Raw genomic sequence first — 57218 nt, 5'->3', positions numbered from 1 at the left:
AGCTCGGGTGCGCAGTCGGTCGTGCTGATGATCATCGTCGTCGGCCTGACGGTGATCCAGTTCCGCTTCGTCGAACGCAGGGTGCAATACGCATGATCGAAAATCGCAAGGGCTTCGACCTGTTCTGCCACGCGGTGCTGATCGCGGGCGTCGTGCTGATCGTGTTCCCCGTGTACGTCGCGTTCTGCGCGGCGACCATGAACGCGCAGGAAGTGTTCACGATCCCGCTGTCGCTGGTGCCTAGCACGCACCTGCTGGAGAACGTCGCCTATATCTGGGGGCACGGCAGCGGCGGCACGACGGCGCCGTTCGGCCGGCTGCTCGTCAACAGCTTCGTGATGGCGCTCGCGATCGCGGTCGGCAAGATCGCGGTGTCGATCCTGTCCGCGTACGCGATCGTCTACTTCCGCTTCCCGTTCCGCAACACGGCGTTCTGGCTGATCTTCATCACGCTGATGCTGCCGGTCGAGGTGCGGATCTTCCCGACCGTGCAGGTCGTGTCGACGCTCCACATGACGAACACCTACGCGGGGCTCTCGCTGCCGCTGATCGCATCGGCGACCGCGACGTTCCTGTTCCGCCAGTTCTTCATGACGCTGCCCGACGAGCTGATGGACGCCGCGCGCATCGACGGCGCGGGGCCGCTGCGCTTCTTCCGGGACGTCGTGCTGCCGCTGTCGAAGACGAGCATCGCGGCGCTGTTCGTGATCACGTTCATCTACGGCTGGAACCAGTATCTGTGGCCGATCCTGATCACGACGGAGGCGTCGCTGTCGACGGCGGTGGTGGGCATCAAGACGATGATCGCGAGCGGCGACGCCGCGACCGAATGGCAATACGTAATGGCGGCGACGCTGCTGGCGATGATTCCGCCGCTCGTCGTCGTGCTGGCGATGCAGCGCTGGTTCGTGCGCGGCCTCGTCGATTCCGAGAAATAACCACGGACGGCAACCGGGAGAAGGACCAAGTATGGCTGCGCTGAGCTTGAAGGGCGTCAGGAAATCCTACGACGGCAAGCAGCACGTGCTGCATGGCATCGACGTGGAGATCGCCGACGGCGAATTCATCGTGCTGGTCGGCCCGTCGGGCTGCGGCAAGTCGACGCTGCTGCGGATGATCGCGGGGCTCGAGACGGTGACGGACGGCGAGATCGCGATCGGCGAGCGCGTGGTCAACGCGCTGGAGCCGAAGGATCGCGACATCGCGATGGTGTTCCAGAACTACGCGCTGTATCCGCACATGACGGTCGCGCAGAACATGGGCTACGGGCTGAAGATCCGCGGCATCGAGCGCGCGACGATCGACGCGCGGGTGGCTGCCGCCGCGAAGATCCTCGAGCTCGAGCCGCTGCTCGCGCGGCGGCCGCGCGAACTGTCGGGCGGCCAGCGGCAGCGCGTCGCGATGGGGCGCGCGATCGTGCGCGAGCCGTCGGTATTCCTGTTCGACGAGCCGCTGTCGAACCTCGACGCGAAGCTGCGCGTGCAGATGCGGCTCGAGATCCAGCGGCTGCATGCGCGGCTCGCGACCACGAGCGTGTACGTGACGCACGACCAGATCGAGGCGATGACGCTCGCGCAGCGCGTGATCGTGATGAACCGCGGCTATGCGGAGCAGATCGGCGCGCCGGTCGACGTGTACGAGAAGCCGGCGACGGTGTTCGTCGCGGGCTTCATCGGCTCGCCGGCGATGAACCTGATGCACGGCCGACTGTCGGAGGATGGCGCGACGTTTACGGTCGCGGGCGGCGGCCCGGCGCTGCCGGTCGCCGGCGCGCCCGGCATCGGCACCGCGATCGCCACCGGGCGTGACTGGGTGCTCGGCGTGCGGCCGGAGCACATGACGCCGCAGCCGGGCGTCGCGCAGGCGACGCTGCCGGTCGACTCGTGCGAGCTGCTCGGCGCGGACAACCTCGCGCACGGCCGCTGGGGCAACCACGACGTCGCGGTGCGGCTGCCGCACGCGGATCGTCCCGCGCGCGGCACGGCGCTGGGTGCCGCGCTGCCCGCGCACCGGCTGCATTTCTTCGATCCCGAGACCGGCAAGCGGGCCGGCTGACCCTGACGAACCCGTTGCGAGGCGCATGATGACTTCCCGAACCGACTGGCCCTATCCGCGCGTCGTCGCCCATCGCGGCGGCGGCACGCTCGCACCGGAGAACACGCTCGCCGCGTTCGACGAGGGCGCGCGGCGCGGTCACCGGATGGTCGAGTTCGACGCGAAGCTGTCCGCCGACGACGTGACGTTCCTCCTGCACGACGACACGGTCGACCGCACGTCGAACGGCCGCGGCCCGGCGGCGGGCATGCGTTATGCGGCGCTGGCCGCGCTCGACGCCGGTGCCTGGTTCGACGCGCGTTTCGCGGGCGAGCGGATGCCGACGCTCGAGGCGGCGGCGGCGCGCTGCGTCGCGCACGGGCTGGCGGCGAACGTCGAGATCAAGCCGTGCCCGGGCCGCGAGCGCGACACGGGGCAGCGGGTCGCGGCCGATGCGGCCGCGTACTGGCATGGCGCGGCGGTGCCGCCGCTCTTGTCGTCGTTCTCGTTCGAGGCGCTGCAACAGGCGCGCGCGAGTGCACCGGCGCTGCCGCGCGGGATGCTGTACGAGGCGGTACCGGACGACTGGCACGCGCAGGTCGTCGGTGCGCTCGGCTGCGTATCGTTGCACGCAAGCCACAAGGAGCTCGACGAACCGCTCGTGCGCGCGATCAAGGCGGCCGGGCTGCGGATCCTGGTGTACACGGTCAACGACCTCGCCCGGGCGCGCGAACTCGCGCGCTGGGGCGTCGATGCGATCTGCACGGACCGGATCGACCTGATCGCCGCCGATGCGCTGGACGACATCGCGTAGCGACCGGTCCCGCGCGATGCTGGTGGCGGGAAAACCCTGAGGCAAAAAAACGACGCCCCGGCGGGTTTCCGCCGGGGCGTTTTCCATCGTGGAGACGTTACGTCACGAAAAATCGGCTACAAATTGCAGCAGGATTAACCATTCCCCAAATATTCGACTACGCTTAGAAGCGGTAGCCGATGTTCAGGTACGTGACGATCGGATTGAGCGAGATCTTCGCTTTCGACGTTTCGGTCAGGGTGCCGACCGGCGTCCGGCGGGCCGTCGTGAAGGTCGCGGTGACGCTGATCGGGATGTACGAGATCGACAGGCCGCCGAACCAGTGTTTCGTGAAGTTGTACGTGAAGCCGGCGTTGAACACGGGCGCCCACTGGTTGCTGGTCGTCGCGCTGGTCGGGCCGCCGAGCACGCCGTTCTCGAAGCTGCTGTTCGTGATCTTTGCGCCGGTGAACCACGTATATGTCGCGCCGACGCCGACATACGGACGGAACTTCGCGTTGGCGTCGTTGAAGTGGTAGCGCAGCAATACGGCGGGGCTCCACTGGTACGCACGGCCGAGTACGCCGAAGTTTTCGAACCGACCCTTGCCGGTAATGTCGAACTTCGGCGGTATCCCCATCACGAGCTCGGTGGAGATATGGTCGGTGACGAAGTAGCCCGCTGCGAGACCGAGCGTATCGGCGTCGTTGATGCCGGCGCCGGTGTTGGGAATCGATTGGTTGATGGGCGTGCCGCCGACGCCGTAGACGAACAGCGGGTCGCTGCTGTCCTGCGGCGAAAAGTGCAGCCAGCCGGTGCTGACGTAGAAATCACCTGCGGATTGTGCGTGTGCCGTACCGCCCGCGAATGCGAGCGCCACGGCCCCCGTAATGGCCAGTTTTCGTTTCATTGTGTCTCCTCCGATCAAAGGCGTGCTCATTATGACGACTGCGTTTAAAACCAAACAAGCTCGCAAGTTAGAGCTTTCTCCCTAGGATTCGCACGACCGTACGCTTCCGCGCCCCGCCAGGACAGGCATTCTACGCAGGTGCGCATTTTCGGACCTTCGGGTATTTCCTAACGCGTTCAAACGGACATTCAGCATGGCACGGTTAGCACGACTCTACGTTCCCGACCAGCCGCAGCACGTGATACTGCGCGGCCTGGATCAGCAACCCGCGTTTGTCGACGACCAGGACTACGAACTCTTCATCGATTGTCTGAAGGCCGCGGCACGCGATCACCATCTTTCGGTGCATGCCTACGTGCTGCTGCCGCGTCAGGTGCAGCTCCTCGTGACGCCGAGCGACGAGGCGAGCCTGCCGAAGGCGATGCAGGCGGTGGGCCGCCGCTACGTCGCGCATTTCAACCGGCGCTATTCGCGGCGCGGCACCCTGTGGGAAGGCCGCTATCGCGCGACCGTGATCGAAGGCGAGCGCTATTTCCTGCTCGCGAGCCGCGTGGTCGAGATGAGCCCGGTGCGCGCGCAGCTGGTCGCGACGCCCGACGCCTATCGCTGGTCGAGCTACCGGCACCACGTCGGGCTCACCGTCGACAGCCTGATCACCGACCATCCGCTCTACTGGGCGCTCGGCAACACGCCGTTCGACCGTCAGCGCGCGTACAAGGAGCTGTGCGAGCAGCCGCTCGACGAGCGGCAGGCCGATCAGCTCCAGCAGGCGACACTCAAGGGCTGGGTGCTCGGCGGCGAGAACTACCGCGAGTGGGCGGCGCGCACGGCGAACCGCCGCGTGTCGCCGCTGCCGCGCGGACGCCCCAGAAAGGTGCGTGAAAACACGCCGCCGATCCAGCAGTAACGCGGGAAAGGCGGATCACGAGGCGGCGCCGCGGGTGCCGCTTCTTTTTGCACCAAAATGATACGGCCCCAATAAAACAGCACCAGATCCGAGCATCTGTTTAAATGGGGTTCGATCAAGCGGTTTTTGTTGCTATTCCTTTGATTCGTCGCGTATATTCCGAATTCCGGTGGCCCGGGCGAAGCTCGCCCAACCACTGTCGGCCGTGCCGTCTCCCGTCGGGAGCGGGATCGACGGCAACAAAAAAATGGTTCAACGGCCCTCGAGGCCCCTTTACGACGGTGTCCCCATGAACGACCACCAGCAGCCGCTCGCCGCGGTGCCCGCCGCACAAGGTCTGTACGACCCGCAAAACGAACACGACGCCTGCGGCGTCGGCTTCGTCGCTCACATCAAGGGCAAGAAGAGCCACGAGATCATTCAGCAGGGTCTGAAGATCCTCGAGAACCTCGATCACCGCGGTGCGGTCGGTGCCGATCCGCTGATGGGCGACGGCGCCGGCATCCTGATCCAGATTCCGGACGCGTTCTATCGCGAGGAAATGTCGAAGCAGGGCGTGACGCTGCCGCCGGCCGGCGAATATGGGGTCGGCATGATCTTCCTGCCGAAGGAAAATGCATCGCGTCTCGCGTGCGAGCAGGAGCTCGAGCGGACGGTGCGGGCAGAAGGGCAGGTCGTGCTCGGCTGGCGCGACGTGCCGGTCGACCATACGATGCCGATCTCGCCGACGGTCAAGGCGAGCGAGCCGCTGATCCGCCAGATCTTCATCGGCCGCGGCAAGGACATCATGGTGACGGACGCGCTCGAGCGGAAGCTGTACGTGATCCGCAAGACCGCGAGCCACCGCATCCAGGCGCTGAAGCTCAAGCACGGCAAGGAATACTTCGTGCCGTCGATGTCGGCGCGCACGATCGTCTACAAGGGGCTGCTGCTGGCGGGCCAGGTCGGCGTGTACTACCGCGACCTGCAGGACGCGCGCGTCGTGTCGGCGCTCGCGCTCGTGCACCAGCGCTTCTCGACCAACACGTTCCCGGCCTGGGAGCTGGCGCACCCGTACCGGATGATCGCGCACAACGGCGAGATCAACACCGTGAAGGGCAACGTGAACTGGCTGAACGCGCGTACCGGCGCGATCGCGTCGCACGTGCTCGGCGACGACCTGCCGAAGCTGTGGCCGCTGATCTACCCGGGCCAGTCGGACACCGCATCGTTCGACAACTGTCTCGAACTGCTGGTGATGGCCGGCTACCCGCTCGTGCACGCGGTGATGATGATGATCCCGGAAGCCTGGGAACAGCACACGCTGATGGACGAGAACCGCCGCGCGTTCTACGAATACCACGCCGCGATGATGGAGCCGTGGGACGGCCCCGCCGCGATCGCGTTTACCGACGGCCGCCAGATCGGCGCGACGCTCGACCGTAACGGCCTGCGCCCGGCGCGCTACATCGTGACCGACGACGACCTCGTCATCATGGCGTCGGAAGCCGGCACGCTGCAGATCCCCGAATCGAAGATCGTCAAGAAGTGGCGCCTGCAGCCGGGCAAGATGTTCCTGATCGACATGGAACACGGCCGCATCATCGACGACAAGGAGCTCAAGGACAACCTCGCGAACGCGAAGCCGTACAAGAGCTGGATCGACGCCGTGCGCATCAAGCTCGACGAGATCGAGCCGAAGGCCGAGGACGTCGCGGCCGGCCGCACGCAGGGCGCCGCGCTGCTCGACCGCCAGCAGGCGTTCGGCTATACGCAGGAAGACCTGAAGTTCCTGATGGCGCCGATGGCGCAGCAGGGCGAAGAGGCCGTCGGTTCGATGGGCAACGACTCGCCGCTCGCGGTGATGTCGAACAAGAACAAGACGCTCTATCACTACTTCAAGCAGCTGTTCGCGCAGGTCACGAACCCGCCGATCGACCCGATCCGCGAGAACATGGTGATGTCGCTCGTGTCGTTCATCGGCCCGAAGCCGAACCTGCTCGACACGAACAACATCAACCCGCCGATGCGTCTCGAAGTGTCGCAGCCGGTGCTCGACTTCAAGGACATCGCGAAGATCCGCGCGATCGACCAGTACACGGGCGGCAAGTTCAGCGCGTACGAACTGAACATCTGCTACCCGGTCGCGTGGGGCAAGGAAGGCATCGAGGCGCGCCTCGCGTCGCTGTGCGCGGAAGCCGTCGACGCGGTCAAGTCGGGCTACAACATGCTGATCGTGTCGGACCGCAAGACGGACGCCGAGCACGTCGCGATTCCGGCGCTGCTCGCCACGTCGGCGATCCACTCGCACCTCGTCCAGCAAGGGCTGCGCACGAGCACGGGCCTCGTCGTCGAGACGGGCTCCGCACGCGAGACGCACCACTTCGCGCTGCTCGCGGGCTACGGCGCGGAAGCCGTGCACCCGTACCTCGCGATGGAAACGCTCGCGAAGATGGCCGAAGGCCTGTCTGGCGACCTGTCGCCGGAGAAGGCCGTCTACAACTTCACGAAGGCGGTCGGCAAGGGCCTGCAGAAGGTGATGTCGAAGATGGGCATCTCGACGTACATGTCGTACACGGGCGCGCAGATCTTCGAAGCGCTCGGCCTGTCGAGCGACCTCGTCGAGAAGTACTTCAAGGGCACGGCCTCGAAGGTCGGCGGTATCGGCCTGTTCGAAGTCGCGGAAGAAGCGATCCGCCTGCACCGCGATGCGTTCGGCGACAACCCGGTCCTGCGCGACATGCTCGACGCGGGCGGCGAGTACGCGTATCGCGTGCGCGGCGAAGACCACATGTGGACGCCGGACTCGATCGCGAAGCTCCAGCACGCGACGCGCAGCAACTCGTACCAGACGTACAAGGAATACGCGCACCTGATCAACGACCAGACCAAGCGTCACATGACGTTCCGCGGCCTGTTCGAGTTCAAGGTCGAGCCGACCAAGGCGATCCCGATCGAAAACGTCGAACCGGCGAAGGACATCGTGAAGCGCTTCGCGACGGGCGCGATGTCGCTCGGTTCGATCAGCACGGAAGCGCACGCGACGCTCGCGATCGCGATGAACCGGATCGGCGGCAAGTCGAACACCGGCGAAGGCGGCGAGGACGAGAAGCGCTACCGCAACGAACTGCGCGGTATTCCGATCAAGTCGGGCGAGACGCTGAAGTCGGTGATCGGCGACGAGATCGTCAGCGACATTCCGCTGAAGGACGGCGATTCGCTGCGCTCGAAGATCAAGCAGGTCGCGTCGGGCCGCTTCGGCGTCACTGCCGAGTACCTGGCATCGGCCGACCAGATCCAGATCAAGATGGCGCAGGGCGCGAAGCCGGGCGAAGGCGGCCAGCTGCCGGGCCACAAGGTGTCCGAATACATCGGCAAGCTGCGTTACTCGGTGCCGGGCGTCGGCCTGATCTCGCCGCCGCCGCACCACGACATCTACTCGATCGAGGATCTGGCGCAGCTGATCCACGACCTGAAGAACGTGAACCCGAGCTCGAGCATCTCGGTGAAGCTGGTGTCGGAAGTCGGCGTCGGCACGGTCGCGGCCGGTGTCGCGAAGGCGAAGGCCGACCACGTCGTGATCGCCGGCCATGACGGCGGCACGGGCGCGTCGCCGCTGTCGTCGGTCAAGCATGCGGGCACGCCGTGGGAACTCGGCCTCGCCGAAACGCAGCAGACGCTGGTGCTGAACCGCCTGCGCGGCCGCATCCGCGTGCAGGCCGACGGCCAGATGAAGACGGGCCGCGACGTCGTGATCGGCGCACTGCTCGGCGCGGACGAATTCGGCTTCGCGACGGCACCGCTCGTCGTCGAAGGCTGCATCATGATGCGCAAGTGCCACCTGAACACGTGCCCGGTCGGCGTCGCGACGCAGGATCCGGTGCTGCGTGCGAAGTTCAAGGGCCAGCCCGAGCACGTCGTGAACTACTTCTTCTTCGTCGCCGAGGAAGTGCGCGAGATCATGGCGCAGCTCGGCGTCGCGAAGTTCGACGACCTGATCGGCCGTGCCGACCTGCTTGATACGCGCAAGGGCATCGAGCACTGGAAGGCGAAGGGCCTCGACTTCTCGCGCGTGTTCTACCAGCCGGAAGAGTGCGAGGACGTCGCGCCGCGTCACGTCGACGTGCAGGATCACGGCCTCGAGCGCGCGCTCGACCACGTGCTGATCGAGAAGGCGAAGGCCGCGATCGAGAACGGCGAGCATGTGTCGTTCATCCAGCCGGTGCGCAACGTGAACCGGACGGTCGGCGCGATGCTGTCGGGCGTGATCGCGAAGAAGCACGGCCACGAAGGCCTGGCCGACGACGCGGTGCACATCCAGCTGAAGGGCACGGCCGGCCAGAGCTTCGGCGCGTTCCTCGCGAAGGGCGTGACGCTCGACCTCGTCGGCGACGGCAACGACTACGTCGGCAAGGGCCTGTCGGGCGGCCGGATCATCATCCGTCCGACCAACGACTTCCGCGGCAAGTCCGAGGAAAACATCATCTGCGGCAACACGGTGATGTACGGCGCGATCGAAGGCGAATCGTTCTTCCGCGGCGTCGCGGGCGAACGCTTCTGCGTGCGTAACTCGGGCGCGACGGCGGTCGTCGAAGGCACGGGCGACCACGGTTGCGAATACATGACGGGCGGCACGGTCGTCGTGCTCGGCGAAACCGGGCGCAACTTCGCGGCCGGCATGTCGGGCGGTCTCGCGTACATCTACGATCCCGAAGGCACGTTCGCGGCGAAGTGCAACAAGTCGATGGTCGCGCTCGAGCCGGTGCTGCAGCAGGCCGAGCAGGAGCGCACGGTCGACCGCGCGCTCTGGCATGCGGGCACGACGGACGAAGCGCTGCTCAAGGGGCTCGTCGAGCGTCATTTCCAGTTCACGGGTTCGCCGCGCGCGAAGTCGCTGCTGGAAAACTGGGACGCGGCGCGCCGCCAGTTCGTGAAGGTGTTCCCGCACGAATACAAGCGCGCGCTGGGCGAGATCGGTGCGAAGAAGGCGGCGAAGGAAGTGCTGGCCGCCTGAGCGACGAACGACATAGCGAATGCCGCGCGCGCCTGACGGCCGCGCGCGGCTCCCCCACCCGATACACCGAACAGAAGAGCACCTTATGGGCAAGGCAACCGGTTTTCTGGAGTTCGAACGCCGCCACGAGGCGTACGAAGCACCGCTCACGCGCGTGAAGCACTACAAGGAATTCGTCGCGGCGCTGACCGACGCGGACGCGAAGGTCCAGGGCGCACGCTGCATGGACTGTGGCATCCCGTTCTGCAACAACGGCTGCCCGGTCAACAACATCATTCCGGACTTCAACGATCTCGTTTACCGCCAGGACTGGCAGCAGGCGATCGAAGTCCTGCATTCGACAAACAACTTCCCCGAGTTCACGGGCCGCATCTGCCCGGCGCCGTGCGAGGCAGCCTGCACGCTCGGGATCAACAACGATCCGGTCGGCATCAAGTCGATCGAGCACGCGATCATCGACAAGGCCTGGGCGGAAGGCTGGGTGAAGCCGCTGCCGGCCGAACACAAGACCGGCAAGAAAGTCGCGGTCGTCGGTTCTGGCCCCGCGGGCCTCGCCGCTGCGCAGCAGCTCGCGCGTGCCGGCCACGACGTGACGGTGTTCGAGAAGAACGATCGCGTCGGCGGCCTGCTGCGTTACGGGATCCCCGACTTCAAGCTCGAGAAGTGGCTGATCGATCGCCGCATGCGCCAGATGGAAGCAGAAGGCGTGACGTTCCGCACCAGCGTGTTCATCGGCAAGGATCCGCTGCCCGAGTCGATCGGCAGCCTCGCGAAGGAAACCATTTCGCCGGACACGCTGAAGGAGGAATTCGACGCGGTCGTGATCGCGGGCGGTTCGGAAACGCCGCGCGACCTGCCGGTGCCGGGCCGCGAACTCGCGGGCGTGCATTTCGCGATGGACTTCCTGCCGCAGCAGAACCGCGTGAACGCGGGCGACAAGCTCGCCGACCAGCTGCTCGCGAAGGGCAAGCACGTGATCGTGATCGGCGGCGGCGATACGGGTTCGGACTGCGTCGGCACGTCGAACCGTCACGGCGCGAAGCAGGTCACGCAGTTCGAGCTGCTGCCGCAGCCGCCGGAAGAGGAAAACAAGCCGCTCGTGTGGCCGTACTGGCCGATCAAGCTGCGCACGTCGTCGTCGCACGAGGAAGGCTGCGAGCGTGACTGGGCGGTCGCGACCAAGCGTCTCGAAGGCAAGAACGGCAAGGTCGAGAAGCTGATCGCGGTGCGCGTCGAGTGGAAGGACGGCAAGATGCAGGAGGTGCCGGGCTCCGAGTTCGAGATGAAGGCCGACCTGGTGCTGCTCGCGATGGGCTTCACGCAGCCGGCAGCCACCGTGCTCGAGGCGTTCGGCGTCGCGAAGGACGCACGCGGCAACGCGCGTGCGGCGACCGAAGGCGATCGTTCGTACTACACGTCGGTCGACAAGGTGTTCGCGGCAGGCGACATGCGCCGTGGCCAGTCGCTCGTCGTGTGGGCGATCCGCGAAGGCCGGCAATGCGCGCGGTCGGTCGATGCGTACCTGATGGGGCATTCGGAACTGCCGCGGTAAGCGTTGTAGCGTGTTGAAGTAACGGCCGGGCGTCTATCAGGACGCCCGGTTTTATTTTTGATGGACGTTAAGGGCAGTCGATCGTCGGATCTTGGCAGGCTTGGGCGCGTTTGCGCCTAGTAGTCGGTGAGCCGAATGCGATCTACACGCGATCGATACCGGCACGCATCAAGCCACCAAACGACACTCGTGAATGACTTGCGGTGGGTGTAATCTGGCATTCCAAATGGGCCTTCGTGCCCCGAGCCGCGGCATTACCTGGACGGCCCGGGTGGGTCAGGGAGCCGCTGGATCGTTCCAAAGCCGGAGACGCGCCCGCTGCAATCGATTGTCGTGACATAGTCTCCTTCGCGCGCGCTCAGATCGAATCCCCACCAGCCAAGGGTGCCATCGTGGTATCGGGGAGTCCCGGTGAAGCTGACGTCGGTCAAACTGATTCCCTGTTCTTTGGCGAACGCGAGAATCTTGGCTTCAAGCTCTGCCGCTGGCGCGTCGGGACAACTACCTTCGTCTATTTCATATCTGGCAAACATGAGGATGACAAATAGCAGTAAGACGAGCACGGTTGTTGTTGCGACAAGCCAAAGCATCGACCGCACGGTGTAGCGTAGGATTCTCGACGTCACGATCTCATCCAGATTCGTTTTAGTTAATCAGTCGCCACGGATGTTTGTGCGTCCGGGGCGGGGATATGGCTTGTCAGCGGCCAGGGCGCATTAATCCTCCGAACGATGGTCGATGAACTGCTTGGGGTGGGGGCTCTTGGATATTTCGTATGGGCCGTTGACCGGAAAAGGAAACGTTCTTTTCGCCAGTGAAGACGATATCGTAGTCGGTATGCCCTAGCGCATTCCCTAGTGTTCGAAGAAATGTGGTCGCCCATTCCTGTAGAAAATCTCGATTCGAGCGATCTGCGTCAAATCTGTCGGGGTTGAGTGTATAGGAGCCAACGAATTGATAGGTGTTGTCAGAATTTAGTGTTAATGTTCCTCGGGCATGTCCGGAAATTCGCCCGAGGGTTGAGGCAGACCACAAGTCTTTTTTTCCATGGGAAAAGATGTTCGTGCTGAAGGGAATGACGAGTGCGTGTGCTCCGGGGCCGTATGTCGGGTTTTCAACAATTTTGGTGATTTGTTCGAAGTCTGATATCCCCATTTTTAAATTGAGGGATTCGATGTTCATAGATCGACGCTGGCCGTTTCCGTATACCCAGTGACTGATTGCTCCAATAAACATGAGCGGATTTCCATAGAACTCGAATTCCGATATTGGAGGGATTCCTTGCAATTGACCTGCGTAGATGCCAAATAGCGTTGAGATATCTGCGTAGTGGCCCGTGGAAAAATCGAGACCGTATGGTTTGGCTCCGGGTAAGTATTTGTAGCCTCCTCTTGCGAGCCAGGGGGTAAATCCGCCGACTAGAGCAAGCTGGCTTCCCCAAAAGGCTGCGTCATTTTTTCCGAATACCTGAAGGTGCTTGAGAAACATCTCCGTTGCGCGAACCATGTTGCCCGTGTTCGCAAAAAGGAGCATGTAGTTCGACGCGCAATGTTGATTGAAGCAGATGGATGGTGCTGGTATTCCCGCCCCGACATTTGCGCCAGGTATTTCGTTCGCATTGGTGTTGAAATCACCAAAGTTGAAATCAGGCGGTCGTGGTGCGGTAACCGAAATCGGTGGCAGGACATTTGATTGCGCCGCGCTCGTTGTATGTTTCAGCAAGGTTCCGAGCGGTAGCGCGGTCGAAGCAATCAGGAAGCGGCGCCTGTTCTGGTGTTGCCGTTTGTTGTCGCCATTCATGACATTTTCAGATGCCAGCGTGTCGTGCTTGAGCATTTCACACCCCGTTTGGTTGTCTTTCGGTAATTGATTCGCATAGCGAAAGACATAGCGTTTGTCTTTTTGGGTTGTTCTGCAAGGATTTTGTATGGTGCTCATCCGCTCGCCAGCCTCGGGCGGTGCTCCCCGTATGTGCCGAGTGCGGCGCGCGGTAACGTCCAACTGAAGCGATTCCGCGAGACGTGTCCTCCCCGATGGACGGTTCGGACAACGTTTCCAAACGTCAAAGTCCATTGAGCCGAGCCTGGTGTTGCGCGCGGCGAGTCGCATAATCTGGATGCGTTGACAGCCCGGCTGGCATCGCGTCACGATTCTTTCATTTTGTAATATTTCTCGGGGATTGTCATATCATGTCGTCCTTTCGGCGCGCCACGCGCAGCCGACCATGATTGACCCCATTTGAAAGGACTCTGGATGGAAGCACTCGTGCATGGGCTGATCGACGCCGTCAACGGCGTGCTGTGGAACTACGTGCTGATCGTGCTGCTGCTCGGCGCCGGCGCGTGGTTCACGTTGCGGTTCCGGATGATCCAGCTGAAGGCGCTGTTCCTCAGCATGAAACTGGTCGGCAGCAAGGGCGAGCCGGGCAGCATCTCGTCGTTCCAGGCGTTCGCGACCGGGCTCGCGAGCCGCGTGGGCACCGGCAACATCGCCGGTGTCGCGGTCGCGCTGACGGTCGGCGGGCCGGGCGCGATCTTCTGGATGTGGATGACGGCGCTTGTCGGGATGTCGTCGGCGTTCGTCGAGGCGACGCTCGCACAGATCTTCAAGGTGTCGCATCCGGACGGCAGCTATCGCGGCGGCCCCGCGTACTACATCCAGACGGGCCTGCGCTCGCGCGGCTTCGGCGTGCTGTTCTCGCTGTCGCTGATCCTCGCGTTCGGTTTCGTGTTCAACGCGGTGCAGGCCAATGCGATCGCCGACGCGTTCCATACGTCGTTCGGCTGGAGCCGCGAGACGGTCGGCCTCGGCCTCGTGCTGCTCACCGCGCCGCTCATCTTCGGCGGGATTCGCCGCATCGCGTCGGTCGCGCAGGTGATCGTGCCGGTGATGGCGATCGGCTACCTCGCGCTGGCGATCTACGCGGTCGCGACCCACATCGCGATGGTGCCGGCCGTGATCGCGCTGATCGTGAAGAGCGCGTTCGGGCTCGAGCAGGCGACGGGCGGCCTGACCGGCTATGCGGTCAGCCAGGCGGTCGCGATGGGCGTGAAGCGCGGGCTGTTCTCGAACGAGGCCGGCATGGGCAGCGCGCCGAACGCGGCCGCGACCGCGAGCGTGCGGCATCCGGTCGTGCAGGGGCTGATCCAGATGCTCGGCGTGTTCGTCGACACGATCGTGATCTGCAGCGCGACCGCGTTCGTGATCCTGCTGTCGGGCCAGTACGAACTCGGCACCGGCATGGAAGGCGCGGCGCTCACGCAGCGCGCGATCGCGAGCCACGTCGGCGGCTGGGGCGGCACCTACATGGCCGTCGCGATCTTCTTCTTCGCGTACTCGTCGGTGATCGGCAATTACGCATACGCGGAAGGCAACGTCGATTTCATCGCGAAGCGGCGCGGCGTGCTGCCGCTGTTCCGCATCGCGGTGCTCGGGATGGTGATGTTCGGCAGCGTCGGGCAACTGCCGCTCGTGTGGGCGATGGCCGATACGAGCATGGGGCTGATGGCGATCATCAACCTGGTTGCGATCCTCGCGCTCGGCAAGTATGCGCATGCCGCGTGGCGCGACTATCGCCGCCAGCGCGCGCAGGGCATTGCCGATCCGGTGTTCACGCGCAACACGATTCCCGAGCTCGCGCGCGTGCTGCCGGCCGACGTGTGGGGCGAGCACGGCCCGCTGCCGCAGCGTCCGGTGTCGGCCGATGCGGTGGCCGAAGCGCGCGTGGCGGTGCGCGAGTCGTGAACGGCGACCGGCTTCGTGCGTTCGTCGCGCTGATGCCCGACACGGCATCGCGCGACGCGCTGCGTGCGCTGCCGGTCACCCGCGGCGCGCGGCGCACGTTGCCCGCGCAACTGCACGTGACGCTCGCGTTCATCGGCGCGATCGAACGCGCGCGTTGCGACGCGCTGGCCGCGCGCCTGCCGGCGCTCGCGGCCGCGCATGCATTGCCGTTGCAGCCGGTCGAGCGGATCGCGTGGTGGCCGAGCCTGCCGCGCGCGAGGCTGATCGTCGCGGAACTCGCGCCCGATCCCGCCTGTGCTGCGCTTAGTGCCGAGTTGTCCTCGCTGCTGCGCGAACTGGGCGTGCCGGCCGACCGCCGGCCGTTCCGGCCGCACGTCACGCTCGCGCGGCTGCCGCGCGACGCGGACGGGCAGCCTGCGCACGGCGGCGCGACCGGGCGGCCGGTTGCGCTGCGTTTCGTCGCGCTGACGCTATTTGAAAGCCGATTGTCGCACGACGGCGTGTCGCATGTGCCGATCGTGTCGGTGCCGATCGTGTCGGCGTAGCGGGAAGGCGGGAAGGACGCGGAAGAGAAGGCCGGCGCGGCATGCGCCGGCCTTCTGTTGAGCGGTTACGCGGCGACCTTGTCGCTGTCGTTCACGCGTTCGACGTTGATCGTGCCGACGTGGAACGCGGCCAGCGACTCGCGGTGCGCGATGCTGACGATCGCGGCCTTCGGCAGCCGTTCGGCGAACAGGTGATAGAGCCGCGCTTCGTTGTCGGCGTCGAGCGCGCTCGTCGCTTCGTCGAGGAACAGGAAGTCCGGCTTGTGCAGCAGCACGCGCGCGCCGGCGAGACGCTGCTGTTCGCCCGGCGACAGCACGCGCGTCCAGTGGCCGGTCTCGCCGAGGCGCTCGACGTAGTCTTCGAGGCGGCACGCGCGCAGCGCGTCGCGGCACGCGTCGTCGGTGAACGTGTCGGGCGCGGCCGGATACGTGAGCGCTGCTTTCAGCGTGCCGATCGGCAGGTAACTTGTCTGCGGCACGAACATCATCCGCGCGCCGACCGGCGCGTCGATCGCGCCGTCGCCGAACGGCCAGAGGCCCGCGAGCGCGCGCATGAACGTGCTCTTGCCGGAACCCGACTTGCCGATCACGAGCCAGCGCGAGCCGGGTTCGATCGTCACGTTGCCGATGTTCGCGAGCGCGTTGCCGTTCGGCAGCGCGAGCTTCAGCGACGACGTCGACAGCTTCGCGGCATCGACGTAGTGCAGGTTGATGCCGCCGTGCTCGGTCGCGGGCGACAGGCTTTCCTTCAGGTGCGACGTGCCCATCACGCGCTTGAATTCACGCAAACGGTTGACGGTGGCGCGCCATTCGACGAGGGTCGAGTAACTGTTGATGAACCACGAGAACGAATCGCTGACGGTGCCGAACGCGGACGAGATCTGCATCAGCACGCCGAACGAGAACGCGCCGGCGAAATAGCGCGGCGCAGCGACGACGAGCGGGAAGATGATCGCGATCTGCCCGTAGAAGCTCAGCACGAACGTGAGGCGCTTCGTGTACTTCATCACGCGCCACCAGTTGTCGCGAATGCGCGTGAACAGGCTCTGCGCGTTGGCGGTCTCGGTTTTCTCGCCGTCGTAGAACGCGATCTGCTCGGCGTTCTCGCGCACGCGGATCAGCCCGAAGCGGAAGTCGGCCTCGACGCGCTGCTGCTGGTAGTTGATCGACACGAGCGGGTGACCGACCTTCTGGATGATCAGCGAGCCGACCACCGCGTACAGCGCGGCCGCCCACACCATGTAGCCGGGGATCGTGATCGGCGTCGCGCCGAGCGAGAGCGTCAGCGCGCCGGCAAGCGACCACAGGATCGTGATGAACGACACGAGCGTGACGACCGTCGACAGCAGGTCGAGCGACAGCGCGAGCGTCGTCGTCGCGAACGACTGGAGGTCGTCGGTGATCCGCTGGTCGGGGTTGTCGGCGAGGCGGTCGCGTTCGATCCGGTAGAACGCGCGATCGCCGAGCCATTGGCCGAGAAACCGGTCGGTCAGCCACTGGCGCCAGCGGAACCCGAGCATCTGGCGCAGGTAGCGGCCGTACACCGCAAGGATGATGAAGCCGAACGCGAGCGCGGAGAACTGCATCAGCAGGTTCGGGAAGTCGTGGACGTCCTTCGACTGCAGCGCGTTGTAGAACTGCGCGTTCCACTTGTTCAGCTTGACGTTGATCCAGACCACGCAGAGGTTGATCGCGATGATCGTGACCAGCAGCCCCCACGCGACTTTCCATTCGGACGACACCCAGTAGGGCTTGATGAGGCTCCATGCGGATACCGGGCGCTCGTCCTGCGGCGCGTCGGAGGCGGAGCGGACGGGATCGATCGATTGGGTCATGTGCTTCCTGATGAGTAGCCGGCGCGCGGGCCGGGCGGGGCCGGACGCGCGCCGCGATACGGCATGCCGGGACGAGGTGCCGACTGACGGCGGGCGTCCGGATGGTGGCCCGCGCGTCTTAAACGGCACTTAAGGCCGGCGGTGACGCGGCAACCGGCCGCTCGCGCGGCCGGCCTGCGGGCATTGTGCCAGAGCGGCGCGGCGCGACGGCGAATTTGCCGCAAGGGGACAGTTTGCGGCGCTTTCCGCTTTTATGGTCTAATGGCCGACGACGAAACAGGGGTGCTTCGAGCGCGGCCGACGGACAGTTCCGGGCAACGCGGCGAGGCTGAGAAAGACCCTTCGCACCCGATCCGGGTAATACCGGCGAGGGAAGTTTCTGATCCCGCCGGGCCGCGCTGGCCGCCATCCCACATGGTCAGCGCCCGAGTCCCGCCCGGCCGGCCTTTGCTGCCGGTTTCGTCCTTTTGGGTACGCGCGTCGCGCGTTACGGAAGGAATGATGACCGCTCAATCTTCAGTCTTTTGCGCTGTTCCCGATCCGCTGTCGCGTGCGTCTGCACGGGACCGTGTGCGCGCGTCGACGTCCGTCGCATGCGCCCGCCTGGTTCGCGGGGAGGGGGCGCGATGAACCTCCATGCTTCCCGGCCGGATTTCGCGGTACTCGGCGGCGGCCTCGTCGGCCGCCTGATCGCGTGGCGGCTCGCGGGCGACGGGCATCGCGTCGCGCTGTACGAACGCGGCGGCCCGGACGGCGAGCAGTCGGCCGCGTGGGTCGCGGCCGCGATGCTCGCGCCGCTCGCCGAGGCGGCGAGTGCAGAGCTGCTGATAACCGAGCTCGGCGCCGCATCGCTCGCGCGCTGGCCGCAATGGCTCGCGGAACTGCCCGAACCGGTGTTCTTCCAGCAGCACGGCACGCTCGTCGTCTGGCATCACGCGGATCGTGCCGAGGCGCCGTTGTTCGAGCGGCGCGTGCGCGCGAACGCGCCGGCCGAGCTGTTCGACGGCGGCTTCGTCGCGCTGGCCGGTGCGCAGGTCGATGCGGCCGAGCCCGCGCTCGCGGGCCGCTTCGCGCGCGGCCTGATGCTGCCGCGCGAAGGGCAGCTCGACAACCGGCAGGCGCTGCGCGCGCTCGCGGCGGGCCTCGCGCAACGCGGCGTCGAGCTGCACTGGCACGCGACGATCGACGACGCGAACCGGCCCGACGCGCATTTCACGATCGATTGCCGCGGGCTCGGCGCGAAATCCGCGCTGCCCGCGCTGCGCGGCATCCGCGGCGAGGTCGCGCGCGTGCATGCGCCCGGCATCGGGCTCACGCGGCCCGTGCGGCTGCTGCATCCGCGCTATCCGCTGTACATCGCGCCGAAACAGGACGACCTGTACGTGATCGGCGCAACCGAGGTGGAGGGCGAGGACATGTCGCCCGTCAGCGTGCGCTCGGCGCTCGAACTGCTGAGCGCGGCGTTCTCCGTGCATCCGGCATTCGGCGAGGCGCGCATCCTCGAACTCAACGCGCAGTGCCGCCCGACGCTGCCCGACCATCGCCCGGCGGTGATCTGGGACGGCGCGACGACGCTCGCCGTCAACGGCCTGTACCGGCACGGCTTCATGATCGCGCCGGAAGTCGCGCATGCGGCGGTCGCGTTCGCGCACGCCGCGCTCGGCGGCACGTTCGCCGATGCCGACGCGTTCGCCGCGTGGCGCGATGCCGCGCGCTGGCCGACGCTCCTTCATCACCGCGACGACGCGCGCCAGCCGGCCTGATGCGCGCCGCCGACCGAATTCGATCAAGCCTCATGGATATCCAGATCAACCAACAGACGCTGACGCTGCCCGACGGCGCGACAGTGGCCGACGCGCTCGCCGCGTACGGCGCGCGTCCGCCGTACGCGGTCGCGCTGAACGGCAATTTCGTCGCGCGCACGCAGCATGCGGCGCGCGCGCTCGCGACGGGCGACAAGCTCGACGTGGTGCACCCCGTCGCGGGCGGCTGAGCGCCGCCGGTTCGCCCCCGCTCTTCCAGGAAAACGACATGACGTCCCTCACTTCCGCCGACGCGCTGACGCTGTATGGCGAAACCTTCGCAAGCCGCGTGCTGCTCGGCACGTCGCGCTATCCGTCGCTGCAGTCGCTGTCCGACTCGATCGCCGCGTCGCGCCCCGGGATGGTGACGGTCGCGCTGCGCCGTCAGATGACCGGCGGCACGGCCGAGGCCGGTTTCTTCGACCTGCTCAAGCGTCACGCGGTGCCGTTGCTGCCGAACACGGCCGGCTGCCAGACCGTCGCCGAGGCGGTGACGACCGCGCACATGGCGCGCGAGGTGTTCGACACCGACTGGATCAAGCTCGAGCTGATCGGCGACGACTACACGCTGCAGCCCGACCCGGTCGGGCTGATCGAGGCGGCCGCGCAACTGGTCAAGGACGGCTTCAAGGTGCTGCCTTACTGCACCGAGGATCTCGTGATCGGCCGGCGCCTGCTCGACGTCGGTTGCGAGGCGCTGATGCCGTGGGGCGCGCCGATCGGCACCGGCAAGGGCGTCGTGAACCCGTACGGGCTGCGCGTGTTGCGCGAGCGGCTGCCGGACGTGCCGCTGATCGTCGACGCGGGGCTCGGGGTGCCGTCGCACGCGTGCCAGGTGATGGAGTGGGGTTTCGACGGGGTGCTGCTGAACACGGCCGTGTCGCAGGCCACGCACCCGGAGATCATGGCGCGCGCGTTCGCGCAGGGCGTCGAGGCCGGCCGTGCGGCCTACCTCGCCGGGCCGATGGATGCGCGCGAGACCGCGCATGCGAGCACGCCGGTCGTCGGGATGCCGTTCTGGCACCAGGACGGGGGCGGCGCATGAGCGCGCGCTTCGCCGATGCCTTCTGGCCGCCGGCCGACGAGCTGGCCGAAGCGGCCGAGCGGATTCGCGCGCGCCTCGGCGACTGGCCGGCCGGCACGACGCCGTGGCGGCTCTGCGTCGTGGCGCCCGACGTGCCGGCCGACGGCGACGTGCTGATCGTGTCGGCCGGCGACCGTGCCGCGCAGGCGCGCGCGTCGGCTGCATCGCGCCCCGCATCGCCGGACGCGGTCGCGATCGAGTTCGACGAGCGCGGCGCCGTGCTGCATGCCGCGGGCGTGCGCCACGCGCTGGAAGCCGCGCATCCGCTCGCCGACGACTGGATCGCGGCGCTCGCCGCGTTCCTCGACTGCGGTTTCGCGCCGATCGACGCGCTGGTGCTCGCGCTGGCGTGGCGCGACGGCGACGAAACGCGCGATGCCGATGCGTGGCCGGTCGACGCGGCACGGTTTCCGCGTGTCGCCGGCCTGGCCGCCGCACCGGAGCCGGCATTCCCGCCGTGCCCCGCGCAACTGGGCCTGTATCCGGTCGTCCCGGATGCCGAATGGGTCGAGCGCGTGCTGGATTGCGGCGCGCGGACCGTGCAGCTGCGCGTGAAAGGCGCGGAGCCGGACGCATTGCGCCGTGAAATCGCGCGCGCGGTCGCGGCAGGGCGCCGCTATCCCGATGCGCGTGTGTTCATCAACGATCACTGGCAGATCGCAGTAGAAGAGGGTGCGTACGGCGTACATCTGGGCCAGGAGGATCTGGAAACGGCCGATCTGGCCGCGATCGCGCGCGCCGGCCTGCGGCTCGGGTTGTCGAGCCACGGTTATTACGAGATGTTGCGGGCCTTGCACGAGCGCCCGAGCTATCTGGCGCTCGGTCCCGTGTACGCGACCGCGACCAAGGCAGTCGCGGCGCCGCCGCAGGGCCTGGCGAGGATCGCCCGCTATGCGCGCTTCGCGGGGGCGCGGGCGCCGCTCGTCGCGATCGGCGGCGTGGGGCTCGACGCGTTGCCGGACGTGCTGGCGACGGGCGTCGGCAGCGTCGCGGTGGTCAGCGCGATCACGGGCGCCAACGATTATCGGGCGGCTATTGTTGCATTGCAGCAATGCTTTGCCCGACAATTTGACAATCATTGACCGCAGGGCCCGGAACGGCGTCACGACATCATTCCAATGCAGGCCCTATAATTCGGCGTTCTGCGTAAAAGGACTGTCAGCTCCGTGAGCCCCACTCCTACCGAGACCCTGCTGGAACTTCGCGACGTCGACTTTGGCTACGGCGACCGCCTCGTCCTGTCGAACCTGAACATGCGCTTCGGGCGCGGCCAGGTCGTCGCCGTCATGGGCGGGTCGGGTTGCGGCAAGACGACCGTGCTGCGCCTGATCGGCGGGCTGGTGCGCGCACGCCGCGGCCAGGTGCTGTTCGACGGCGCCGACGTCGGCGCGCAGACGCGCGACGGCCTGTACGCGCTGCGCCGCAAGATGGGCATGCTGTTCCAGTTCGGCGCGCTGTTTACCGACATGTCCGTGTTCGAGAACGTCGCGTTCGCGCTGCGCGAACACACCGACCTGCCCGACGACCTGATCCGCGATCTGGTGCTGATGAAGCTCAACGCGGTCGGCCTGCGCGGCGCGCGCGACCTGATGCCGTCCGAGGTGTCGGGCGGGATGGCGCGCCGCATCGCGCTCGCGCGCGCGATCGCGCTCGACCCGCAGCTCATCATGTACGACGAACCGTTCGCGGGCCTCGATCCGATCTCGCTCGGCATCACCGCGAACCTGATCCGCACGCTGAACGAGGCGCTCGGCGCGACGTCGATCCTCGTCACGCACGACGTGCCGGAATCGTTCGCGATCGCCGACTACGTGTATTTTCTGGCCAACGGCGGCGTGCTCGCGCAGGGTACGCCCGACGAGCTGCGCGCATCGACCGACCCGAGCGTGCGCCAGTTCATCGACGGCGCGCCGGACGGCCCGTTCAAATTTCATTACACGAGCCCGCCGCTGGCAGCGGATTTCGGGCTCGGCGGAGGGCGCGCATGATCAGCGCGATCGGACGTTACGTCATCGGCGGCCTCGAGCGCGCGGGCTACGGCACGCGGCTGTTCGTGCGCCTCGTGCTGGAGTTCTTCCCGCTGTTGCGCCGGCCGCGGCTGGTCACGAAGCAGATCCACTTCCTCGGCAACTATTCGTTCGTGATCATCGCCGTGTCGGGCCTGTTCGTCGGCTTCGTGCTCGGCCTGCAGGGCTACTACACGCTGAATCGCTACGGGTCCGAGCAGGCGCTCGGCCTGCTGGTCGCGCTGTCGCTCGTGCGCGAGCTCGGCCCGGTCGTGACCGCGCTGCTGTTCGCGGGCCGCGCCGGCACGTCGCTGACGGCCGAGATCGGCCTGATGAAGGCCGGCGAGCAGCTCACCGCGCTCGAGATGATGGCCGTCGACCCGGTCAAGACGGTGATCGCGCCGCGCCTGTGGGCCGGCATCATCGCGATGCCGCTGCTCGCCGCGATCTTCAACGCGGTCGGCGTGCTCGGCGGCTATTTCGTCGGGGTCGTGCTGATCGGCGTCGATCCGGGCGCGTTCTGGTCGCAGATGCAGGGCGGGGTCCAGGTATGGGCCGACGTCGGCAACGGCGTGATCAAGAGCATCGTGTTCGGGTTCGCCGTGACCTTCATTGCGCTGTTTCAAGGGTATGAAGCGAAGCCCACGCCCGAGGGCGTGTCGCGCGCGACGACCAAGACGGTCGTGTTCGCGTCGCTCGCCGTACTCGGCCTCGATTTCCTGCTGACCGCGCTGATGTTCAGCTAAGCCTCAGCCAAGCCAAATTTTGGGATGACGATGAAAAAGACTGCTCTCGACTTCTGGGTCGGCCTGTTCGTGGTGGTGGGCTTCCTTGCGGTGCTGTTCCTGGCGCTCAAGGTCGGCAACATGAGCTCGCTTTCGTTTCAGCCGACCTACTCGGTGCGGATGAAATTCGACAACATCGGCGGGCTGAAGGCGCGCGCGGCCGTGAAGAGCGCGGGTGTCGTGGTCGGTCGCGTGAAGGCGATCGGCTTCGATCCCAACACCTACCAGGCGCTGGTGACAATCGATATCGACGGCCAGTATCCGTTCCCGAAGGATTCGTCCGCGAAGATCCTGACGTCGGGCCTGCTCGGCGAGCAGTACATCGGCCTCGATCCGGGCGGCGACACCGAAATGCTGAAGGCGGGCGATACGATCACGATGACGCAGTCGGCGATCGTGCTCGAGAACCTGATCGGCCAGTTCCTGTACAGCAAGGCAGCCGACGCGGGTGGCGCGAAGCCGGCATCCGGCGCCTCGGCTGCACCGGCGGCGCCCGCACCGGTCGCGGTGCCGGCCTCCGCGGTGTCCGGTTCGGCCGCCCAATAACCACACGAGAGAAAGACAAGAGGGTAATGACCATGCAGACGATCCGCATCAGGCACGCCGCGCTCGCGGTGGCGGCAGTCGCCGCGTTGAGCGGTTGCGCGACCGTGCAGACGCCGACCAAGGGCGATCCGCTCGAAGGCTTCAACCGGTCGATGTACAAGTTCAACGACACGGTCGACACGTACGCGCTGAAACCGGTCGCGAAGGGCTACCAGTACGTGGTGCCGCAGCCGGTGCGCGACAGCGTGACGAACTTCTTCTCGAACATCGGCGACGTCTACATCGCGGCGAACAACATCGTGCAGCTGCGGATCGCGGACGGCGTCGGCGACATCATGCGCGTCGTGATCAACACGGTGTTCGGCGTCGGCGGCCTGTTCGACGTCGCGACGATTGCGAAACTGCCGAAGCACACGGCCGACTTCGGGATCACGATGGGCCGCTACGGCATGCCGTCGGGTCCGTATCTCGTGCTGCCGCTGCTGGGCCCGAGCACGCTGCGCGACACGGCCGGCCTCGGCGTCGACTACGTCGGCAACCCGCTCACCTACGTGAAGCCGGACGGCCTGAGCTGGGGCCTGTTCGGCGTGAACCTCGTCAACACGCGTGCGAACCTGCTCGGCGCGGGCGACGTGCTGGATGCTGCGGCGCTCGACAAGTATTCGTTCGTGCGCAACGCGTACCTGCAACGCCGCCAGATGCTGATCGACAACGCGCGCGGCGAGGCCTCGACGACCTCGAGCAACGATGCGCTGCCGAAGTACGACCTGCCGGACGACGGCGCGGCGCCGGCGGCAGCCGGTGCGGCCGGGACGGCGGGTGCCGCGGCAGTCGGTGGCGCGACGGCGCCGGCCGGCGCATCGGGCGCGGCCGTTGCCGCACCGGCGTCGGGCGCCGCCCAGGCGCCGAACCCGGCCAGCGCGACGACCGTGCCGCCGATGCAGGTGGCGCCGCCGTCGCCGGGCGGATTCCGCTTCCCGAGCATCCGGCTGCACTGACGCGCTTACATTCGTTACAGCCGGAAACGATTCAGTCGGTAGCGCACGCGAACCTTCGCGTAATCTACCGGCTCCAACCTTCGCATCGACTCTTCATGCAGGTCTCCATGATGAAAAAACTGTTCCTGATTCCCGTTTTCGCGGCGCTGTTCTCGTTCGGCAGCGCAGCTCACGCGCAAGTCGACCAGTCGAACCCGCAGGCGCTGATCAAGACGGCGACGCAGCAGGTGCTCGACGAGGTCAAGCAGCAGACGATCAAGCAGGGCGACACCAACCGCATCATTACGATCGTCAACAAGGACATCCTGCCGTACACCGATTTCCGCCGCACCACGCAGCTCGCGATGGGCCGCAACTGGCGCACGGCGTCGGCCGAGCAGCAGCAGCAGGTTCAGGAGCAGTTCAAGCTGCTGCTGATCCGCACGTATTCGGGCGCGCTTGCGCAGCTGAAGCCGGACCAGCAGATCCAGTACCCGCCGTTCCGTGCCGATCCGGCCGACACCGACGTCGTCGTGAAGACGGTCGCGATGAACAACGGCCAGCCGGTCCAGATCGATTACCGCCTGTACAAGACGGCCAACGGCTGGAAGGTGTATGACCTGAACGTGCTGGGCGCATGGCTGATCCAGACGTACCAGCAGCAGTTCAACGAGAAGATCCAGCAAAGCGGCGTGGACGGCCTGATCAAGTTCCTGACGCAGCGCAACCAGGAACTTGCCGCCGGCAAGCAGGCGTCGTGAGCGGCTTCGCGGCCGGCTCCTCGCTGACCGTCGCGAGCGCGAAGTCCGCGCTCGCGGACGGTCTCGCGCGCATCGACGCGGGCGAAACCGCCGTCGACTGCGCGGCGCTGACGCAGTTCGACTCGTCCGCGCTCGCCGTGCTGCTCGCATGGCAACGTGCCGCCAAAGCGCGCGGCGCGACCCTCGACATCCTCAATCTCCCCTCGAAGCTCGCCAGCCTCGCGCGCGCCTACGGCGTCGACGCGCTCATCGACGGCACCGGGCGACATTGACCCTGTCCGACCGAAGCCTGCCGCGCCAGCCGGCGCGCGCACGCTTCAGGCCGCGCGCCTTAGGCGCCGGCTCCACCAGCCGGTTTGCCCTATAATCAAGCGTTTTGCGGGGCAGCCAATCGGCGTCCGGCCCCCATTTTCTTTCGCAGCAAGCACAGAATAGGCGTCGCGGCCCCTGCGCCGCGCACAGTCATGTCAGCCATAGAAATCCGTCACGTCAAGAAGCGCTACAAATCGCTTCAGGCGCTCAAGGGCGTCAGCCTGTCGGTCGAGGAGGGCGAGTTTTTCGGTCTGCTCGGCCCGAACGGCGCAGGCAAGACCACGCTCATCAGTATCCTCGCCGGGCTCGCCCGGGCCGATGAAGGCAGTATCTCGGTGCGCGGCCACGACGTCGTCAAGGACTTCCGCGGTGCGCGCCGCGCGCTCGGCGTCGTGCCGCAGGAACTCGTGTTCGACCCGTTCTTCACCGTCCGCGAGACGCTGCGGATCCAGTCCGGCTATTTCGGGCTGCGCCGCAACGACGACTGGATCGACGAAGTGATGGCCAATCTCGACCTCACCGAGAAGGCCGACGCGAACATGCGCGCGCTGTCGGGTGGCATGAAGCGCCGCGTGCTGGTCGCACAGGCGCTCGTGCACCGGCCGCCCGTGATCGTGCTCGACGAGCCGACGGCCGGCGTCGACGTCGAGCTGCGCCAGACGCTGTGGAAATTCATCTCGCGGCTGAACCGCGAAGGCCACACGATCGTCCTGACCACGCATTACCTCGAGGAAGCCGAGTCGCTGTGCGACCGCATCGCGATGCTGCGTCGCGGGGAAGTCGTCGCGCTCGACCGCACCGACGCGCTGCTGCGCCGCTTCGCGGGGTTGCAGCTGTACCTGCGGCTGGCAACGGGCGCGCTGCCCGCCGAGCTGCGCGGGCTGGAGACCGATCCGGCCGCACGCGCGCCGGGCGAGCATCTGCTGCGTCTCGCGAGCTACGACGATGTCGAACGGATTCTCGCGCAGTGTCGCGCGGCGGGCTGCACGTTCGACGAGATCGAGGTCCGCAAGGCCGACCTCGAGGATGTGTTCGTCCAGGTGATGAACGGAGCAGAAGTCGTCGAGGGATTGGCATGAGCGGTTTTCAAACGCTGTTCTACAAGGAACTCCTGCGTTTCTGGAAGGTGTCGTTCCAGACGGTGTGCGCACCGATCGTGACGGCGCTGCTGTACCTGACGATCTTCGGCCACGCGCTGTCGGGCCGCGTCGAGGTGTATCCGGGCGTCGAGTACGTGAGCTTCCTGGTCCCCGGCCTCGTGATGATGAGCGTGCTGCAGAACGCATTCGCGAACAGCTCGTCGTCGCTGATCCAGTCGAAGATCACCGGCAACCTCGTGTTCGTGCTGCTGCCGCCGCTGTCCTACAAGGACATCTTCGGCGCGTACGTGCTCGCGTCCGTCGTGCGCGGGCTCTCGGTCGGCGCGGGCGTGTTCGTCGTGACGATCTGGTTTATCCCGATGCATTTCGCGGCGCCGCTGTTCATCATCGCGTTCGCGCTGCTCGGCTCGGCGATCCTCGGCACGCTCGGGCTGATCGCCGGGATCTGGGCCGAGAAGTTCGACCAGCTCGCTGCGTTCCAGAACTTCCTGATCATGCCGCTGACGTTCCTGTCCGGCGTGTTCTATTCGACGCACTCGCTGCCGCCCGTGTGGCGCGAGATCTCGCGTCTCAACCCGTTTTTCTACATGATCGACGGCTTCCGTTTCGGGTTCTTCGGCGCGTCCGACATCAACCCGCTCGCAAGCCTCGCGATCGTCACCGGTTTCTTCGTGCTGCTCGCGATGTTCGCGATGCGGCTGCTCGCGACCGGCTACAAACTGCGTCATTGATATCGACGGCGGCGGCCGCCACGGGCGGCGCGCGCCGACAGGAGCCCCTCATGTTGCCGACTCCCGAACAGGTCAAGCAATACATCGCCGGCGGTCTCGCCTGCACTCATCTGGAAGTCGAAGGCGACGGCCAGCATTTCTTCGCGACGATCGTGTCGGCGGCCTTCGAAGGCAAGCGGCCGATCCAGCGGCACCAGCTCGTCTATGCGGCGCTCGGCGATCGCATGAAGCAGGAAATTCACGCGCTCAGCATGAAGACGCTGACGCCCGCCGAATGGCAGAACGCATAAACCGGAACCACTGAGTGCAAGTCACCGTCAACGAGCGCGACGCCGTCCAGAGCGTCGCCACGGCACACCCGGCCGCCAACGGGGAATCGCAGGGACATGGGATGGACAAGCTGGTGATCGAAGGCGGTCGCCGGTTGTCGGGCGAGATCGTCGTGTCGGGCGCGAAGAACGCCGCACTGCCGATCCTGTGCGCGGGGCTGCTCAGCGCCGAGCCGGTCGAACTCGACAACGTGCCGAACCTGAAGGACGTGCGCACCACGCTGAAGGTGCTGAACCAGATGGGCGTGAAGAGCGAAACGGACGGCTGCCGCGTGCAGCTCGACGCATCGCGCGTCGACAACCTCGTCGCGCCGTACGAGCTCGTCAAGACGATGCGCGCGTCGATCCTCGTGCTCGGGCCGCTGCTCGCGCGCTTCGGCGAGGCCAAGGTGTCGCTGCCGGGCGGCTGCGCGATCGGCGCGCGGCCGGTCGACCAGCACATCAAGGGCCTGCAGGCGATGGGCGCCGAGATCAGCATCGAGCACGGCTTCATCGAGGCACGCGCGAAGCGCCTGAAGGGAGCGCGCATCGTGACCGACATGATCACGGTGACGGGGACGGAAAACCTGCTGATGGCCGCGACGCTGGCCGACGGCGAGACGGTGATCGAGAACGCGGCACGCGAGCCGGAAGTGAGCGATCTCGCACACTTGCTGGTCGCGATGGGCGCGAAAATCGACGGCATCGGCACCGACCGCCTCGTGATCCAGGGCGTCGAGCGGCTGCACGGCGCACGCCATTCGGTGATTCCCGACCGCATCGAGGCCGGCACGTTCCTGTGCGCGGTCGCGGCGGCGGGCGGCGACGTGATGCTGACGGGCGTGCGCCCGCACATCCTCGACGCGGTGATCGACAAGCTGCGCGAGGCCGGCGTGTCGATCGAGGAAGGCGACAGCTGGTTGCGCGTGAAGATGGACCGCCGCCCGCAGGCGGTGACGATCCGCACGTCGGAATACCCGGCGTTCCCGACCGACATGCAGGCGCAGTTCATGGCCCTCAATTCGGTCGCGACGGGCACCGCGCAGGTCGTCGAGACCATCTTCGAGAACCGCTTCATGCACGTGCAGGAGCTGAATCGGCTCGGCGCGAACATCACGATCGACGGCAACACGGCGCTCGTGACGGGCGTCGACAAGCTGTCCGGCGCGAACGTGATGGCGACCGACCTGCGCGCGTCGGCGAGCCTCGTGATCGCCGGGCTGCGTGCCGAAGGCGAAACGCTCGTCGACCGCATCTATCACCTGGACCGCGGCTACGACCGCATGGAAACCAAACTGACCGCCGTCGGCGCGAACGTGCGCCGCCTCTCCGGGAGCCAAGCATGACCGCGCCGCTGACCCTCGCCCTGTCGAAGGGCCGGATTTTCGAGGAAACCCTGCCGCTGCTGGCGGCCGCCGGCGTGCAGGTGGCCGAGGATCCGGAAACGTCGCGCAAGCTGATCCTGCCGACGACCGACCCGAACCTGCGCGTGATCATCGTGCGCGCGAGCGACGTGCCGACCTATGTCGAATACGGCGCGGCCGACTTCGGTGTGGCCGGCAAGGACGTGCTGGTCGAGCACGGCGGCTCGGGCCTCTACCAGCCGATCGATCTGAACATTGCACGCTGCCGGATGTCGGTGGCCGTGCCGGCCGGTTTCGACTACGCGAACGCGGTGCGCCAGGGCGCGCGCCTGCGGGTCGCGACCAAGTACGTCGAAACGGCACGCGAACACTTCGCCGCGAAGGGCGTGCACGTCGACCTGATCAAGCTGTACGGCTCGATGGAGCTGGCGCCGCTCGTCGGGCTGGCCGACGCGATCGTCGACCTCGTCAGCTCGGGCGGCACGCTGAAGGCGAACAATCTGGTCGAGGTCGAGGAGATCATGGCGATCTCGTCGCGCCTCGTCGTGAACCAGGCTGCGCTGAAGTTGAAGCGCGCGGCGCTCAAGCCGATTCTCGACGCGTTCGAACGCGCGTCGCAGAATGGCAATTGAGCGCATCACCGTAACGGAACTTCCATGGCCATCACCATCCGCAAACTCGATTCGACCAGCGACGGCTTCGACGCCGCGCTGCGTGCGGTGCTCGCGTTCGAGGCGAGCGAGGACGAAGCGATCGAGCAGTCGGTCGCGCAGATTCTCGCCGACGTGAAGTCGCGCGGCGACGCCGCGGTGCTCGAGTACACGAACCGCTTCGACCGGCTGGACGCCAGCAGCGTCGCCGCGCTCGAATTGCCGCAGGACGCGCTGCAGACGGCGCTCGACGGCCTCGCGCCGAAGGCGCGCGCGGCGCTGGAAGCCGCCGCCGCACGCGTGCGGGCGTACCACGAGAAACAGAAGATCGAGTGCGGCACCCATAGCTGGCAGTACACGGAAAGCGACGGCACGGTGCTCGGCCAGAAGGTCACGCCGCTCGACCGCGTCGGCCTGTACGTGCCGGGCGGCAAGGCCGCCTATCCGTCGTCGGTGCTGATGAACGCGATTCCCGCGCGGGTCGCGGGCGTCGGCGAGATCGTGATGGTCGTGCCGACCCCGGACGGCGTGAAGAACGACCTCGTGCTCGCCGCGGCGCTGCTCGGCGGCGTCGATCGCGTGTTCACGATCGGTGGCGCGCAGGCGGTCGGCGCGCTCGCGTACGGCACGGCCACGGTGCCGGCGGTCGACAAGATCTGCGGGCCGGGCAATGCGTACGTCGCGTCCGCCAAGCGCCGCGTGTTCGGCACGGTCGGCATCGACATGATCGCCGGACCATCGGAAATCCTCGTGCTGTGCGACGGCACGACCGATCCGAGCTGGGTCGCGATGGACCTGTTCTCGCAGGCCGAACACGACGAACTCGCGCAGTCGATCCTGCTGTGCCCGGACGCCGCGTTCCTCGAGCGTGTCGAGAAGGCGATCGACGAGCTGCTGCCGACGATGCCGCGCCAGGACGTGATCCGCGCGTCGCTCGAAGGCCGCGGCGCGCTGATCAAGGTGCGCGACATGGCCGAAGCGTGCCGGATCGCGAACGACATCGCGCCCGAGCACCTCGAGATTTCCGCGCTGGAGCCGCAGCAATGGGGCCAGCAGATCCGCCACGCCGGCGCGATCTTCCTCGGCCGCTACACGAGCGAAAGCCTCGGCGACTACTGCGCCGGCCCGAATCACGTGCTGCCGACCTCGCGCACCGCGCGCTTCTCGTCGCCGCTCGGCGTGTACGACTTCATCAAGCGCTCGAGCCTGATCGAAGTCAGCGCCGAAGGTGCGCAGACGCTGGGCGAGATTGCTTCCGAACTCGCATACGGCGAAGGGCTGCAGGCGCACGCGCGCAGCGCCGAACTCCGGATGAAGGGGTGACCCGCGCGCCGGAGCCGATGCCGACGCATCGACTCCGGACGACGAGGAGACCAAGCGCAGGGCGGCAGCCGCCGCCCTGCCGACCAATTTGACGCCGGCGCGACGCACGCCGGCTTGAGACCATGACGACGCCACAAGACATCATCCGCCGCGACGTGCTCGCAATGACGAGCTACCCGGTGCCCGACGCGAGCGGGTTCGTGAAGCTGGATGCGATGGAGAACCCGTATTCGCTGCCGGCGCCGCTCGCGGCGGCGCTCGGCGAGCGCCTCGCGCAGGTCGCGCTGAACCGCTACCCGGCGCCGCGCCCGGGCGCGCTGCTCGACAAGCTGCGCCGTGCGATGGGCGTGCCGGCCGCGTGCGACGTGCTGCTCGGCAACGGTTCGGACGAAATCATCAGCATGATGTCGGTGGCCTGCGCGAAGCCGGGCGCGAAGGTGCTCGCGCCGGTGCCGGGCTTCGTGATGTACGAACTGTCCGCGAAGTTCGCGCAGCTCGAATTCGTCGGCGTGCCGCTCAAGGCCGACCTGACGCTCGACGCCGACGCGATGATCGCGGCGATCGCCGAGCACCGGCCCGCGATCGTCTATCTCGCGTACCCGAACAACCCGACCGGCACGCTGTACGACGAAGCCGACGTCGAGCGGATCATCGCGGCCGCGCGGCACAGCCTGATCGTGATCGACGAGGCGTACCAGCCGTTCGCGGAGCGCTCGTGGCTGCCGCGTGCCGCCGAGTTCGACAACGTCGTCGTGATGCGCACGGTCTCGAAGCTCGGCCTCGCGGGAATCCGCCTCGGCTATCTCGCCGGGCTGCCGACGTGGCTGACCGAGTTCGACAAGGTGCGCCCGCCGTACAACATCAACGTGCTGACCCAGGCGACCGCCGATTTCCTGCTCGACCACCTCGACGTGCTCGACGCGCAGGCGGCCGAACTGCGTGCGGAACGCACGCGCCTCGCGCAGGCCGTGGCCGCGCTGCCGGGCGCGACGGTGTTTCCGAGCGCCGGCAATTTCCTGTTGGTGCGCGTGCCGGACGCGGCGGCCGTGTTCGATGCGTTGCTCACCGAGCGGGTGCTGGTCAAAAACGTGAGTAAAATGCATCCGTTGCTGGCCGAATGCGTGCGGCTGACCGTCGGTTCTCCCGACGAAAACGCGCGCCTGCTGGCTGCCTTGAAACTCGCGCTGCCCGGTTGACCCCAGGGCGCGGCGGCGCGCGACGATCAATCCCCATTTACATCAGACTCAATCAAGGAATTGCCATGCGTGTGGCGGAAGTCGTTCGCAATACCAGCGAAACGCAGATCCGTGTGAAGCTCGATCTCGACGGTACGGGCCGGCAGAAGCTGGCCACCGGCGTGCCGTTTCTCGACCATATGCTCGATCAGATCGCGCGACATGGTCTGATCGATCTCGAGGTCGAAGCGCATGGCGATACGCATATCGACGACCACCATACGGTCGAGGACGTCGGCATCACGCTCGGTCAGGCCGTCGCGAAGGCGATCGGCGACAAGAAGGGCATCCGCCGCTACGGCCATTCGTACGTGCCGCTCGACGAGGCGCTGTCGCGCGTCGTGATCGACTTCTCGGGCCGGCCGGGTCTCGAATTCCACGTGCCGTTCACGCGCGCGCGGATCGGCACGTTCGACGTCGACCTGTCGATCGAATTCTTCCGCGGGTTCGTGAACCACGCGGGCGTCACGCTGCACATCGACAACCTGCGCGGGATCAACGCGCACCACCAGCTCGAAACGGTGTTCAAGGCCTTCGGCCGGGCGCTGCGTGCGGCGGTGGAGCTCGACGAGCGCGCGGCGGGGCAGATTCCGTCGACGAAGGGCAGCCTCTAACTTTCGAACGGACAGGACGCCACGGACAACCTCACGGCTTCGGCGCGGCGCGCCGGCTTGCGATGGATCTGCTCAAATCGTTCATTTCTCTGCTCGCGCTGATCAATCCGGTCGGCGCGGTGCCGTTCTTCCTGAGCCTGACGGCGCAGCAGACGGACGACGAGCGGCGCCGCACGATCCGGATCGCGTCGGTGTCGGTGTTCTGCGTGATGACGGTGACGACGCTGCTCGGGCAGCAGATCATCGACTTCTTCGGCATATCGGTCGGCTCGCTCGAAGTGGGCGGCGGGATCATCATGCTGCTGATGGCGATCAGCATGCTGAATGCTCAGGCCGGCAACACCCGCTCGACGCCGGAGGAGCGCCATGAAGCCGAGCAGAAGGACAACATCGCGGTCGTGCCGCTGGCGATTCCGCTGCTCACGGGCCCCGGCTCGATCAGCACGGTGATCATCTATGCGGCGAACTCGCATCACTGGTATGAGCGAGCCGGGCTCGTCGCGATCGGCGCGGCGCTGGCTCTGCTGTGTTTCTTCGCGATGCGGCTTGCCGAGCCGATCGCGAACTGGATCGGCCGCACCGGCATCAACATCGCCACGCGGCTGATGGGTTTGATGCTGTCGGCGCTGGCGGTGGAATTCATCGTCAATGGACTGAGGGCGCTACTGCCTGCACTGAGATGAAAACTTCGATTGCGATTGTGGATTATGGGATGGGCAACCTGCGCTCGGTCGCGCAGGCGCTCAAGAAGGCCGAACCGGCCGCCGACGTGGCGATCGTCGACACGCCGGCCGCGATTCGCGCGGCCGACCGCGTCGTGCTGCCCGGCCAGGGCGCGATGCCCGACTGCATGCGCTGCCTCGGCGAATCGGGCCTGCAGGAAGCGGTGATCGAGGCGTCGCGCACGAAGCCGCTGCTCGGCGTGTGCGTCGGCGAGCAGATGCTGTTCGACTGGAGCGCGGAAGGCGACACGAAGGGCCTGGGCCTGCTGCCCGGCAAGGTCGTGCGCTTCGAGCTCGACGGCCGGCTGCAGGACGACGGCTCGCGCTTCAAGGTGCCGCAGATGGGCTGGAACCGCGTGCGCCAGTCGCAGCCGCACCCGCTGTGGGACGGCGTGCCCGACGACGCGTATTTCTACTTCGTTCACAGCTATTACGTGAGCCCGGACAACCCGGCGCACACGGTCGGCGAAACGGCCTACGGCGCGCCGTTTACGTCAGCGGTCGCGCGGGACAATCTCTTCGCGACCCAATTCCACCCCGAGAAAAGCGCGGAAGTCGGGTTGCGTCTGTATCGCAACTTCGTACACTGGAAGCCGTGAACGTGGTGCGCGAGCCACAGTTGACAGGGCGCAAACGCCTGTCGTGCGGGGCTCGCACGCTTAAGCACCGAAAGAGTTGTACTAAACTAGCGAGACGGCGCGGCACCGGTTTGGCCGGTGCGCGCCGGATTCTTTTCATTTTCCACGACGACACCCGATTGCTATGTTGCTGATTCCGGCCATCGATCTCAAAGACGGTCAGTGTGTGCGCCTCAAACAGGGCGATATGGACCAGGCCACGATTTTCTCCGAGGACCCGGCGGCGATGGCCCGCAAGTGGGTCGATCTCGGCGCCCGGCGGCTGCATCTGGTCGACCTGAACGGCGCATTCGCCGGCAAGCCGAAGAATCTCGAGGCGATCGAAGCGATCCTCGACGAAGTCGGCGACGAAATCCCCGTTCAGCTCGGCGGCGGCATCCGCAGCCTCGAGACGATCGAGAAGTATCTCGACGCGGGCCTGTCCTACGTGATCATCGGCACCGCGGCCGTGAAGGATCCGGGCTTCCTGCAGGACGCGTGCACCGCGTTCGCGGGCAACATCATCGTCGGCCTGGACGCGAAGGACGGCAAGGTCGCGACCGATGGCTGGAGCAAGCTGACGGGCCATGAGGTGATCGATCTCGCGCAGAAGTTCGAGGACTACGGCGTCGAGTCGATCGTCTACACGGACATCGGCCGCGACGGGATGCTGCAGGGCATCAACATCGAGGCGACCGTGAAGCTCGCGCAGGCGGTCGGCATTCCGGTGATCGCCAGCGGCGGCCTGTCGAACCTCACGGACATCGAGAACCTGTGCGAAGTGGAAGAGCACGGCGTCGAAGGCGTGATCTGCGGCCGTGCGATCTACTCCGGCGATCTCGATTTCGCGGCCGCGCAAAAGCGCGCGGACGAACTGAACGGCGAACTCGACAACGCGTAACCGCGGTGTCCCGTTCGCCGGGGCTGCCCGCAGGCGGCCCCGACCGGAAGCCTCGCGCGAGGCTTCCGCAACCGGCCGTTCCACCGCGGCCTATGGCGTACATCATGGCTCTAGCTAAACGCATCATCCCCTGCCTGGACGTGACTGCCGGGCGTGTCGTCAAGGGCGTCAACTTCGTCGAGCTGCGCGATGCCGGCGACCCCGTCGAAATCGCCCGCCGTTACGACGACCAGGGCGCCGACGAACTGACGTTCCTCGACATCACCGCGACCTCCGACCAGCGCGACCTGATCCTGCCGATCATCGAAGCCGTTGCGTCGCAGGTGTTCATTCCGCTGACCGTCGGCGGCGGCGTGCGCGCCGTCGAGGACGTGCGGCGCCTGTTGAACGCCGGCGCGGACAAGGTCAGCATGAATTCGTCGGCGGTCGCGAACCCGCAACTCGTGCGCGACGCGGCCGACAAGTACGGCTCGCAGTGCATCGTCGTCGCGATCGACGCGAAGCGCGTGTCGGCCGACGGCGAGGCGCCGCGCTGGGAAGTCTTCACGCACGGCGGCCGCAAGGGCACTGGCCTGGATGCGATCGAATGGGCGCGCAAGATGGCCGAACTCGGCGCGGGCGAGATCCTGCTCACGAGCATGGACCGCGACGGCACGAAGTCGGGCTTCGACCTCGCGCTCACGCGCGGCGTGTCGGACGCGGTGCCGGTGCCGGTGATCGCATCGGGCGGTGTCGGCTGCCTGCAGGATCTCGCGGACGGCATCAAGGACGGCCGCGCGGACGCGGTGCTGGCCGCCAGCATCTTCCACTACGGCGAGCACACGGTCGGCGAGGCGAAGCGCTTCATGGCCGAGCAGGGCATCGCGGTGAGGCTGTGATGAATACGGAAACGAAATCCCTGCCCGCGTGGCTCGACAAGGTCCGCTGGGACGACAACGGCCTCGTGCCGGTGATCGCGCAGGAAGCGTCGACGAACGACGTGCTGATGTTCGCGTGGATGAACCGCGAGGCACTGGCGAAGACGATCGAGACGCAGCGCGCGGTCTACTATTCGCGCTCGCGCAAGCGCCTGTGGTTCAAGGGCGAGGAGTCGGGCCACGTGCAGCACGTGCACGAGGTGCGGCTCGACTGCGACGAGGACGTCGTGCTGCTGAAGGTCGAGCAGGTGTCGGGCATCGCCTGCCACACCGGCCGGCATTCGTGCTTCTTCCAGAAATTCGAAGGTACGGTGGACAGCGGCGACTGGGTCGCGGTCGATCCGGTGCTGAAAGACCCCGAACACATCTACAAATGACGCAATCGACCGAAGACACGCTGCTGCGCCTCGCGGCCGTGATCGATAGCCGCAAGGGCGGCGACCCCGAACAATCGTACGTATCGCGCCTGTTTCACAAGGGCGACGACGCGGTGCTGAAGAAGATCGGCGAAGAGGCGACCGAAGTCGTGCTGGCCGCGAAGGACGTGCGCCAGGGCGGCGCGCCGACGGCGCTGGTCGGCGAGGTGGCCGATTTGTGGTTCCACTGCCTCGTGATGCTGTCGCATTTCGACCTGAGCCCGGCCGACGTGATCGCCGAACTCGAGCGCCGCGAAGGGTTGTCGGGCATCGAGGAAAAGGCGCTGCGCAAGCGCCGCGAGCGCGAGGAAAACGGCGGTTGACGGCTCGCGGCCTGCCGCGCCGGCGACAGTGCGGTAAGCTGTAAGAATTGTCATCCAACGGGGGTAGCATCATGACCGATACGCCGAGCCAGCTTCCGACGCCGTCGGTGCCGGGTGCAGCGGACGCCGAGCGGCTGAACGGTTTGCGCACGTTGACGCACGTGCTGTACGGCCTCTACGCGATTCATTGGCTGACGGGCGGCGTCACCGGCCTCATCGCGATCATCATCAACTACGTGAAGCGCGGCGACGTGGCCGGTACGCCGTACGCCGACCATTTCGAGTGGCAGATCCGCACGTTCTGGCGCGCGCTGATCGCTTACGTGATCGGCTTCGCGCTGATGTTCGTGGGCGTGGGATTCGTCATCATGTTTGTCACGTGGATTTGGACGCTGTACCGTATCATCAAAGGTTGGCTGTACCTGAACGACAACAAGACGCTCGATCCGCAGGCCTGGTTCTGACCGGCGCGCGGGCGTTTCGCAGGAGCAACATGAGTCACGATCCGAATTGCCTGTTCTGCAAGATCGCGGCGGGCGAGATCCCGAGCACGAAGGTGCACGAGGACGACGAATTCGTCGCGTTCCGCGACATCCGCCCCGCGGCCGAGACGCATGTGCTCGTGATTCCGCGCCGGCACGTGCCGACGCTGTCGGCGGCGAGCGAGGCCGACGCGCCGATGCTCGGCCGGCTGATGCTGCTGGTCGCGCGTCTGGCCGACCAGCTCGGCGTCGCGTACACGGGTGGCGAAACCGGTTTTCGCACAGTGATCAACACGGGCCCCGGCGGCGGGCAGGAGGTTTACCACCTGCACGCGCACATTCTGGCCGGCCCGCGCCCCTGGCTGCGGATGGGTTGACGTCGCGGGGCGTTTCCCCGCATCGATAGTCGAAGCCGGCGTGCCGCCGGCGATTTGCGCCGCGACGCGGCGTGGTTGAGGAGAGGTTTCATCATGGGTGGATTGAGCATTTGGCACTGGCTGATCGTGCTGCTGATCGTCGCGCTGGTTTTCGGTACGAAGAAGTTGCGCAACATCGGCAACGACCTCGGCAGCGCCGTGAAGGGTTTCAAGGACGGCATGAAGGACGGCGAGACGCCGGCGGACGCGCAGCAGCTGCCGCGCAACGGCTCGGTCGACGTCAACGCGAAGGAAACGACGCGTTCCGACTCGAACAAGGCGTAACGCCGGCACGCTGACAGGCATTCGCGATGCTGGATCTCGGTCTTTCGAAGATGGCGCTGATCGGCGTCGTCGCGCTCGTGGTGCTCGGCCCCGAGCGCCTGCCGCGCGTCGCGCGTACGGCCGGCGCACTGTTCGGCCGCGCGCAGCGGTACATCAACGACGTGAAGGCCGAGGTCTCGCGCGAAATCGAACTCGACGCGTTGCGGACGATGAAGACCGATTTCGAGACGGCCGCGCGCAATGTCGAGACGACGATTCACGACAACCTGCGCGAGCACGAGAAGGAACTGAACGACACGTGGAACTCCGCGGTCGGCGGCCTTAACGAAGGCTCGGTCGATGCCGGTACGTACGGCTCCGACACGCCCGCGGCGCCGTCGTGGCACGGCAGCACGGCCGCGCTCGCGCCGAAGCGTCGCAACTGGCGTGTGAAACAGGCGGCGACGCCTGTCTGGTACAAGCGCGCGACGACCCGCCGCACGCACGTGCAGTCGGGGGCCGCGCGTGTCGCGCGCCACCAGCCGGCCAGCCTGCGCCGGCCGACGCGCTTCTTCTGAGCCGAGCGCATGCTCGCTCGTCAATCCTACCGAGGGCCGGTGTGAGCGACCCCCAGCAGAACCCGGGCGACGCCCCGGAAGAAACCTTCATTTCCCATCTCGTCGAGCTTCGCGACCGCATCATTCGCGCGGGGCTGGCCGTGATCGTCGTGTTCCTCGGGCTCGTGTACTGGGCGCCCGACATCTTCCGGCTGCTCGCGCGGCCGCTGATGGAAAACCTGCCGAAGGGCGGCAGGATGATCGTGACCGACGTCACCGGCTCGTTCTTCGTGCCGATGAAGGTCACGATGCTCGTCGCGCTCGTGATCGCGCTGCCGATCGTGCTGTACCAGATCTGGGCGTTCGTCGCGCCGGGGCTGTACCAGCACGAGAAGAAGCTCGTCGCGCCGCTCGTCGGCAGCAGCTATGTCCTGTTCCTGTGCGGGATGGCGTTCGCGTACTTCCTCGTGTTCCCGACGATCTTCCGCGTGATGGCGCACTACAACGCGCCGCTCGGCGCCGAGATGTCGACCGATATCGACAACTACCTGAGCTTCGTGCTCGGGATGTTCATCGCGTTCGGCGTCACGTTCGAGGTGCCGATCGTCGTCGTGCTGCTCGTCCGGATGGGCGTGCTGACGTTGAAGAAGCTGAAGGAGATGCGGCCGTACGTGATCGTCGGCGCGTTCGTCGTCGCGGCGGTCGTCACGCCGCCGGACGTGTTCTCGCAGCTGATGCTCGCGTTGCCGCTCGTCGTGCTGTTCGAGATCGGGCTGCTGGCCGCGCGATTCTTCGTGCCGAAGCCGACGGAAGAACCCGAGGCGGAGAACGGCGCCGCGAGTTGATGCGGGACCGGTGCGCGGCGGCCGGCATGATCGCGGTCGTCGATACGGCCCCTCGACAGCGTTGAAGCCGCGCGCGCCGACCGGATGGCGCAGATCGCGAGGGCGCCCGCAGCTTCTTCACCGTGAAGAAGGCATGCCGGAGCAACGCCGCCGGACCAAAGCAACAGGGCAGCCGATCAGGCTGCCCTTTTTTGTTTCCGTCCTTGGCCGGCAAGCGGCGCCGGTACGCCGCCCGCCGGAGGTCATTCGCTGTCGCTGTCCTGTTCGTCGAGCGCCTGCTTCGGCGGCGGCGGGCGCTTGCCGATCACGACCTTCACGTCGAACTCCTTGCCCTTGCGCACGACATGCACCTTGGTCGGCGTGCCCGGCTTGATCTGCGCGACGGTGTTCAGCAGCTTCGTCGTGTCGGTGATGTCGTCGCCGTTCACGCTCACGAGGATGTCGCCGGGCTTGATGCCGGCCTTGTCGGCCGGCCCGCCCTGCAGCACGCCCGCGACGATCGCGCCCGACTTCTGCTGGAGCCCGAACGATTCGGCGATTTCCGGCGTGACGTCCTGCGGCTCGACGCCGATCCAGCCGCGCGTGACCGAGCCCGTCGTGATGATGCTTTCGAGCACGGTGCGCGCGGTCGACACGGGAATCGCGAAGCCGATGCCGAGCGAGCCGCCCGAGCGCGAGTAGATCGCCGTGTTGATGCCGAGCAGGTTGCCGTTGACGTCGACCAGCGCGCCGCCCGAGTTGCCCGGGTTGATCGGCGCGTCGGTCTGGATGAAGTTCTCGAACGTGTTGATGCCGAGGTGATTGCGGCCGAGCGCGCTGATGATCCCCATCGTGACCGTCTGGCCTACGCCGAACGGGTTGCCGATCGCGAGCACGACGTCGCCGACCCGCGACTGGTCGGAACGGCCGAGCGTGATCGTCGGCAGGTTCGTCATGTTGATCTTCAGCACGGCGAGGTCGGTTTCCGGGTCGCTGCCGATCACCTTCGCGGTGCCCGTGCGGCCGTCGGCGAGCGCGACTTCGATCTGGTCGGCGCCGTCCACGACGTGCTGGTTCGTTAGAATGTAACCTTCAGGGCTCACGATAACGCCCGAGCCCAGGTTGGCGGCCGGTTCGTCGTGCTGCTTGCGCGCATTGCGGTCGCCGAAGAAGTAGCGGAACAGCGGATCCTTCGCGCGCGGATCGGGCGGCAGCGAGCCGTCCTTGCTGGAGAAGACGTTGACGACGGCGGGCATCGCCTTTTGCGCGGCCTCGGCGTACGACGTGGTCGCGGGGGCGCCGCCGATGCCCGGTGCGACTTCGCGCAGCGCGACGATCGGCGTGGCGAGCTGCTTGCCGAGCTGTCCTTGCCGTTGCAGCCATTGCGGCTTGAGCGTCACGACGATGAACATCAGCGCGAGCAGTACGGTCACCGCCTGCGCGAAGAACAGCCAGAAGCGTCTAAGCATCTGAAAGGATTAGAGGTTTATATGGATCGGATCGAACTTGAATTGTACTTGAACAATACCCTTGAAATCGCGCGCTTCAAGGACTATTGCCCGAACGGCCTCCAGGTCGAGGGGCGCCGCAAGATCGAGAAGATCGCCACCGGCGTGACGGCGTCGGTCGCGTTCCTCGAAGCCGCGCTCGAATGGGGCGCGGATGCGGTGCTCGTCCATCACGGCTATTTCTGGCGCAACGAGGCGCCGCAGATCACCGGCCGCAAGTACCAGCGGCTGAAGCTGCTGCTCGCGAACGATCTGAACCTGTTCGCATTCCACCTGCCGCTCGACGCGCACCCCGAGTTCGGCAACAACGCGCAGCTCGGCGAGAAGCTCGGGCTGCTCGGCGAGCAGCGTTTCGGCGATGGCGACCTCGGCTGGATGGCCACGCTGCCGATGCCCGTCTCGCTCGAGCACTTCGTCGCGAAGGTCGAGCGCACGCTCGGCCGCACGCCGCTCGTGCTCGGCGATCCGGAGATGCAGTTGCGCCGCATCGCATGGTGTACGGGCGCCGCGCAAAGCTATTTCGACGCGGCGATCGACGCGGGCGCCGACGTGTTCCTGACCGGCGAGGTGTCGGAATCCGTCACGCACGCGTCGGCCGAAAGCGGCGTCGCGTTCGTTGCGGCAGGGCACCACGCGACCGAGCGCTACGGAATCCAGGCACTCGGCGCCCACTTGTCCGAAGAATTCGATCTCGAACACCTTTTTATCGATATTCATAATCCGGTCTGAGCGCCGGATTTGCGGCGGTGCATCGAAATTTCGTAATGTAGCGCATGCTTAAAAGCGAAATGATTTAATCGCTCCGATAGTGGGGGAAAACCCTTAACTATCAATTACTTCGAAGGGATTTTCGTCTCCGGGCCTTGTAAATGGCGACTCCATTCGCGCAAACTAGCGGCGGAATGAAAAGTCGTGACGGAAAATCCAACTCAGAAGTGGGGCGTGTGATGCGAGACAAGGAAGAGAAACGCGTCGACAGCGGCCGCCGTACCTGGCTGATTGCGACATCCGTAGCAGGTGGCGTGGGAGGCGTAGCCACCGTCATACCTTTCGCGGCGTCGCTTGCGCCGTCCGCGAAAGCGAAAGCGGCCGGAGCCCCGGTCGAGGTCGACATCAGCGGCCTGAAGCCCGGCGAGATGGTCACGGTGCCGTGGCGCGGCAAACCCGTCTGGATCCTGAATCGCACCGATTCGATGCTGGCCGACGTCGTCAAGGCCGACAAGGAAGTGGCCGATCCGACCTCGAAATCCCCGTATTCGATGCCGTTGCCCGCGTATTGCGCGAACGAATATCGCTCGCGGGCCGATCGCAAGAACATTCTCGTCGTGATGGCCGTGTGTACGCACCTCGGCTGCACGCCTAGCCAACGCTTCACGCCGGGTCCGCAGCCGAACCTGCCGGACGACTGGCCGGGCGGCTTCCTGTGCCCGTGCCACGGTTCGACCTACGACCTCGCCGGCCGCGTGTTCAAGAACAAGCCGGCGCCCCAGAATCTCGACATCCCGCCCTACATGTTCACGTCGGCGACGACCCTCGTGATCGGCAAGGACGAGAAAGGAGAAGCGTGATGGCCGACAACAAGGAAGTCTCCACGACAGGTCTCACCGGCTGGGTCGACCAGCGCTTCCCGCTCACGTCCACCTGGAAGAAGCACGTTTCCGAGTACTACGCGCCGAAGAACTTCAACTTCTGGTACTTCTTCGGCTCACTCGCGCTGCTGGTGCTCGTCAACCAGATCGTCACGGGCATCTTCCTGACGATGAACTACAAGCCCGACTCGACGCTCGCGTTCGCATCGGTCGAGTACATCATGCGCGAGGTGCCGTGGGGCTGGCTGATCCGCTACATGCACTCGACCGGTGCGTCGATGTTCTTCGTCGTCGTGTACCTGCACATGTTCCGCGGGCTGATGTACGGGTCGTACCGCAAGCCGCGCGAACTCGTGTGGATCTTCGGCTGCGCGATCTTCCTGTGCCTGATGGCCGAGGCGTTCTTCGGCTACCTGCTGCCGTGGGGCCAGATGTCGTTCTGGGGCGCGCAGGTGATCGTGAACCTGTTCTCGGCGATCCCGTTCGTCGGCCCGGACCTGTCGTTGTGGATCCGCGGCGACTACGTGGTGTCCGACGTCACGCTGAACCGCTTCTTCGCGTTCCACGTGATCGCGATTCCGCTCGTGCTGGTCGGCCTCGTGATCGCGCACCTCGTCGCGCTCCACGAAGTGGGGTCGAACAACCCGGACGGCATCGAGATCAAGGCGAAGAAGGACGCGGACGGCATTCCGCTCGACGGCATCCCGTTCCACCCGTACTACTCGGTGCACGATTTCTTCGGCGTCTGCGTGTTCCTGATGGTGTTCGCGCTGATCGTGTTCTTCTCGCCGGAGATGGGCGGCTACTTCCTCGAGTCGAACAACTTCGTCCCGGCGAATCCGCTGCAGACGCCGCCGGAAATCGCGCCGGTGTGGTACTTCACCGCGTTCTACGCGATGCTGCGCGCGACCACCGACCCGTTCAAGATCGTGCTGATGATCGTGATCGCGCTGCTCGGCGTGCTCGCGCTGATCCGTGCGCGCGGCAAGTGGAAGGTCGGGCTGCCGGTGCTGGCCGCGGCGATCGTCGTATTCATGTTCCTGACGGAATCGAAGTTCTGGGGCGTCGTCGTAATGGGCTCGGCGGTGATCACGCTGTTCTTCCTGCCGTGGCTCGACCGCAGCCCCGTGAAGTCGATCCGCTACCGGCCGCTGTTCCACAAGGTGTTCCTCGGGATCTTCGTCGCGGCGTTCCTGATCCTCGCGTTCCTCGGCACGCGGCCGCCATCGCCGGTCTCGACGCTGATCGCGCAGGGCTGTGCGCTGATCTACTTCGCGTTCTTCCTCGGCATGCCCGTCTGGACGCCGCTTGGCACGTTCAAGCAGCCGCCGGAGCGGGTGCGCTTCAAGCCCCATTAACGAGAGCGAGGAGAGAACGACATGAAGAAACTGCTTTCGACGCTCGCGCTGATCGGGGCGACGGCCGTCGCGCTGCTGGCGGCGCCGGCCGTGCACGCGGAGGGTAATTTTCCGCTCGACCGGGCGCCCGATAACACGGAAAATCTCGTTTCGCTTCAGCACGGCGCGCAATTGTTTGTAAACTATTGCCTGAACTGCCACAGCGCGAACCTGATGCGCTACAACCGTCTGACGGATCTGGGCATATCCCAGAAGGAGATCGAAACGAATCTCCTGTTCACGACCGACAAGGTCGGGAACACGATGTCCGTCGCGATGCGGCCCGAAGACGCGAAGAACTGGCTCGGCACGACGCCGCCCGACCTGTCGGTCGAGGAGCGGGCGCGCGGTCGCGACTGGCTGTACACGTATCTGCGGAGTTTCTACCGCGACGATACGCGGCCGAGCGGCTGGAACAACGCGGTGTTCGAGAACGTCGGCATGCCCCATGTATTGTGGCAACTGCAGGGGCAGCGCACTGCCAAATTCGAAGACAAGACGGACGAGGAGACGGGCGAGAAGGTCCACACGCTCGTCGGCTTCCAGCAGGTCACGCCGGGGACGTTGTCGCCGCCGGACTATGATGCTGCGGTGGCCGACCTGGTGGCCTATATGACATGGATGTCCGAGCCGGCCCAGCAGACCCGCAAACGCCTCGGCGTGTGGGTGCTGGTCTTTCTCGGTGTCCTGACTTTCCTGGCCTGGCGGCTCAATGCCGCGTACTGGAAAGATATCAAGTAAACACGCCTGACCGGCGTGGGGCCGGCGCAAGGCGGAACCCGTGAAAGGGGTTGCGCCGCGTGCCGGCCCTCGGCTTTTTTGAGGAAACGCAAATATGATGGTTCTGTATTCCGGCACAACTTGCCCGTTCTCCCAGCGTTGCCGGCTGGTGCTGTTCGAGAAGGGGATGGATTTCGAGATCCGTGACGTCGACCTGTTCAACAAGCCGGAAGACATCTCGGTGATGAACCCGTACGGTCAGGTGCCGATTCTGGTCGAACGCGACCTGATCCTGTACGAATCGAACATCATCAACGAATACATCGACGAGCGCTTCCCGCACCCGCAACTGATGCCGGCTGACCCGGTGCAGCGCGCCCGTGCACGCCTGTTCCTGCTCAACTTCGAGAAGGAGCTGTTCGTTCACGTCAGCACGCTCGAGAACGAGAAGGGCAAGGCAGCGGAGAAGAACCACGAGAAGGCACGCCTCGCGATCCGCGATCGCCTGACGCAACTCGCGCCGATCTTCGTGAAGAACAAGTACATGCTCGGCGAGGAGTTCTCGATGCTCGACGTCGCGATCGCGCCGCTGCTGTGGCGTCTGGATCACTACGGCATCGAACTGTCGAAGAACGCCGCGCCGCTGATGAAGTATGCCGAGCGGATCTTCAGCCGTCCGGCCTATATCGAAGCACTGACGCCGTCCGAAAAGGTCATGCGTCGTTGATGATGCAATGAGGGCAAGACGGAGCGGGCTGCGCGGCGTGCCGCGTGCCCGCTCCGGGTTCGAGGATTGTGATGCAAGAGATTTCAACGAAGCCTTATCTGCTGCGCGCGCTGTACGAGTGGTGCACCGATAACGGTTACACGCCGCATATCGCGGTGAGGGTCGACAACTCGACGCGCGTGCCGCGTCAGTTCGTGCGTGACGGCGAGATCGTGCTCAACATCAGCTTCGAGGCGACGAGCCAGCTGCAGATGGGTAACGAGTGGATCGAGTTCACCGCCCGGTTCTCCGGGAAGGCGCACAAGATCGAGATTCCGGTGGCCAACGTGCTCGCGATCTACGCGCGCGAGAACGGCCAGGGGATGGCGTTCCAGGTCGATGCGGTGGCGGGCGAGGGCGCGGATTCGGGCGCGTTCGAGGACGATGCCGAGCAGGCCGATGAGGTGCGGCGCGACGAGTCGCCTGTCGTGCTGGCGCCGGTTGCCGATCAAGGTGCGAACGAAGAACCGTCCGAAGGCGCCGACGAACCGCCGAAAACCGACGGGGATGGCTCGAAAGGCGGCAGCAGACCTCGCCTCAAGATCGTGAAATGAGGTAGAATCTCGCGCTTACGCCGGCTTAGCTCATCTGGTAGAGCAGTTGATTTGTAATCATCAGGTGGCGGGTTCGAGTCCTGCAGCCGGCACCATATTGAACGAAGGGCCGGGAGATTGATTCTCCCGGCCCTTTGTTTTTTGGATATCCAAGGCGAAACACGCGACGCCGACCGCATGGCAAACCGGCTTCGGCATACGGCATCCAACTCGGTCACAAGCATCGCCCTCGAGGCTGAAGATGCCTACGCTCCCGCCCCGATCCGCACGACGTGCGCTGCGCTGGCAATCCGAGCGCGCATCGCACATCGTTGCACCCCCGTTTCCCTGTCACGCCCGCGTCACGCTGCGCCCCTAACGTTGCACGTTCCGTCGCGGCGCCACCGTCGCGATTCGGGCGTGCGTAACCCGCACGCGACGCCGTGCTTGCGTCGCGCAACGGTCAACCGGGATCTCGCTCCCGGCGGCGCATCGACTATGCCTCGCGTCATTCCATTCGAAAACACGATCGACGCCGTTCGAACCGGATCGCGGACGATCAGGAGACAAGGACCATGTTGAGTCCGCATGAATTCTCGATGCTGCTGCGCATAGCCCGCGCACCGGACAGCGTCGACCTGGCGAACCCCGCGTTCGCCGTGCTCGTCGAAAAGCGGCTCGTCGACGATACGCAGGTACGCGTGAATGAGGTGGCTGCGCGCCCGGCGCTGACGCCGATCGGCCAGATGCTGCTCGCGCGCTTCGACGAAGCGGCCTGAGCGAAGAGAGCGGGAGAGAAGAGGCGTCACGCCTTCGCCGCAGCGAGTGACGTGACGCAACGCGAGCGCGGCGAACCGCTTACTGCGCGACCGGCACCGTCACGTCGCTGCCGAACCAGTGCATCGAGATCTTCTTCAACGTGCCTTCCTTGCGCAGCGACTCCAGCGCATCGTTGATCGCCTTCTCGAACTTCGGATTGCCCTTGCGGAACGGGATCGCCATCTCCTGCTTGCCGCCGTTCAGCACCGCGCCCGAGCGCAGCGGCAGGTTCGACGTCTTGATCATGTACGGCAGCATCAGGCGGTCGTCGAGCGTCGCCTCGATCCGGCCTGCCGCGAGGTCACGCAGCTTTTCCGGTGCGCCAGGATACGTCTGCACCTCGATGCCCGGCACGCTGCGCGCCATCTGGTCGTAGTTGGTGCCGAGCGTCACGCCGAGCTTCTTGCCCTTGAAGTCCTCGAGCGACTTGAAGTTGCGCGTGTCGTCCTTGCGCTGGATCAGCTGCGCGGCCGAGTACGTGTACGGCTCGCTGAAGTCGAGCGCCTCCTTGCGCTGCGGCGTGATCGTGACCTGGTTGACGATCACATCGAACTTGCCGGCCTGCAGCCCCGCGATGATCCCGCTCCATTCGGTCGGGACGAACTGCGTCTTCACGCCGAGCTTGCCGGCAACCGCATTCGCGACGTCGACGTCGAAGCCCTCGAGCTGACCCGACGTGCCGCGCGAGTTGAACGGCGGATACGTGCCTTCGAGGCCGACGCGCAGCACACCGGCTTTCTTCACCGAGTCGAGCAGGTCTTCGGCATGCGCGGCGACGGCCGTGAAACCGAGGGCCGACGCGAGCAGCAGGCCAGATAGCAGGAACTTCGAACGTTTCATCGTGGATCTCCAGTGTTCAGTGTGGTGATGGCGCACCGGGCATCGATCGTGCCCGGGCCGGGCCGAATGACGGGCACGTAGACACTACTCGCAACCGGGCGGCGCCGGAAGTCGAATTGGCCCTGATTGCAATCGATTTCAGCGGGCGGCGGGGTGGCGGCGCGGTGTGACGACGTGGCACGTGAGCGCTGGATGAGCGTTAGAAAGGTTTGCCGTGGACGTTCGGACCAACGATTAAAAATACTCTTTTAAATCAGGTCATTTTCCGAGTCGGCTAGTAATTTGTCTGTAAAATCGCGCGAGCGAAAATCGCATCACGCGCCATCCGAGGGCGCGTCAAAAGAAGAAAAGGCCGTTGCCATGAACATGCAGAACACTGTTGCCGCATTGCGCGGCGGGTTGCTTCAGCAGGACCGGCTGCTGAAGCTCGATACGCCATTGGGCGCCAACGTGCTGACCGTGCAGCGGGCCGTCGGCCGGTCGCGCATCGGGCGCGCGTACGAATTCACGCTCGATGTGCTGTCGACCGACAGCGATCTGGAGCTTAAAAAGCTGATCGCGCAGCCGGTCACGTTGTGGATCCAGCAAGGCGATCGCAGCTACCGGCCGATCAACGGGTACGTGCACACCGCGCGCCGCCTCGGCGCCGACGGCGGGCTCACGACCTATCAGCTCACGTTCGCCGATTTCACCCATTTCCTGAAGTTTCGCCGAGACCAGCGGCTCTGGAACGACACGACCGTCGACCAGATCATCAGCGACGTGCTGAACCAGCATCCGCAGGCGCAGGGGCATTTCCGCTTCGCGCTGTCGAAACCGCTGCCGAGCCGTTCATACACGCGTCAGCACGACACCGACTGGCATTTCGTGCATCGGCTGATGGAGAGCGAAGGCCTCTACAGCACATGGCAGCAGGCCGACGACGGCAAGTCGCATACGCTCGTGATCACCGACAACCTGCAGGCGTTCGCGCCGCTGTCACCGGAGACCGTGCGCTTCTATCGGGGCGGCGCGGCGAGCGAAGCCGACGCGTTCACGCAATGGTCGGGCTCGCGCACGCTGCAGAGCGTGACCCGGACGACGCGCACGTTCGACTACAAGAATCCGTCGCAACCGTCGAACCCGAAGGGCACGACGCTGCCGACGATGGGCGGCCAGGGCGAATTGCCCGACCAGCTCGAAGTCTACGAGTACACCGGTGCGTACACGTATCTGGACCAGACGCGCGGCGACCATCTGACGAAGCTGCGGATGGAGGAATGGGAGTCGCAAGCGAAGCGCTTCCACGGCGCGGGCGGCGTGCGCGCGATCGATGCCGGCCGTCGTTTTACGCTGGCGGATCATCCCGAACACGATCGCGATCCGGCCGACCAGCGCGAGTTCGCGGCGATCGGCGTCGAATGGTGGATCGAGAACAACCTGCCCGTCGCGAGCAGCAGCGCGGACTTTCCGTACAGCCTGCGCGACGCGTTGACGCAAGCGCAGGAGGGCTACGGTGCCGACGCCGCGTTTCGCGTGCCGCATGACGACGGTTCGGTCGGCTTCTATCTCGTCGAGGTCGAAGCGCAGCGCGTAAGCGTGCCGTATCGCAGCCCGTTCGAGCACGAGAAGCCGAAGATGCATCTCGAGACGGCCATCGTCGTCGGGCCGCAGGGCGAGGAAGTCTATACGGACGAGCTGAACCGGATTCGTGTGCAGTTCGTATGGGATCGTTTGAATCCGGGCAACGAGAACGCGTCGTGCTGGGTGCGCGTCGTGCAGTCGGATACCGGCGGCGGATACGGTGGCGTGCACGTGCCGCGCATCGGCGAGGAAGTGCTGATCGACTACGTGGGTGGCGATTGCGACCGGCCTTTGGCAGTCGGGCGCGTGTACAACGGCGCGAACCAGCCGCAGTGGCATAGCGACGGGATTCTGTCCGGGTATCGATCGAAAGAGTATTCGGGCAGCGGCTACAACCACCTCGTGATGGACGACGCGACCGGGCAGAACCGCGTGCAGCTGATGAGCAGCAGCGCGAACAGCCTGCTGCATCTCGGCTACCTGATCGACCAGAACGGCAATTCGCGCGGGTCGTATCTGGGCAGCGGGTTCGATCTGCGTTCGGATGCGTATGGCGCGGTGCGGGCGAGTCAGGGCCTGTACGTGACCACGCACCCGAAGGCGCCGAACAGCCAGCCGCTCGACGTGAAGGAAGCGCAGCAGCAACTGGTGACGGGCGAAAGCCTGGTCGAGGCGATGTCGGGCGTGAGCGAGCAGCATCAGGCGGAAAGCCTCAAGGAAGCCCACGACACGATGCGCGCGTTCACCGACGCGACGCAGGACAGCGCGTCGGGCAACACGTCAGGCGGACGCACGGCAGGCGGCGGCACGGGCAGCGCGAATGCGTTCAAGGAGCCGGTGATGCTGTTCGGCAGCCCGTCGGGGATCGGGATGTCGACACAGCAGTCGCTGCACGTGGTCGCGAACGATCACGTGAACGTCGCGAGCGGACAGAGCGTGCACGTCGCCGCGGGCAAGTCGCTGATCGGCAGCATCGGGCAGAAGCTGAGCCTGTTCGTTCAGAACGCGGGGATGAAGCTGTTCGCCGGCAAGGGCAAGGTCGAGATCCAGGCGCAGTCGGACAACGTCGAGGTGACGGCGCAGAAGGCGGTGAAGGTCGTGTCCGCAACTGACCGGATCGAGATCGCGGCCGACCAGGGGATTCTGCTGACGAGTGGCGGCGGGTACATCCGCATCAAGGACGGCAACATCGAGATTCATACGCCGGGTGCGGTCGATGTGAAGGGCGCGTCGCATACGTTCGCGGGGCCGGCGAGCATGGGATATCCGCTGCCGAGCCCGCGGCCGGACCAGCCGGGGCAGTTGGAGCTGTTTCACAAGTACGTGAACGGCGAGGCGGTGAAGGGCGGGCTGTTCACGGTGAGAGACGTGAACGGCGCCGTGCTGAAGAAAGGGGCGCTCGACAATAGCGGCTATACGGCGGTGAGCGGTTTGCCGCCCGGTGCGGTGCGTGTCGAGTTCGGGAAGGATCCGCGCGAGTCGGCTCAACCCGCAAATTACTTCAAGCAGGCGCAGTGGCCGGTCGAGCCCGTCGAGCCGTCGCCGCAGGCGGCGCAAGCCGCGGCGACGGAGCAGCTCGCGAGCCAGTTGAAGGGGATGGCGCCTGCGGCGACGACGGCTGCGATGGGGCTTGCGAGCGGAGGTGGAGCCGGTGCTGCGTTGGGCGGACTGGCGAGTTCCGCATTGCCGGCCGCGGCAAGTGCGCTGGGTGGGGCAGGCGCGGTTTCCGCGCTACAGACGGCATCGAGCCTGGGCAGTGCCGCGAAGCAGGTGGCCGGGATGGTGCAGGCAGCTCGCCAAGGTGGGCTCGCGGCGCTGGCCGCGCCGGCTGCGAATGCGGCATCCGGTGCGCTGCAGGGCGCGCTACCCGGTGTCGCCGGGATCGCCGGAAAGGGCGCTACGACGGTGGCGTCGGCCGCCGGTGCGACCGGCATGAAGCTTCCGACGAGCGGGTTCGGCGGACCGCTGAAATCCTGAGAGGGCGGCTCGTCAGCCGTCTTGAAAAAACGAATTGAACGAACAACGACATGGCACAACAACTTCCACCGGGCGCCGAGAAGGAACAGGCCGTTTCCTGGCTCAGCGATATTTCGCCGAAAGATGTAGCGGCGGGAGGCGACCGTTTCAACAAGTGGCTGCTCAAGATCAGCGGCAATCACATTTCGTTCGAGGATCTCAAGACCTTCGCAAGCGCGGTGCCGATCATCGGCAACCTGATGGCGTTTTACGATGCGGTGTGCGACATCGTGATGATCGTCGAGAAGCGCCACGCCAATCTGCTCGATTACCTTGGGCTTGCGATCAACCTGATCGGCGTCATTCCGGTTCCGCCGCCACTCGCGTCGTTCCGACTGTCGGCACGGCCGCTGCTGGCGCTCGTGCGCAATCAATTGCTGGTGTCTCGCGGCAATCTCGGCGCGGCGCTCATTTCGGTGCTCGTCACGCATGTCAACGCCGCGGCCGCGACCGAAATCGAGAACTTCCTGAAGACCCTGCAGGACGTTCTTGTCGAACTGCTGAACGACTGCGCGCATAAGGCGCAGGAGTTGATGCTCGGTATTGCTACCGGGCTGGAACTCGCCCTCAAAGGGCAAATTTTCGACAGCAGTGCCAACGTGCGGCGTACTGCACAGATCGCCCGGAAGATGGACAAGCGGTCCTGGTACAACCCGATGCTGGTGGTTGATGCGATCGAGTACGGTTACGAAGGTTCGATCGCGTTGGGGAAGCAAGCCGGGAACGCGACGGTCGGGACTGCGGCGAAGCTTGCTCCGGATTCGTGGCTGCAACCGTTCCGCGATATCGTCGCGTTCCTGAAGGACGAGGCGCCGAAAGTCGCGAAGGCGATCCGTGATCTGAACGGCAGCGAAGAAGGCAAGATGCTGTGGCTGATCGCGCAAGTGATCGAGGCCGTGGCAAGAGTGCGCGCACGCGGGAAGCTTCACGAAAAGGCCGCCGACGTGCCGCCCGGCGGCAAGGGGCGCGCGCAGCACGATCGTCCTCAGGAGCCGGCGGGTGCGATCGGACAGCAGGCGCATGCGGAAGGCGCCGGCCAGAGTCCTTGTAAAAGTTGCGGGATTGGCGCGTCGACCGGGTCGATCGATTTTGCTTTCGGCGATGAGACGTTCACTCACACGGACTTTGAACTGCCCGGCGCACTGCCGCTCGTCTGGGCGCGCACGTACCGGTCGCGCCTCTCTGCATACGACAACGGAGAACTTGGCGCGCGTTGGCTCACGCCATACACGACGCGCATCGATGTCGAAGGCGATACATGGTTCTTTCGCGATGCCAGCGGGCGCAGCATCGAATATCGAGCGCTTGCAGCCGGAGGTGTGCATGACGATCTCGCGGAAAACCTGACGCTGACGCGTCTGGACGAGACGTGGGTCGCGATCGCATACGGCCACGACGAGCTTCACGTGTATGAACGGCGCGGCAATGCGTTCCGGCTTGCGATGCAGAAGGACCGTGCAGGCAATGCGATCACGCTCGATTACGACGCACTCGACCGCGTGGCACGCCTGATCGATGCGAGCGGCAACGTGCTGTCGTTCGAGCACGACAAGCAAGGCCGGATCGTGCTGATCGAGCAGGTGCTCGACGATGGAAAGCGCCGTACGCTTGCGAGCTACGCCTATGACGAAGCGGGCGATCTCTTGCGCGCAACCGACCGGTATGGCAACGCGTGGAGCTATCAGTACCACCGTCATCTCGTGACGCGCTATACCGATCGCACCGGCCGCGGGATGACGCTCGAATGGGACGGCGCGGACGCTGAAGGCAACGCGAACGCGAAATGCGTGCGCGAGTACGCGGACGACGGCAGCCTCGATATCCGCCTTGCATGGCATCCGAACATTCGGCTGACCTACGTGACCGATGCGCTCGGTCAGATGTCACGCTATTACTTCAACATCAAGGGATACGTTTATCGAATCGCCTATCCGGACGGCAGCGAGGAATGGTTCCGGCGCGACGAGCATAACAATCTGACGCTGCACATTCTGCAGGACGGCAGCATCGAGCAGATGCGTTATGACGCACGTGGCAACCGGACCTGGCACGAGCGCGCGGACGGCAGCATCGTCGAGATGGCCTACGACGGCAAGGATCGGATGATCCGGCTCGTCGATCCGAACGGGCATGTGTGGCAGCGCAAGTACGACGATGCGGGCAATCTCGTCGAGGAAATCGATCCGCTCGAGCATGCGACGAAGTACGCCTACAACGACAAGGGGTTGCCTACGCAGATCACCGATGCGAAGGGCGGCTCGAAGGCGCTTGGATACAACGACGCCGGGCAATTGACGAGCTACACGGACTGCTCCGGAAAGATGACGGAGTGGCGGTACGACGATATCGGCCGCGTGATCGAGACAAAGGACGCGTCCGGTGGCGTGGTTGCCTATGGTTATGGCCCGAACGGCCAATTGACGGAGACGCGTTCGCCGGCCGGTGTCGAGCACGTGCAATACGATGCTGAAGGCCGGTTGTTGCGGCATACGGATCAACTCAATCGATCGACCCGATACGGCTACGATGCAGTGGGTCGTATTGCGAGCCGCGCGGATGCGCTCGGGCAGACGATTGCGTATCGCTACGACCGTCTCGGCCGCTTGACCGCGCTGACCGATGCGAACCTTGCGACGTACCAGTTCCACTACGATCCGGCAGGGCGGTTGATCGAGGAAATCGGTTTTGACGGCAAGTCGACGCGCTATCAATACGACCCGGACAGCGGTAGCCTTGTTTCGGTTGATGAAGCGGGTTGCGTGACGTCGATCGACGTCGACGCAAACGGCCGCCTGATGAAGCGTGTGGCGGGGGAAAGCGAGGAACGGTTTGCCTACGACCGGAGCGGCAGGCTGATCGACGCGGTGAACCGCTACAGCCGCGTGCAGTTCTTCTTCGATCCGGTCGGCAATCTGGTGCGCGAACATCACGCGTACGATCTGTTCGGCGAGCGGCGTAGCTACGTCTGGCACCACGAATACGACGAGCTCGGCAACCGACGACGTACCGTGCGGCCGGATGGGCATGCGGTTGACTGGCTGATGTATGGCTCGGGGCATGTGCACGGGATGCTGCTCGATGGCGACGAGCGTGTGCAATTCGAGCGCGATGACCTGCATCGCGAGACGATACGCATGTTGTCGAGCAAGGTCGGACAGCGCACGCATTACGACCCGGCAGGACGCGTGCTGCAGCAGACGATCCAGCGATCGACATCGCCCGCGCCGCTGGCCGAGCGGCGGTATTGCTATGACGCGGTCGGGCAATTGTCGCGGATCGAGGATAGTCGCAAGGGCGGGACGGATTACCGATACGATCCGGTCGGGCGGCTGATCGAGGCGATCAGTCCGGTCGCGAAGGAGCGGTTTGCGTTCGATCCGGCGAGCAACATCATCGATCCGGTGCGGTCCACCGAAGCGCCTGCATCCCGTCCGAGCCCGGTGCGGCCGGAAAGGACGTTGCCGGTCGAGGTGCCGAAGGTGTTGGGCAACCTGCTGAAGGCGTATGCGGGGATGCACTTCGAGTACGACGCGCGCGGGAATCTGGTGCGCAAGCGCACGCCGGCGGGGGAGCAGGAATACGAGTGGGACGAGTTCAATCGCTTGCTGTCGGCGCGGGTTGCGGAGGCGTCGCGGCAGAGTCAGTCACGGTATTTCTATGACGCGTTCGGTCGACGGATCGCTAAGGAGGTGAATGGCGAGCGGACGGTGTTCGGATGGGATGGCGACACGCTGGCGTACGAGAGCGATGGCGAGCGTGGCACGCACTATCTGTATGAGCCGGGAACGTTTGTGCCGCTGGCGCAGTATGTGGCGGAACCGGTTGAGGGAATCTCGACGCCGGAGTGGAAGAGTACCGACCGCTACGTTCCGGAGGATGATCCGCTGCAGAAGATGCCGGAGCGGCGGGGTGACGCGGTGCTGTTCTATTACCACTGCGATCAGATTGGGACGCCTCAGTTGCTGACGGATGACGACGGAGACGTCGTGTGGGAAGCGTCGTATAAGGCTTGGGGCGAAGCGCGGGAGGTGATTGCGCGAGTGTCGAAGGCGACGGGTGTCGTACCGAAGAACCCTTTGCGATTCCAGGGGCAACGGGTTGATGAGGAGACGGGATTACATTACAACCGGCATCGATACTATGATCCGACATTTGGGCGGTTCACCTCCGTGGATCCGGTCGGGCTAGCGGGCGGTTCAAATGGGTATGAATATTCAGTCAATCCGATCGACAGCATAGATCCTCGCGGTCTAACTGCAGACCGACTTGGGCGAAACCTCGCTCGTGCAGGAAGACCTCTTCAGCCTGGACAAACGCCGCACCATATCGTTCAGGAAAATTGCCGCAAGGGCTCCCCAAATAGCCACGTGCAGAAGTCACGCGAAATTTTGGAGCGGAATGATATTGATATCGACTCCGCGTCGAACGGTGCTCGTTTGTGGGGTACTGGCAATGCTCAGGTCCAGGTGCCGGGACACCCTGGACGAGTAGCTGCGCGAGCGGATGGCACCTACCACGCTGGCGCACATATTCATGGCACAGATAATGATAAATTGATATATCAAGTACTTAAGGGCGTAGAGAAAAGGGGGGGCAATGTTGAAAATGCTCTCCGTGATATTGGGCAACGAATGGAGAGCGGCAGTTGGAAGGGGACGTTCAATTGCTGTTGTGACTAGGAGGTCGGCGAAATGTTATTGGAAGAGCCAGTGGTCGAGAATATGTTGGCCATGCTTCGGGAGAAATTTGAGTCGTATGACACGACGAATCTCTACCCTCAATATCTTGAGCTCAGGGATTCGATAGACGATTGGAAATTTTCGTCCGGTGACTATTTTTCATGTCTTCCATATGAAGAGCAGCGACAGGGTTTCTCTGCGCCAAAGTTACTCAAGAAACGCTATGAGAGTGTCGACGAAGCACGTTGGCTAGGGAAATACAGTGCAGGCTTCCGAAATGGCCAGCATGTCGTGACAGTCATGCCAGGTCAAAAGACCGTTCGAGCGCTCAGTGCAGATTTGTACAGCGAAGACGATGGTGTAATTGATGTGTGTAGTATCACTCATAAGGGGATTGATAATCCGGAGAAGGTCGCGTCTCGCGTGACGGGTGTTGCTCGGATGAAACCGCTCGATGAATCTCGCAAGGTTTACGTCGCTGTTGGTGAAGGTGGGGCATTTTCGATTTATCTTTTTGAATACTCGGTGGATGAAAAGCCGAAAACTGCGCTTGCGTTCTCGAAAGGATGGACGGGCGAGTCTCGGTGGGACTTCCATTATGGATCGTCCGGCGAGTTAGATCGAATCACAGCCGGCCCAGCGACACTTTGGGCACGCGCGTAGTTGACTCTTTGCTGATAGCGTTCTGCGGCAATCTGGTGCGCGAACATCACGTCTAAGATCTGTTCGACGATCGACATCGCCCGCGCCTCGCCGAGCGGCGGTATCGCTATGACGCGGTCGGGCAGTTGTCGCGGATCGAGGATAGTCGCAAGGGCGGGACGGACTATCGATACGATCCGGTCGGGCGGCTGATCGAGGCGATCAGTCCGGTCGCGAAGGAGCGGTTTGCATTCGACCCGGCGAGCAATATCATCGATCCGGTGCGGTCTACCGAAACACCGGCCTCCCGGTCGAGCCCGGTGCGGCCGGAAAGCACGTTGCCGGTCGAGGTGCCGAAGGTGCTGGGCAACCTGCTGAAGGCGTATGCGGGGATGCACTTCGAGTACGACGCGCGCGGGAATCTGGTGCGCAAGCGTACGCCTGCGGGGGAGCAGGAATACGAGTGGGACGAGTTCAATCGCTTGCTGTCGGCGCGGGTTGCGGAGGCGTCGCGGCAGAGTCAGTCACGGTATTTCTATGACGCGTTCGGTCGACGGATCGCTAAGGAGGTGAACGGCGAGCGGACGGTGTTCGGGTGGGATGGCGACACGCTGGCGTACGAGAGCGATGGCGAGCGCGGCACGCACTATCTGTACGAGCCGGGAACGTTTGTGCCGCTGGCGCAGTATATGGCGGAACCGGTTGAGGGAATCTCGACGCCGGAGTGGAAGAGTACCGACCGCTACGTTCCGGAGGATGATCCGCTGCAGAAGATGCCGGAGCGGCGGGGTGACGC

At 65.3% G+C, this 57218-nt stretch carries 54 protein-coding genes, 1 tRNA gene, 1 pseudogene and 1 riboswitch (1 of these 57 running past the window's edge); of the genes and pseudogenes, 50 read left to right on the top strand and 6 right to left on the bottom strand.

All coding sequences use genetic code 11. From position 1 onward, the window contains the following. The 4 genes in view from ugpA to ugpQ are tightly spaced (at most 31 nt apart) and all read left to right on the top strand, a layout consistent with a single transcriptional unit that may run on beyond the window. A protein-coding gene (gene ugpA, locus DID98_RS30335; protein ID WP_044845978.1) for a sn-glycerol-3-phosphate ABC transporter permease UgpA crosses the window boundary here: on the top strand, nucleotides 1-96 show its end. Its footprint begins 789 nt before the window's first position; the window shows 96 of its 885 coding nt (coding positions 790-885); its start codon lies beyond the left edge, outside the window; its stop codon occupies nucleotides 94-96. Continuing rightward, nucleotides 93-938: a sn-glycerol-3-phosphate ABC transporter permease UgpE gene (gene ugpE / locus DID98_RS30330; protein ID WP_044845977.1), complete on the top strand. Its 846-nt coding sequence runs from the start codon at nucleotides 93-95 to the stop codon at nucleotides 936-938. Before ugpA ends, ugpE begins: the two co-directional genes overlap by 4 nt. A gap of 31 nt (nucleotides 939-969) precedes the next feature. Further along, complete coding sequence (locus DID98_RS30325) at nucleotides 970-2055, top strand: sn-glycerol-3-phosphate import ATP-binding protein UgpC (RefSeq protein ID WP_124487847.1); 1086 nt, start codon at nucleotides 970-972, stop codon at nucleotides 2053-2055. 28 nt (nucleotides 2056-2083) lie between these two features. After that, entirely contained in the window at nucleotides 2084-2848 is a 765-nt protein-coding gene (ugpQ, locus tag DID98_RS30320) for a glycerophosphodiester phosphodiesterase (protein WP_124571930.1), read from the top strand. 163 nt (nucleotides 2849-3011) lie between these two features. Here ugpQ and DID98_RS30315 read toward each other — a convergent pair whose 3' ends face one another. Continuing rightward, nucleotides 3012-3737 (bottom strand): OmpW family protein, encoded by a 726-nt coding sequence (locus DID98_RS30315; RefSeq protein ID WP_044845975.1) that lies wholly within the window; start codon nucleotides 3735-3737, stop codon nucleotides 3012-3014. A 193-nt stretch (nucleotides 3738-3930) separates the two neighbouring features. On the opposite strand from DID98_RS30315, the gene DID98_RS30310 reads away from it, so the two are divergent. The 3 genes from DID98_RS30310 (at nucleotide 3931) to DID98_RS30295 (ending at nucleotide 11189) form a co-directional block, all read left to right on the top strand. After that, nucleotides 3931-4644 (top strand): transposase, encoded by a 714-nt coding sequence (locus DID98_RS30310; protein ID WP_006752972.1) that lies wholly within the window; start codon nucleotides 3931-3933, stop codon nucleotides 4642-4644. A 289-nt stretch (nucleotides 4645-4933) separates the two neighbouring features. After that, nucleotides 4934-9637, top strand: coding sequence for a glutamate synthase-related protein (locus DID98_RS30300; protein WP_044845974.1), 4704 nt, complete (start codon nucleotides 4934-4936; stop codon nucleotides 9635-9637). Between the two features lie 85 nt (nucleotides 9638-9722). Next, nucleotides 9723-11189, top strand: a complete 1467-nt coding sequence (locus DID98_RS30295; RefSeq protein WP_044845973.1) for a glutamate synthase subunit beta — start codon at nucleotides 9723-9725, stop codon at nucleotides 11187-11189. 254 nt (nucleotides 11190-11443) lie between these two features. On the opposite strand, the gene DID98_RS30290 is transcribed toward DID98_RS30295, so the two are convergent. Together DID98_RS30290 and DID98_RS30285 are read right to left on the bottom strand one after the other, a co-directional pair. After that, nucleotides 11444-11815, bottom strand: a complete 372-nt coding sequence (locus DID98_RS30290; protein ID WP_124571920.1) for a hypothetical protein — start codon at nucleotides 11813-11815, stop codon at nucleotides 11444-11446. Nucleotides 11816-11888: 73 nt separating this feature from the next. Then, a complete protein-coding gene (locus tag DID98_RS30285) occupies nucleotides 11889-13127 on the bottom strand; it encodes a lipid II-degrading bacteriocin (RefSeq protein WP_260428122.1) in 1239 nt (412 codons plus the stop codon). 315 nt (nucleotides 13128-13442) lie between these two features. Between DID98_RS30285 and DID98_RS30280 the strand changes: the two genes are divergently transcribed. Next, nucleotides 13443-14933 carry a sodium:alanine symporter family protein gene (locus DID98_RS30280; protein ID WP_124571919.1) on the top strand — a complete coding sequence of 497 codons (1491 nt, stop codon included), beginning with the start codon at nucleotides 13443-13445 and terminating at the stop codon, nucleotides 14931-14933. Next, a complete protein-coding gene (thpR, locus tag DID98_RS30275; protein WP_124571918.1) occupies nucleotides 14930-15478 on the top strand; it encodes an RNA 2',3'-cyclic phosphodiesterase in 549 nt (182 codons plus the stop codon). Before DID98_RS30280 ends, thpR begins: the two co-directional genes overlap by 4 nt. 65 nt (nucleotides 15479-15543) lie before the next feature. On the opposite strand, the gene DID98_RS30270 is transcribed toward thpR, so the two are convergent. Further along, entirely contained in the window at nucleotides 15544-17313 is a 1770-nt protein-coding gene (locus tag DID98_RS30270) for an ABC transporter ATP-binding protein/permease (RefSeq protein ID WP_044845970.1), read from the bottom strand. 268 nt (nucleotides 17314-17581) lie between these two features. Then, a riboswitch (TPP riboswitch) is annotated at nucleotides 17582-17705 on the top strand. Nucleotides 17706-17939: 234 nt separating this feature from the next. On the opposite strand from DID98_RS30270, the gene DID98_RS30265 reads away from it, so the two are divergent. From DID98_RS30265 to tatC, 29 genes are all read left to right on the top strand, one after another. After that, nucleotides 17940-19076, top strand: coding sequence for an FAD-dependent oxidoreductase (locus DID98_RS30265; RefSeq protein WP_124571917.1), 1137 nt, complete (start codon nucleotides 17940-17942; stop codon nucleotides 19074-19076). Nucleotides 19077-19108: 32 nt separating this feature from the next. Next, entirely contained in the window at nucleotides 19109-19306 is a 198-nt protein-coding gene (gene thiS, locus DID98_RS30260; protein WP_014898319.1) for a sulfur carrier protein ThiS, read from the top strand. Nucleotides 19307-19344: 38 nt separating this feature from the next. Next, nucleotides 19345-20160, top strand: coding sequence for a thiazole synthase (locus DID98_RS30255; RefSeq protein ID WP_039322226.1), 816 nt, complete (start codon nucleotides 19345-19347; stop codon nucleotides 20158-20160). After that, nucleotides 20157-21281 (top strand): thiamine phosphate synthase, encoded by a 1125-nt coding sequence (thiE, locus tag DID98_RS30250; RefSeq protein WP_124571916.1) that lies wholly within the window; start codon nucleotides 20157-20159, stop codon nucleotides 21279-21281. The genes DID98_RS30255 and thiE overlap by 4 nt, the downstream gene beginning before the upstream one ends. A gap of 84 nt (nucleotides 21282-21365) precedes the next feature. Next, the gene (locus DID98_RS30245) at nucleotides 21366-22187 is read left to right on the top strand and encodes an ABC transporter ATP-binding protein (protein WP_044845966.1); all 822 of its coding nucleotides are present in this window, start codon (nucleotides 21366-21368) and stop codon (nucleotides 22185-22187) included. After that, on the top strand, nucleotides 22184-22951 hold the full coding sequence (gene mlaE, locus DID98_RS30240; protein ID WP_006762098.1) for a lipid asymmetry maintenance ABC transporter permease subunit MlaE: 768 nt from the start codon (nucleotides 22184-22186) through the stop codon (nucleotides 22949-22951). The genes DID98_RS30245 and mlaE overlap by 4 nt, the downstream gene beginning before the upstream one ends. Before the next feature lie 24 nt (nucleotides 22952-22975). After that, complete coding sequence (gene mlaD, locus DID98_RS30235; RefSeq protein WP_124487854.1) at nucleotides 22976-23536, top strand: outer membrane lipid asymmetry maintenance protein MlaD; 561 nt, start codon at nucleotides 22976-22978, stop codon at nucleotides 23534-23536. 32 nt (nucleotides 23537-23568) lie between these two features. Next, on the top strand, nucleotides 23569-24534 hold the full coding sequence (locus DID98_RS30230) for a VacJ family lipoprotein (RefSeq protein ID WP_044845963.1): 966 nt from the start codon (nucleotides 23569-23571) through the stop codon (nucleotides 24532-24534). A 110-nt stretch (nucleotides 24535-24644) separates the two neighbouring features. Further along, entirely contained in the window at nucleotides 24645-25274 is a 630-nt protein-coding gene (locus DID98_RS30225; protein ID WP_044846000.1) for a phospholipid-binding protein MlaC, read from the top strand. Next, on the top strand, nucleotides 25271-25546 hold the full coding sequence (locus DID98_RS30220) for a lipid asymmetry maintenance protein MlaB (RefSeq protein ID WP_044845962.1): 276 nt from the start codon (nucleotides 25271-25273) through the stop codon (nucleotides 25544-25546). The genes DID98_RS30225 and DID98_RS30220 overlap by 4 nt, the downstream gene beginning before the upstream one ends. 192 nt (nucleotides 25547-25738) lie before the next feature. Next, nucleotides 25739-26665: an ABC transporter ATP-binding protein gene (locus tag DID98_RS30215; protein WP_044845961.1), complete on the top strand. Its 927-nt coding sequence runs from the start codon at nucleotides 25739-25741 to the stop codon at nucleotides 26663-26665. Next, on the top strand, nucleotides 26662-27417 hold the full coding sequence (locus DID98_RS30210) for an ABC transporter permease (RefSeq protein WP_044845960.1): 756 nt from the start codon (nucleotides 26662-26664) through the stop codon (nucleotides 27415-27417). Before DID98_RS30215 ends, DID98_RS30210 begins: the two co-directional genes overlap by 4 nt. A 50-nt stretch (nucleotides 27418-27467) precedes the next feature. Further along, nucleotides 27468-27707 carry a BolA family protein gene (locus DID98_RS30205; protein WP_006477131.1) on the top strand — a complete coding sequence of 80 codons (240 nt, stop codon included), beginning with the start codon at nucleotides 27468-27470 and terminating at the stop codon, nucleotides 27705-27707. A 14-nt stretch (nucleotides 27708-27721) separates the two neighbouring features. Then, nucleotides 27722-29071, top strand: a complete 1350-nt coding sequence (murA, locus tag DID98_RS30200; RefSeq protein WP_124487855.1) for a UDP-N-acetylglucosamine 1-carboxyvinyltransferase — start codon at nucleotides 27722-27724, stop codon at nucleotides 29069-29071. After that, nucleotides 29068-29721, top strand: a complete 654-nt coding sequence (gene hisG / locus DID98_RS30195; RefSeq protein ID WP_006751807.1) for an ATP phosphoribosyltransferase — start codon at nucleotides 29068-29070, stop codon at nucleotides 29719-29721. Before murA ends, hisG begins: the two co-directional genes overlap by 4 nt. Before the next feature lie 24 nt (nucleotides 29722-29745). Then, nucleotides 29746-31062 (top strand): histidinol dehydrogenase, encoded by a 1317-nt coding sequence (gene hisD / locus DID98_RS30190; RefSeq protein WP_044845958.1) that lies wholly within the window; start codon nucleotides 29746-29748, stop codon nucleotides 31060-31062. 122 nt (nucleotides 31063-31184) lie between these two features. Continuing rightward, nucleotides 31185-32258: a histidinol-phosphate transaminase gene (gene hisC, locus DID98_RS30185; protein ID WP_044845957.1), complete on the top strand. Its 1074-nt coding sequence runs from the start codon at nucleotides 31185-31187 to the stop codon at nucleotides 32256-32258. Between the two features lie 65 nt (nucleotides 32259-32323). Next, complete coding sequence (gene hisB, locus DID98_RS30180; protein WP_006751804.1) at nucleotides 32324-32911, top strand: imidazoleglycerol-phosphate dehydratase HisB; 588 nt, start codon at nucleotides 32324-32326, stop codon at nucleotides 32909-32911. A gap of 62 nt (nucleotides 32912-32973) precedes the next feature. Next, nucleotides 32974-33594 carry a YchE family NAAT transporter gene (locus tag DID98_RS30175; protein WP_044845956.1) on the top strand — a complete coding sequence of 207 codons (621 nt, stop codon included), beginning with the start codon at nucleotides 32974-32976 and terminating at the stop codon, nucleotides 33592-33594. Continuing rightward, a complete protein-coding gene (gene hisH, locus DID98_RS30170; protein WP_044845955.1) occupies nucleotides 33591-34232 on the top strand; it encodes an imidazole glycerol phosphate synthase subunit HisH in 642 nt (213 codons plus the stop codon). The genes DID98_RS30175 and hisH overlap by 4 nt, the downstream gene beginning before the upstream one ends. A 163-nt stretch (nucleotides 34233-34395) precedes the next feature. Next, complete coding sequence (gene hisA, locus DID98_RS30165; RefSeq protein WP_034183653.1) at nucleotides 34396-35151, top strand: 1-(5-phosphoribosyl)-5-[(5-phosphoribosylamino)methylideneamino]imidazole-4-carboxamide isomerase; 756 nt, start codon at nucleotides 34396-34398, stop codon at nucleotides 35149-35151. Between the two features lie 104 nt (nucleotides 35152-35255). Further along, nucleotides 35256-36029, top strand: a complete 774-nt coding sequence (gene hisF / locus DID98_RS30160; protein ID WP_044845999.1) for an imidazole glycerol phosphate synthase subunit HisF — start codon at nucleotides 35256-35258, stop codon at nucleotides 36027-36029. Beyond that, nucleotides 36029-36445: a phosphoribosyl-AMP cyclohydrolase gene (gene hisI, locus DID98_RS30155; RefSeq protein WP_044845954.1), complete on the top strand. Its 417-nt coding sequence runs from the start codon at nucleotides 36029-36031 to the stop codon at nucleotides 36443-36445. The genes hisF and hisI overlap by 1 nt, the downstream gene beginning before the upstream one ends. Next, nucleotides 36442-36807: a phosphoribosyl-ATP diphosphatase gene (locus tag DID98_RS30150; protein ID WP_044845953.1), complete on the top strand. Its 366-nt coding sequence runs from the start codon at nucleotides 36442-36444 to the stop codon at nucleotides 36805-36807. The genes hisI and DID98_RS30150 overlap by 4 nt, the downstream gene beginning before the upstream one ends. 71 nt (nucleotides 36808-36878) lie before the next feature. Next, a complete protein-coding gene (locus tag DID98_RS30145; RefSeq protein ID WP_124487859.1) occupies nucleotides 36879-37271 on the top strand; it encodes a hypothetical protein in 393 nt (130 codons plus the stop codon). A 29-nt stretch (nucleotides 37272-37300) separates the two neighbouring features. Then, nucleotides 37301-37666 (top strand): histidine triad nucleotide-binding protein, encoded by a 366-nt coding sequence (locus DID98_RS30140; protein WP_044845951.1) that lies wholly within the window; start codon nucleotides 37301-37303, stop codon nucleotides 37664-37666. A 93-nt stretch (nucleotides 37667-37759) separates the two neighbouring features. Next, nucleotides 37760-37990, top strand: a complete 231-nt coding sequence (tatA, locus tag DID98_RS30135; RefSeq protein WP_044845950.1) for a Sec-independent protein translocase subunit TatA — start codon at nucleotides 37760-37762, stop codon at nucleotides 37988-37990. 26 nt (nucleotides 37991-38016) lie between these two features. Continuing rightward, on the top strand, nucleotides 38017-38547 hold the full coding sequence (gene tatB / locus DID98_RS30130; RefSeq protein WP_124487860.1) for a Sec-independent protein translocase protein TatB: 531 nt from the start codon (nucleotides 38017-38019) through the stop codon (nucleotides 38545-38547). 41 nt (nucleotides 38548-38588) lie between these two features. Further along, complete coding sequence (tatC, locus tag DID98_RS30125; RefSeq protein ID WP_044845948.1) at nucleotides 38589-39371, top strand: twin-arginine translocase subunit TatC; 783 nt, start codon at nucleotides 38589-38591, stop codon at nucleotides 39369-39371. Nucleotides 39372-39613: 242 nt separating this feature from the next. Here the strand turns inward: tatC and DID98_RS30120 are convergent, their stop codons facing one another. Then, nucleotides 39614-40819, bottom strand: a complete 1206-nt coding sequence (locus tag DID98_RS30120; RefSeq protein WP_044845947.1) for a Do family serine endopeptidase — start codon at nucleotides 40817-40819, stop codon at nucleotides 39614-39616. A gap of 21 nt (nucleotides 40820-40840) precedes the next feature. Between DID98_RS30120 and DID98_RS30115 the strand changes: the two genes are divergently transcribed. The 8 genes from DID98_RS30115 (at nucleotide 40841) to DID98_RS30080 (ending at nucleotide 46642) form a co-directional block, all read left to right on the top strand. Next, a complete protein-coding gene (locus tag DID98_RS30115; protein ID WP_044845946.1) occupies nucleotides 40841-41587 on the top strand; it encodes a Nif3-like dinuclear metal center hexameric protein in 747 nt (248 codons plus the stop codon). Nucleotides 41588-41805: 218 nt separating this feature from the next. After that, a complete protein-coding gene (gene petA / locus DID98_RS30110; protein WP_124487917.1) occupies nucleotides 41806-42426 on the top strand; it encodes a ubiquinol-cytochrome c reductase iron-sulfur subunit in 621 nt (206 codons plus the stop codon). Beyond that, nucleotides 42423-43805: a cytochrome bc complex cytochrome b subunit gene (locus tag DID98_RS30105; RefSeq protein ID WP_124487862.1), complete on the top strand. Its 1383-nt coding sequence runs from the start codon at nucleotides 42423-42425 to the stop codon at nucleotides 43803-43805. The genes petA and DID98_RS30105 overlap by 4 nt, the downstream gene beginning before the upstream one ends. A 21-nt stretch (nucleotides 43806-43826) precedes the next feature. Then, on the top strand, nucleotides 43827-44585 hold the full coding sequence (locus tag DID98_RS30100; RefSeq protein ID WP_124487863.1) for a cytochrome c1: 759 nt from the start codon (nucleotides 43827-43829) through the stop codon (nucleotides 44583-44585). A 94-nt stretch (nucleotides 44586-44679) separates the two neighbouring features. Beyond that, entirely contained in the window at nucleotides 44680-45291 is a 612-nt protein-coding gene (locus DID98_RS30095) for a glutathione S-transferase N-terminal domain-containing protein (RefSeq protein WP_006400565.1), read from the top strand. A 71-nt stretch (nucleotides 45292-45362) separates the two neighbouring features. Next, nucleotides 45363-45884 carry a ClpXP protease specificity-enhancing factor gene (locus DID98_RS30090; RefSeq protein WP_044845942.1) on the top strand — a complete coding sequence of 174 codons (522 nt, stop codon included), beginning with the start codon at nucleotides 45363-45365 and terminating at the stop codon, nucleotides 45882-45884. Nucleotides 45885-45903: 19 nt separating this feature from the next. Further along, a tRNA-Thr gene (locus DID98_RS30085) sits at nucleotides 45904-45979 on the top strand. 459 nt (nucleotides 45980-46438) lie between these two features. After that, nucleotides 46439-46642, top strand: a complete 204-nt coding sequence (locus DID98_RS30080) for a hypothetical protein (RefSeq protein ID WP_044845939.1) — start codon at nucleotides 46439-46441, stop codon at nucleotides 46640-46642. A 79-nt stretch (nucleotides 46643-46721) separates the two neighbouring features. Here DID98_RS30080 and DID98_RS30075 read toward each other — a convergent pair whose 3' ends face one another. Continuing rightward, complete coding sequence (locus DID98_RS30075; RefSeq protein WP_044845938.1) at nucleotides 46722-47522, bottom strand: cystine ABC transporter substrate-binding protein; 801 nt, start codon at nucleotides 47520-47522, stop codon at nucleotides 46722-46724. Between the two features lie 360 nt (nucleotides 47523-47882). Between DID98_RS30075 and DID98_RS30070 the strand changes: the two genes are divergently transcribed. The 4 genes and pseudogenes from DID98_RS30070 to DID98_RS30055 all read left to right on the top strand — a co-directional run. Next, entirely contained in the window at nucleotides 47883-51062 is a 3180-nt protein-coding gene (locus tag DID98_RS30070) for a type VI secretion system Vgr family protein (protein ID WP_124571915.1), read from the top strand. Between the two features lie 50 nt (nucleotides 51063-51112). Continuing rightward, nucleotides 51113-55780 carry an RHS repeat-associated core domain-containing protein gene (locus tag DID98_RS30065; RefSeq protein ID WP_124571914.1) on the top strand — a complete coding sequence of 1556 codons (4668 nt, stop codon included), beginning with the start codon at nucleotides 51113-51115 and terminating at the stop codon, nucleotides 55778-55780. Between the two features lie 12 nt (nucleotides 55781-55792). Then, nucleotides 55793-56443: a hypothetical protein gene (locus DID98_RS30060; protein WP_124571913.1), complete on the top strand. Its 651-nt coding sequence runs from the start codon at nucleotides 55793-55795 to the stop codon at nucleotides 56441-56443. Between the two features lie 55 nt (nucleotides 56444-56498). Continuing rightward, a pseudogene (locus DID98_RS30055) lies at nucleotides 56499-57218 on the top strand (hypothetical protein); the annotation flags it as partial.

It is taken from the genome of Burkholderia sp. Bp8984 (assembly GCF_003853755.1).
In the GTDB taxonomy this organism is placed as follows: domain Bacteria; phylum Pseudomonadota; class Gammaproteobacteria; order Burkholderiales; family Burkholderiaceae; genus Burkholderia.
The sequence above is the reverse complement of the archived record's forward strand: the minus strand, read 5'-3'. Positions and strand labels throughout refer to the sequence as shown.

Bases quoted from the DNA above. Each gene is read 5' to 3' on its own strand.
- hisI (WP_044845954.1), top strand. From the start codon at position 36,029: ATGAATACGGAAACGAAATCCCTGCCCGCGTGGCTCGACAAGGTCCGC.
- mlaD (WP_124487854.1), top strand. From the start codon at position 22,976: ATGACGATGAAAAAGACTGCTCTCGACTTCTGGGTCGGCCTGTTCGTG.
- DID98_RS30150 (WP_044845953.1), top strand. From the start codon at position 36,442: ATGACGCAATCGACCGAAGACACGCTGCTGCGCCTCGCGGCCGTGATC.
- hisF (WP_044845999.1), top strand. From the start codon at position 35,256: ATGGCTCTAGCTAAACGCATCATCCCCTGCCTGGACGTGACTGCCGGG.
- DID98_RS30285 (WP_260428122.1), bottom strand. From the start codon at position 13,127: ATGAGCACCATACAAAATCCTTGCAGAACAACCCAAAAAGACAAACGC.
- DID98_RS30060 (WP_124571913.1), top strand. From the start codon at position 55,793: ATGTTATTGGAAGAGCCAGTGGTCGAGAATATGTTGGCCATGCTTCGG.
- DID98_RS30175 (WP_044845956.1), top strand. From the start codon at position 32,974: ATGGATCTGCTCAAATCGTTCATTTCTCTGCTCGCGCTGATCAATCCG.
- DID98_RS30145 (WP_124487859.1), top strand. From the start codon at position 36,879: ATGACCGATACGCCGAGCCAGCTTCCGACGCCGTCGGTGCCGGGTGCA.
- hisC (WP_044845957.1), top strand. From the start codon at position 31,185: ATGACGACGCCACAAGACATCATCCGCCGCGACGTGCTCGCAATGACG.
- DID98_RS30090 (WP_044845942.1), top strand. From the start codon at position 45,363: ATGCAAGAGATTTCAACGAAGCCTTATCTGCTGCGCGCGCTGTACGAG.
- tatB (WP_124487860.1), top strand. From the start codon at position 38,017: ATGCTGGATCTCGGTCTTTCGAAGATGGCGCTGATCGGCGTCGTCGCG.
- DID98_RS30230 (WP_044845963.1), top strand. From the start codon at position 23,569: ATGCAGACGATCCGCATCAGGCACGCCGCGCTCGCGGTGGCGGCAGTC.
- DID98_RS30205 (WP_006477131.1), top strand. From the start codon at position 27,468: ATGTTGCCGACTCCCGAACAGGTCAAGCAATACATCGCCGGCGGTCTC.
- DID98_RS30070 (WP_124571915.1), top strand. From the start codon at position 47,883: ATGAACATGCAGAACACTGTTGCCGCATTGCGCGGCGGGTTGCTTCAG.
- DID98_RS30065 (WP_124571914.1), top strand. From the start codon at position 51,113: ATGGCACAACAACTTCCACCGGGCGCCGAGAAGGAACAGGCCGTTTCC.
- DID98_RS30315 (WP_044845975.1), bottom strand. From the start codon at position 3,737: ATGAAACGAAAACTGGCCATTACGGGGGCCGTGGCGCTCGCATTCGCG.
- DID98_RS30075 (WP_044845938.1), bottom strand. From the start codon at position 47,522: ATGAAACGTTCGAAGTTCCTGCTATCTGGCCTGCTGCTCGCGTCGGCC.
- DID98_RS30140 (WP_044845951.1), top strand. From the start codon at position 37,301: ATGAGTCACGATCCGAATTGCCTGTTCTGCAAGATCGCGGCGGGCGAG.
- hisA (WP_034183653.1), top strand. From the start codon at position 34,396: ATGTTGCTGATTCCGGCCATCGATCTCAAAGACGGTCAGTGTGTGCGC.
- hisG (WP_006751807.1), top strand. From the start codon at position 29,068: ATGACCGCGCCGCTGACCCTCGCCCTGTCGAAGGGCCGGATTTTCGAG.
- DID98_RS30295 (WP_044845973.1), top strand. From the start codon at position 9,723: ATGGGCAAGGCAACCGGTTTTCTGGAGTTCGAACGCCGCCACGAGGCG.
- DID98_RS30215 (WP_044845961.1), top strand. From the start codon at position 25,739: ATGTCAGCCATAGAAATCCGTCACGTCAAGAAGCGCTACAAATCGCTT.
- DID98_RS30115 (WP_044845946.1), top strand. From the start codon at position 40,841: ATGGATCGGATCGAACTTGAATTGTACTTGAACAATACCCTTGAAATC.
- DID98_RS30095 (WP_006400565.1), top strand. From the start codon at position 44,680: ATGATGGTTCTGTATTCCGGCACAACTTGCCCGTTCTCCCAGCGTTGC.
- petA (WP_124487917.1), top strand. From the start codon at position 41,806: ATGCGAGACAAGGAAGAGAAACGCGTCGACAGCGGCCGCCGTACCTGG.
- ugpE (WP_044845977.1), top strand. From the start codon at position 93: ATGATCGAAAATCGCAAGGGCTTCGACCTGTTCTGCCACGCGGTGCTG.
- hisD (WP_044845958.1), top strand. From the start codon at position 29,746: ATGGCCATCACCATCCGCAAACTCGATTCGACCAGCGACGGCTTCGAC.
- DID98_RS30325 (WP_124487847.1), top strand. From the start codon at position 970: ATGGCTGCGCTGAGCTTGAAGGGCGTCAGGAAATCCTACGACGGCAAG.
- mlaE (WP_006762098.1), top strand. From the start codon at position 22,184: ATGATCAGCGCGATCGGACGTTACGTCATCGGCGGCCTCGAGCGCGCG.
- DID98_RS30080 (WP_044845939.1), top strand. From the start codon at position 46,439: ATGTTGAGTCCGCATGAATTCTCGATGCTGCTGCGCATAGCCCGCGCA.
- DID98_RS30300 (WP_044845974.1), top strand. From the start codon at position 4,934: ATGAACGACCACCAGCAGCCGCTCGCCGCGGTGCCCGCCGCACAAGGT.
- hisH (WP_044845955.1), top strand. From the start codon at position 33,591: ATGAAAACTTCGATTGCGATTGTGGATTATGGGATGGGCAACCTGCGC.
- tatA (WP_044845950.1), top strand. From the start codon at position 37,760: ATGGGTGGATTGAGCATTTGGCACTGGCTGATCGTGCTGCTGATCGTC.
- DID98_RS30210 (WP_044845960.1), top strand. From the start codon at position 26,662: ATGAGCGGTTTTCAAACGCTGTTCTACAAGGAACTCCTGCGTTTCTGG.
- thiS (WP_014898319.1), top strand. From the start codon at position 19,109: ATGGATATCCAGATCAACCAACAGACGCTGACGCTGCCCGACGGCGCG.
- thiE (WP_124571916.1), top strand. From the start codon at position 20,157: ATGAGCGCGCGCTTCGCCGATGCCTTCTGGCCGCCGGCCGACGAGCTG.
- DID98_RS30100 (WP_124487863.1), top strand. From the start codon at position 43,827: ATGAAGAAACTGCTTTCGACGCTCGCGCTGATCGGGGCGACGGCCGTC.
- DID98_RS30270 (WP_044845970.1), bottom strand. From the start codon at position 17,313: ATGACCCAATCGATCGATCCCGTCCGCTCCGCCTCCGACGCGCCGCAG.
- DID98_RS30225 (WP_044846000.1), top strand. From the start codon at position 24,645: ATGAAAAAACTGTTCCTGATTCCCGTTTTCGCGGCGCTGTTCTCGTTC.
- DID98_RS30310 (WP_006752972.1), top strand. From the start codon at position 3,931: ATGGCACGGTTAGCACGACTCTACGTTCCCGACCAGCCGCAGCACGTG.
- ugpQ (WP_124571930.1), top strand. From the start codon at position 2,084: ATGACTTCCCGAACCGACTGGCCCTATCCGCGCGTCGTCGCCCATCGC.
- DID98_RS30265 (WP_124571917.1), top strand. From the start codon at position 17,940: ATGAACCTCCATGCTTCCCGGCCGGATTTCGCGGTACTCGGCGGCGGC.
- hisB (WP_006751804.1), top strand. From the start codon at position 32,324: ATGCGTGTGGCGGAAGTCGTTCGCAATACCAGCGAAACGCAGATCCGT.
- DID98_RS30255 (WP_039322226.1), top strand. From the start codon at position 19,345: ATGACGTCCCTCACTTCCGCCGACGCGCTGACGCTGTATGGCGAAACC.
- DID98_RS30120 (WP_044845947.1), bottom strand. From the start codon at position 40,819: ATGCTTAGACGCTTCTGGCTGTTCTTCGCGCAGGCGGTGACCGTACTG.
- DID98_RS30280 (WP_124571919.1), top strand. From the start codon at position 13,443: ATGGAAGCACTCGTGCATGGGCTGATCGACGCCGTCAACGGCGTGCTG.